Origin of the sequence: Devosia pacifica (assembly GCF_014652635.1) — a bacterium.
Taxonomy (GTDB): Bacteria; Pseudomonadota; Alphaproteobacteria; order Rhizobiales; family Devosiaceae; genus Devosia; species Devosia pacifica.
The window spans coordinates 912,823-968,866 of record NZ_BMZE01000001.1 but is presented as its reverse complement, the minus strand read 5'-3'; the positions used below and the strand labels follow the sequence as shown (position 1 = coordinate 968,866).

Annotated in this window: 56 protein-coding genes (2 of these 56 running past the window's edge); 27 read left to right on the top strand and 29 right to left on the bottom strand. The window is 61.4% G+C overall.

Features of this window, described 5'->3' with window-relative positions; all coding sequences use genetic code 11:
- On the bottom strand, window positions 1-3,167 hold the 5' portion of the coding sequence (carB, locus tag IE127_RS04880; RefSeq protein ID WP_189423913.1) for a carbamoyl-phosphate synthase large subunit. Its footprint begins 151 nt before the window's first position; the window shows 3,167 of its 3,318 coding nt (coding positions 1-3,167); its start codon is at window positions 3,165-3,167; the stop codon falls past the left edge of the window.
- 326 nt (window positions 3,168-3,493) lie between these two features.
- Here carB and IE127_RS04875 point away from each other — a divergent pair, with 326 nt between their 5' ends.
- A complete protein-coding gene (locus tag IE127_RS04875) occupies window positions 3,494-4,207 on the top strand; it encodes a DUF1428 domain-containing protein (RefSeq protein WP_189423911.1) in 714 nt (237 codons plus the stop codon).
- Between the two features lies 1 nt (window position 4,208).
- Here the strand turns inward: IE127_RS04875 and IE127_RS04870 are convergent, their stop codons facing one another.
- Window positions 4,209-4,541: a DUF3140 domain-containing protein gene (locus IE127_RS04870; RefSeq protein WP_189423909.1), complete on the bottom strand. Its 333-nt coding sequence runs from the start codon at window positions 4,539-4,541 to the stop codon at window positions 4,209-4,211.
- A 115-nt stretch (window positions 4,542-4,656) separates the two neighbouring features.
- Entirely contained in the window at window positions 4,657-4,965 is a 309-nt protein-coding gene (gene clpS, locus IE127_RS04865; protein WP_189423907.1) for an ATP-dependent Clp protease adapter ClpS, read from the bottom strand.
- Between the two features lie 194 nt (window positions 4,966-5,159).
- On the opposite strand from clpS, the gene IE127_RS04860 reads away from it, so the two are divergent.
- Genes IE127_RS04860 through IE127_RS04850 form a run of 3 tightly spaced genes read left to right on the top strand, consistent with a single transcriptional unit; the run spans window position 5,160 to window position 7,415 of the window.
- The gene (locus IE127_RS04860; RefSeq protein ID WP_189423905.1) at window positions 5,160-5,996 is read left to right on the top strand and encodes an aldo/keto reductase; all 837 of its coding nucleotides are present in this window, start codon (window positions 5,160-5,162) and stop codon (window positions 5,994-5,996) included.
- 10 nt (window positions 5,997-6,006) lie between these two features.
- Window positions 6,007-6,984 carry an aldo/keto reductase gene (locus IE127_RS04855; protein ID WP_189423903.1) on the top strand — a complete coding sequence of 326 codons (978 nt, stop codon included), beginning with the start codon at window positions 6,007-6,009 and terminating at the stop codon, window positions 6,982-6,984.
- A 44-nt stretch (window positions 6,985-7,028) separates the two neighbouring features.
- Window positions 7,029-7,415 (top strand): pentapeptide repeat-containing protein, encoded by a 387-nt coding sequence (locus IE127_RS04850; protein ID WP_189423902.1) that lies wholly within the window; start codon window positions 7,029-7,031, stop codon window positions 7,413-7,415.
- Here IE127_RS04850 and IE127_RS04845 read toward each other — a convergent pair.
- Genes IE127_RS04845 through IE127_RS04835 form a run of 3 tightly spaced genes read right to left on the bottom strand, consistent with a single transcriptional unit; the run spans window position 7,410 to window position 10,174 of the window.
- Window positions 7,410-7,883: a GNAT family N-acetyltransferase gene (locus IE127_RS04845; protein WP_189423900.1), complete on the bottom strand. Its 474-nt coding sequence runs from the start codon at window positions 7,881-7,883 to the stop codon at window positions 7,410-7,412. The genes IE127_RS04850 and IE127_RS04845 overlap by 6 nt on opposite strands.
- 12 nt (window positions 7,884-7,895) lie before the next feature.
- Window positions 7,896-9,425, bottom strand: a complete 1,530-nt coding sequence (locus tag IE127_RS04840) for a permease (RefSeq protein WP_189423898.1) — start codon at window positions 9,423-9,425, stop codon at window positions 7,896-7,898.
- A complete protein-coding gene (locus tag IE127_RS04835) occupies window positions 9,422-10,174 on the bottom strand; it encodes an ABC transporter ATP-binding protein (protein ID WP_189423896.1) in 753 nt (250 codons plus the stop codon). Before IE127_RS04835 ends, IE127_RS04840 begins: the two co-directional genes overlap by 4 nt.
- Before the next feature lie 120 nt (window positions 10,175-10,294).
- Here IE127_RS04835 and IE127_RS04830 point away from each other — a divergent pair, with 120 nt between their 5' ends.
- Window positions 10,295-10,915, top strand: a complete 621-nt coding sequence (locus IE127_RS04830) for a DNA methyltransferase (RefSeq protein WP_189423894.1) — start codon at window positions 10,295-10,297, stop codon at window positions 10,913-10,915.
- Window positions 10,916-10,958: 43 nt separating this feature from the next.
- Here IE127_RS04830 and cfa read toward each other — a convergent pair whose 3' ends face one another.
- Complete coding sequence (gene cfa, locus IE127_RS04825) at window positions 10,959-12,071, bottom strand: cyclopropane fatty acyl phospholipid synthase (RefSeq protein ID WP_189423893.1); 1,113 nt, start codon at window positions 12,069-12,071, stop codon at window positions 10,959-10,961.
- Window positions 12,072-12,231: 160 nt separating this feature from the next.
- On the opposite strand from cfa, the gene IE127_RS04820 reads away from it, so the two are divergent.
- Entirely contained in the window at window positions 12,232-12,426 is a 195-nt protein-coding gene (locus IE127_RS04820) for a hypothetical protein (protein WP_189423892.1), read from the top strand.
- A gap of 73 nt (window positions 12,427-12,499) precedes the next feature.
- Here IE127_RS04820 and IE127_RS04815 read toward each other — a convergent pair whose 3' ends face one another.
- Window positions 12,500-12,928: an organic hydroperoxide resistance protein gene (locus IE127_RS04815; protein WP_189423891.1), complete on the bottom strand. Its 429-nt coding sequence runs from the start codon at window positions 12,926-12,928 to the stop codon at window positions 12,500-12,502.
- A gap of 137 nt (window positions 12,929-13,065) precedes the next feature.
- Between IE127_RS04815 and IE127_RS04810 the strand changes: the two genes are divergently transcribed.
- Window positions 13,066-13,539 (top strand): MarR family winged helix-turn-helix transcriptional regulator, encoded by a 474-nt coding sequence (locus tag IE127_RS04810; RefSeq protein ID WP_189423890.1) that lies wholly within the window; start codon window positions 13,066-13,068, stop codon window positions 13,537-13,539.
- Here IE127_RS04810 and IE127_RS04805 read toward each other — a convergent pair.
- The gene (locus IE127_RS04805) at window positions 13,536-15,518 is read right to left on the bottom strand and encodes a bifunctional 2',3'-cyclic-nucleotide 2'-phosphodiesterase/3'-nucleotidase (protein WP_189423889.1); all 1,983 of its coding nucleotides are present in this window, start codon (window positions 15,516-15,518) and stop codon (window positions 13,536-13,538) included. The two genes, IE127_RS04810 and IE127_RS04805, sit on opposite strands and share 4 nt — an antisense overlap.
- Before the next feature lie 241 nt (window positions 15,519-15,759).
- Here IE127_RS04805 and IE127_RS04800 point away from each other — a divergent pair, with 241 nt between their 5' ends.
- The gene (locus tag IE127_RS04800; protein WP_210310417.1) at window positions 15,760-16,275 is read left to right on the top strand and encodes a cupin domain-containing protein; all 516 of its coding nucleotides are present in this window, start codon (window positions 15,760-15,762) and stop codon (window positions 16,273-16,275) included.
- A 47-nt stretch (window positions 16,276-16,322) separates the two neighbouring features.
- The gene (locus tag IE127_RS04795; RefSeq protein ID WP_189423887.1) at window positions 16,323-17,153 is read left to right on the top strand and encodes an SDR family NAD(P)-dependent oxidoreductase; all 831 of its coding nucleotides are present in this window, start codon (window positions 16,323-16,325) and stop codon (window positions 17,151-17,153) included.
- Window positions 17,154-17,163: 10 nt separating this feature from the next.
- Here the strand turns inward: IE127_RS04795 and IE127_RS04790 are convergent, their stop codons facing one another.
- The 4 genes from IE127_RS04790 to IE127_RS04775 form a co-directional block, all read right to left on the bottom strand.
- The gene (locus tag IE127_RS04790) at window positions 17,164-17,910 is read right to left on the bottom strand and encodes a GNAT family N-acetyltransferase (protein WP_189423885.1); all 747 of its coding nucleotides are present in this window, start codon (window positions 17,908-17,910) and stop codon (window positions 17,164-17,166) included.
- Window positions 17,907-19,112, bottom strand: coding sequence for a glutamine-hydrolyzing carbamoyl-phosphate synthase small subunit (gene carA / locus IE127_RS04785; protein WP_189423883.1), 1,206 nt, complete (start codon window positions 19,110-19,112; stop codon window positions 17,907-17,909). Before carA ends, IE127_RS04790 begins: the two co-directional genes overlap by 4 nt.
- 162 nt (window positions 19,113-19,274) lie before the next feature.
- The gene (locus IE127_RS04780) at window positions 19,275-20,459 is read right to left on the bottom strand and encodes an MFS transporter (protein ID WP_189423881.1); all 1,185 of its coding nucleotides are present in this window, start codon (window positions 20,457-20,459) and stop codon (window positions 19,275-19,277) included.
- A 126-nt stretch (window positions 20,460-20,585) separates the two neighbouring features.
- Window positions 20,586-20,981: a hypothetical protein gene (locus tag IE127_RS04775; protein ID WP_189423879.1), complete on the bottom strand. Its 396-nt coding sequence runs from the start codon at window positions 20,979-20,981 to the stop codon at window positions 20,586-20,588.
- Between the two features lie 76 nt (window positions 20,982-21,057).
- Here IE127_RS04775 and dnaG point away from each other — a divergent pair, with 76 nt between their 5' ends.
- The 4 genes from dnaG (at window position 21,058) to IE127_RS04755 (ending at window position 25,955) form a co-directional block, all read left to right on the top strand.
- Complete coding sequence (gene dnaG / locus IE127_RS04770; RefSeq protein ID WP_189423877.1) at window positions 21,058-22,986, top strand: DNA primase; 1,929 nt, start codon at window positions 21,058-21,060, stop codon at window positions 22,984-22,986.
- Window positions 22,987-23,246: 260 nt separating this feature from the next.
- Window positions 23,247-25,307, top strand: coding sequence for an RNA polymerase sigma factor RpoD (rpoD, locus tag IE127_RS04765; RefSeq protein ID WP_189423875.1), 2,061 nt, complete (start codon window positions 23,247-23,249; stop codon window positions 25,305-25,307).
- A gap of 49 nt (window positions 25,308-25,356) precedes the next feature.
- The gene (locus IE127_RS04760; protein WP_189423873.1) at window positions 25,357-25,650 is read left to right on the top strand and encodes a DUF2442 domain-containing protein; all 294 of its coding nucleotides are present in this window, start codon (window positions 25,357-25,359) and stop codon (window positions 25,648-25,650) included.
- A gap of 11 nt (window positions 25,651-25,661) precedes the next feature.
- Window positions 25,662-25,955 (top strand): HlyU family transcriptional regulator, encoded by a 294-nt coding sequence (locus IE127_RS04755; protein WP_189423871.1) that lies wholly within the window; start codon window positions 25,662-25,664, stop codon window positions 25,953-25,955.
- On the opposite strand, the gene IE127_RS04750 is transcribed toward IE127_RS04755, so the two are convergent.
- From IE127_RS04750 to IE127_RS04735, 4 genes are all read right to left on the bottom strand, one after another.
- Window positions 25,948-26,517: a hypothetical protein gene (locus tag IE127_RS04750; protein WP_189423869.1), complete on the bottom strand. Its 570-nt coding sequence runs from the start codon at window positions 26,515-26,517 to the stop codon at window positions 25,948-25,950. The two genes, IE127_RS04755 and IE127_RS04750, sit on opposite strands and share 8 nt — an antisense overlap.
- A gap of 12 nt (window positions 26,518-26,529) precedes the next feature.
- Window positions 26,530-27,198: a tellurite resistance TerB family protein gene (locus IE127_RS04745; protein WP_189423867.1), complete on the bottom strand. Its 669-nt coding sequence runs from the start codon at window positions 27,196-27,198 to the stop codon at window positions 26,530-26,532.
- Window positions 27,199-27,344: 146 nt separating this feature from the next.
- Window positions 27,345-27,719: a hypothetical protein gene (locus tag IE127_RS04740; protein WP_189423865.1), complete on the bottom strand. Its 375-nt coding sequence runs from the start codon at window positions 27,717-27,719 to the stop codon at window positions 27,345-27,347.
- 234 nt (window positions 27,720-27,953) lie between these two features.
- The gene (locus tag IE127_RS04735; protein WP_189423862.1) at window positions 27,954-30,311 is read right to left on the bottom strand and encodes an OmpA family protein; all 2,358 of its coding nucleotides are present in this window, start codon (window positions 30,309-30,311) and stop codon (window positions 27,954-27,956) included.
- Between the two features lie 222 nt (window positions 30,312-30,533).
- Here IE127_RS04735 and IE127_RS04730 point away from each other — a divergent pair, with 222 nt between their 5' ends.
- On the top strand, window positions 30,534-30,953 hold the full coding sequence (locus IE127_RS04730) for a secondary thiamine-phosphate synthase enzyme YjbQ (RefSeq protein WP_189423860.1): 420 nt from the start codon (window positions 30,534-30,536) through the stop codon (window positions 30,951-30,953).
- Between the two features lie 6 nt (window positions 30,954-30,959).
- Complete coding sequence (locus tag IE127_RS04725) at window positions 30,960-31,787, top strand: sulfite exporter TauE/SafE family protein (RefSeq protein WP_244639931.1); 828 nt, start codon at window positions 30,960-30,962, stop codon at window positions 31,785-31,787.
- 166 nt (window positions 31,788-31,953) lie between these two features.
- Here the strand turns inward: IE127_RS04725 and IE127_RS04720 are convergent, their stop codons facing one another.
- Entirely contained in the window at window positions 31,954-32,661 is a 708-nt protein-coding gene (locus tag IE127_RS04720; protein WP_189423858.1) for an SIMPL domain-containing protein, read from the bottom strand.
- 172 nt (window positions 32,662-32,833) lie between these two features.
- On the opposite strand from IE127_RS04720, the gene IE127_RS04715 reads away from it, so the two are divergent.
- From IE127_RS04715 to IE127_RS04695, 5 genes are all read left to right on the top strand, one after another.
- Window positions 32,834-33,988: a fumarylacetoacetate hydrolase family protein gene (locus IE127_RS04715; protein WP_189423856.1), complete on the top strand. Its 1,155-nt coding sequence runs from the start codon at window positions 32,834-32,836 to the stop codon at window positions 33,986-33,988.
- A 21-nt stretch (window positions 33,989-34,009) separates the two neighbouring features.
- On the top strand, window positions 34,010-35,449 hold the full coding sequence (locus tag IE127_RS04710) for an aldehyde dehydrogenase family protein (protein ID WP_189423854.1): 1,440 nt from the start codon (window positions 34,010-34,012) through the stop codon (window positions 35,447-35,449).
- Between the two features lies 1 nt (window position 35,450).
- Complete coding sequence (locus tag IE127_RS04705; protein WP_189423852.1) at window positions 35,451-35,843, top strand: hypothetical protein; 393 nt, start codon at window positions 35,451-35,453, stop codon at window positions 35,841-35,843.
- A 141-nt stretch (window positions 35,844-35,984) separates the two neighbouring features.
- Window positions 35,985-36,251, top strand: a complete 267-nt coding sequence (locus IE127_RS04700) for an usg protein (RefSeq protein ID WP_189423850.1) — start codon at window positions 35,985-35,987, stop codon at window positions 36,249-36,251.
- 91 nt (window positions 36,252-36,342) lie between these two features.
- The gene (locus tag IE127_RS04695; RefSeq protein WP_189423848.1) at window positions 36,343-36,966 is read left to right on the top strand and encodes a response regulator; all 624 of its coding nucleotides are present in this window, start codon (window positions 36,343-36,345) and stop codon (window positions 36,964-36,966) included.
- On the opposite strand, the gene IE127_RS04690 is transcribed toward IE127_RS04695, so the two are convergent.
- Both IE127_RS04690 and IE127_RS04685 read right to left on the bottom strand, forming a co-directional pair.
- Window positions 36,882-38,738: an ATP-binding response regulator gene (locus IE127_RS04690; protein ID WP_189423846.1), complete on the bottom strand. Its 1,857-nt coding sequence runs from the start codon at window positions 38,736-38,738 to the stop codon at window positions 36,882-36,884. The two genes, IE127_RS04695 and IE127_RS04690, sit on opposite strands and share 85 nt — an antisense overlap.
- 81 nt (window positions 38,739-38,819) lie before the next feature.
- On the bottom strand, window positions 38,820-40,088 hold the full coding sequence (locus IE127_RS04685) for an HAD family hydrolase (RefSeq protein ID WP_189423845.1): 1,269 nt from the start codon (window positions 40,086-40,088) through the stop codon (window positions 38,820-38,822).
- 237 nt (window positions 40,089-40,325) lie between these two features.
- Here IE127_RS04685 and IE127_RS04680 point away from each other — a divergent pair, with 237 nt between their 5' ends.
- Both IE127_RS04680 and IE127_RS04675 read left to right on the top strand, forming a co-directional pair.
- Entirely contained in the window at window positions 40,326-41,300 is a 975-nt protein-coding gene (locus IE127_RS04680; protein ID WP_189423844.1) for a calcium/sodium antiporter, read from the top strand.
- Between the two features lie 147 nt (window positions 41,301-41,447).
- Window positions 41,448-42,425 carry a L,D-transpeptidase family protein gene (locus tag IE127_RS04675; protein ID WP_189423843.1) on the top strand — a complete coding sequence of 326 codons (978 nt, stop codon included), beginning with the start codon at window positions 41,448-41,450 and terminating at the stop codon, window positions 42,423-42,425.
- A gap of 60 nt (window positions 42,426-42,485) precedes the next feature.
- Here IE127_RS04675 and IE127_RS04670 read toward each other — a convergent pair whose 3' ends face one another.
- From IE127_RS04670 to ehuB, 8 genes are all read right to left on the bottom strand, one after another.
- The gene (locus IE127_RS04670; protein ID WP_189423842.1) at window positions 42,486-42,926 is read right to left on the bottom strand and encodes a GNAT family N-acetyltransferase; all 441 of its coding nucleotides are present in this window, start codon (window positions 42,924-42,926) and stop codon (window positions 42,486-42,488) included.
- Window positions 42,927-43,019: 93 nt separating this feature from the next.
- The gene (locus IE127_RS04665; RefSeq protein ID WP_189423841.1) at window positions 43,020-44,390 is read right to left on the bottom strand and encodes an aspartate aminotransferase family protein; all 1,371 of its coding nucleotides are present in this window, start codon (window positions 44,388-44,390) and stop codon (window positions 43,020-43,022) included.
- 82 nt (window positions 44,391-44,472) lie between these two features.
- On the bottom strand, window positions 44,473-45,966 hold the full coding sequence (locus IE127_RS04660; protein WP_189423840.1) for an NAD-dependent succinate-semialdehyde dehydrogenase: 1,494 nt from the start codon (window positions 45,964-45,966) through the stop codon (window positions 44,473-44,475).
- A 222-nt stretch (window positions 45,967-46,188) separates the two neighbouring features.
- A complete protein-coding gene (locus IE127_RS04655) occupies window positions 46,189-46,698 on the bottom strand; it encodes an Lrp/AsnC family transcriptional regulator (protein ID WP_244639930.1) in 510 nt (169 codons plus the stop codon).
- Window positions 46,699-46,808: 110 nt separating this feature from the next.
- Window positions 46,809-47,585 (bottom strand): ectoine/hydroxyectoine ABC transporter ATP-binding protein EhuA, encoded by a 777-nt coding sequence (gene ehuA, locus IE127_RS04650; RefSeq protein WP_210310415.1) that lies wholly within the window; start codon window positions 47,583-47,585, stop codon window positions 46,809-46,811.
- Window positions 47,582-48,274 carry an ectoine/hydroxyectoine ABC transporter permease subunit EhuD gene (gene ehuD, locus IE127_RS04645; protein ID WP_189423839.1) on the bottom strand — a complete coding sequence of 231 codons (693 nt, stop codon included), beginning with the start codon at window positions 48,272-48,274 and terminating at the stop codon, window positions 47,582-47,584. Before ehuD ends, ehuA begins: the two co-directional genes overlap by 4 nt.
- A gap of 12 nt (window positions 48,275-48,286) precedes the next feature.
- A complete protein-coding gene (ehuC, locus tag IE127_RS04640) occupies window positions 48,287-48,958 on the bottom strand; it encodes an ectoine/hydroxyectoine ABC transporter permease subunit EhuC (RefSeq protein WP_189423838.1) in 672 nt (223 codons plus the stop codon).
- A 125-nt stretch (window positions 48,959-49,083) separates the two neighbouring features.
- A complete protein-coding gene (gene ehuB, locus IE127_RS04635) occupies window positions 49,084-49,947 on the bottom strand; it encodes an ectoine/hydroxyectoine ABC transporter substrate-binding protein EhuB (RefSeq protein WP_189423834.1) in 864 nt (287 codons plus the stop codon).
- 413 nt (window positions 49,948-50,360) lie between these two features.
- Between ehuB and eutB the strand changes: the two genes are divergently transcribed.
- The 4 genes from eutB to argE are packed head-to-tail and all read left to right on the top strand — an operon-like array spanning window position 50,361 to window position 54,742.
- Complete coding sequence (gene eutB, locus IE127_RS04630) at window positions 50,361-51,356, top strand: hydroxyectoine utilization dehydratase EutB (protein ID WP_189423832.1); 996 nt, start codon at window positions 50,361-50,363, stop codon at window positions 51,354-51,356.
- Window positions 51,349-52,341 (top strand): ectoine utilization protein EutC, encoded by a 993-nt coding sequence (eutC, locus tag IE127_RS04625; protein WP_189423830.1) that lies wholly within the window; start codon window positions 51,349-51,351, stop codon window positions 52,339-52,341. Before eutB ends, eutC begins: the two co-directional genes overlap by 8 nt.
- Window positions 52,342-52,363: 22 nt before the next feature.
- On the top strand, window positions 52,364-53,548 hold the full coding sequence (gene doeA / locus IE127_RS04620; RefSeq protein WP_189423829.1) for an ectoine hydrolase DoeA: 1,185 nt from the start codon (window positions 52,364-52,366) through the stop codon (window positions 53,546-53,548).
- A gap of 15 nt (window positions 53,549-53,563) precedes the next feature.
- Window positions 53,564-54,742 carry an acetylornithine deacetylase gene (argE, locus tag IE127_RS04615; protein ID WP_210310414.1) on the top strand — a complete coding sequence of 393 codons (1,179 nt, stop codon included), beginning with the start codon at window positions 53,564-53,566 and terminating at the stop codon, window positions 54,740-54,742.
- Window positions 54,743-54,808: 66 nt separating this feature from the next.
- On the opposite strand, the gene IE127_RS04610 is transcribed toward argE, so the two are convergent.
- Window positions 54,809-55,696, bottom strand: a complete 888-nt coding sequence (locus IE127_RS04610; protein ID WP_189423828.1) for a DMT family transporter — start codon at window positions 55,694-55,696, stop codon at window positions 54,809-54,811.
- 144 nt (window positions 55,697-55,840) lie between these two features.
- Here IE127_RS04610 and araD point away from each other — a divergent pair, with 144 nt between their 5' ends.
- Window positions 55,841-56,044, top strand: the beginning of a protein-coding gene (gene araD, locus IE127_RS04605; protein WP_244639927.1) for an L-arabinonate dehydratase. The gene runs 1,536 nt beyond the window's last position; only the first 204 of its 1,740 coding nucleotides appear in the window; it begins with the start codon at window positions 55,841-55,843; its stop codon lies beyond the right edge, outside the window.

The following is a 56,044-nucleotide window of genomic DNA, read 5'->3' as shown; positions in this document are numbered from 1 at the left end:
GATATCGCCTTTGTGCCATCCGTGGTGTTGATGACGATCTGCACGCCGCCATTCTTGATCGAGTCAACGATGTGCGGACGACCTTCGAGCACCTTGTTGATGCGCGTTGCCTCGATGCCGTTTTCGACGAGATAGCGCTGCGTGCCGCCGGTTGCGACGATCTTGAAGCCGGCGCCCTGAAGCTGGCGGATGGCGTCGAGGATCTGCGGCTTGTCTTCATCGCGGACCGAGATGAAGGCGGTGCCCGAGGTCGGTACGCGCTGGCCGGCGCCAAGCTGAGACTTCGCAAAGGCCATGGCGAAATTGCTGTCGAGGCCAATGACCTCGCCGGTGGACTTCATTTCCGGGCCAAGCACGGTGTCGACGCCCGGGAAGCGCGAGAACGGGAACACCGCTTCCTTGATGGCGATATGCTTGAAGGTCTTTTCGACCAGCTCGAAGCTCGCGAGGCTTTCACCGGCCATGATGCGGCTGGCGATCTTGGCGAGCGGCACGCCGATGACCTTGGCGACGAACGGCACGGTACGGCTGGCGCGCGGATTGACCTCAAGAATGTAGATCGTGCCGTCCTTGAGCGCGTACTGAACGTTCATCAGGCCGCCGACCTTGAGGCCGCGTGCAAGCGCCGCGGTCTGGCGTTTGAGTTCATCAATGATCTCGGGCGACAAATGCTGCGGGGGCAGGGAACAGGCGCTGTCGCCGGAGTGAATGCCGGCTTCCTCGATGTGCTCCATGATGCCGGCGACGAACACATCTTTGCCATCGCACAGCGCATCGACGTCGATTTCGATCGCGCCGGAGAGGTAGCCGTCGAACAGCAGCGGATTGTCGGACAGCACCGAATTGATCTGGCCGGTCTTGTCGTTGGGGTAGCGCTCTAGGATTTCCGGCGGCACCAGGCCGCTGAGGGTTTCCTGGATGTAATGCTCGAACCCGGAGGGGGAATGAACGATCGCCATGGCGCGGCCGCCAAGCACGTAGGACGGGCGGATGACCAGCGGATAGCCCAGGCGCTCGGCGATCAGGCGCGCCTGTTCGAGCGAATAAGCAATCCCGTTCTTGGGCTGTGTGAGCTCCAGACGGTTGAGAAGACGCGAGAACTGATCTCGGTCCTCGGCAAGGTCGATCTGCTCGGGCTGGGTGCCGAGGATCGGAACGCCAGCCTTCTCGACGGCTTCGGCAAGGTTAAGCGGGGTTTGACCGCCGAACTGCACGATGACGCCGTGAACGGTGCCGTTCTGCTTTTCGGTCTCGATGATCTCGATGACGTCTTCTTCGGTGAGCGGCTCGAAATAGAGACGGTCCGAGGTGTCGTAGTCTGTCGAGACGGTCTCCGGATTGCAGTTGACCATGATGGTTTCGTAGCCGGCATCTGCAAGCGCAAATGCGGCATGGCAGCAGCAATAATCGAACTCGATGCCTTGCCCGATGCGGTTCGGTCCGCCGCCAAGGATGATCACCTTCTTGCGGTCGGACGGCATTGCCTCGTCGGACGGCTGGCCGGCGAAGGGGGCCTCATAGGTCGAGTACATGTAGGCGGTGGGGGAGGCGAACTCAGCCGCCGATGTGTCAATGCGCTTGTAGACCGGGCGCACGCCGAGGGCGCGGCGCTTCTTGCGCACTTCCGAAGTCTTGGTGCCAGCGAGCTCGGCGAGGCGCGCATCGGCGAAGCCCATGCTCTTCAGGTCGCGCATGACGTCGGGATCATCCGGCAGGCCGTAGGCACGCACCTTGGCTTCGACGTCGATGATGCCCTTCATCTGCTCGAGGAACCACGGATCGATCTTGCAGGCGGCGTGGATTTCCTCAAGGCTCATGCCAAGCCGCATGGCTTCGCCGACATATTGCAGGCGCTGCGGCGTGGGTGTCGAGATGGCGGCCTTGATCGCGTTCTTGTCCTCGCCTTCGCTTTCGCCGAGGCCGGGAATGGTCAGCCCGTTGAGGCCGGTGAGGCCTGTTTCGAGGCTGCGCAGGGCCTTTTGCAGCGATTCCTGGAAGGTGCGGCCGATCGCCATGGCTTCGCCGACCGACTTCATCGAGGTGGTCAGGCGGTTATCGGCGCCGGGGAATTTTTCAAAGGCGAAGCGCGGAATCTTGGTGACGACATAGTCGATCGAGGGTTCGAACGAAGCGGGGGTGGCGCCGCCGGTGATGTCGTTCTCCAGTTCATCGAGCGTGTAGCCGACGGCCAAGCGCGCCGCGACCTTCGCGATCGGGAAACCGGTGGCCTTCGAGGCGAGGGCTGAAGAGCGCGAGACGCGCGGGTTCATTTCGATGACGATCATGCGCCCGTCTTCGGGGTTGATCGCGAACTGCACATTGGAGCCGCCGGTCTCGACACCGATCTCGCGCAGAACCGCCAGCGAGGCGTCCCGCATGATCTGGTATTCCTTGTCGGTCAGGGTCAGCGCGGGGGCCACGGTGATCGAATCGCCGGTGTGCACGCCCATCGGGTCGAGGTTCTCGATCGAGCAGATGATGATGCAGTTATCGGCTTTATCGCGCACCACCTCCATCTCGTATTCCTTCCAACCGAGCACCGATTCTTCGATCAGCACTTCGTTGGTGGGCGAGGCGTCGATGCCGTTCTCGCAGATCGAGAGGTATTCTTCCTTGTTGTAGGCGATGCCGCCGCCGGTGCCGCCGAGCGTAAAGGAGGGGCGGATGATGGCGGGCAGGCCGATGACCTCGAGTGCCTGCAAAGCCTCGATCGAGTTATGCGCCAGCATCGAGCGCGGCGTGTCGAGCCCGATCTTGGTCATCGCATCGCGGAACAGCTCGCGATCCTCAGCCTTGTCGATGGCATCGGCGGTGGCACCGATCATTTCGACGCCAAACTGCTCCAGTACACCCATCTTGCGCAGCGACAGCGCGCAATTGAGCGCTGTCTGCCCGCCCATGGTCGGCAGCAGTGCGTCTGGGCGTTCCTTTTCGATGATCTTGGCGACGACCTCGGGCGTGATCGGCTCCATATAGGTGGCGTCGGCCAGATCGGGGTCGGTCATGATGGTGGCCGGATTCGAGTTCACCAGAATGATCCGGTAGCCCTCGGCCTTGAGCGCCTTGCAGGCCTGCGTACCGGAGTAATCGAACTCGCATGCCTGCCCGATGATGATCGGCCCCGCACCAATGATGAGGATGGATTTGATGTCGGTGCGTTTCGGCATTGTCTCGCTCTGATCTGTGGCGTTTGGTCGGGCCGGTCACCCGGGCCTGCCACCCAACCAACCCGCGCGAAAATCGCCGCGGCGCACTCGGGCGCGGCGCTGGGACAGATGAGGTGGCTAGGCGGGCTCTCTAACCGATGCACGCGGCGATGGGAAGGGGCGGGACGACGCATTCCGCCGGCGCGTTGAATTCCGTTGCGCCTGTGTGGGCAAAGCGGGACGGCGTCCTGGCTTTAGGCCGTGCTCGTTTCGTGTTCTAGTTTCGACATGGAGTCCGAGTTAAAGTCCAGGGCCGCGCCTTGATGCGCCAGCGAGGGGACACGAGAATGCAGTATGTCGATGGTTTCGTCACAGCAGTGCCTGCCGACAACAAGGATGCCTATAGCAAGCACGCCAAAGAGGCTGCACCACTGTTTCGCCAGTTCGGCGCGGTGCGCTTCATGGAGTGCTGGGGCGAAGCGGTGGAGCGCGGTGAGGTGACGGATTTTTACCGCGCGGTGAAAGCCGAGCCCGGTGAGGTCATTGTCTTTTCCTGGGTGGAGTATGAGACCAGGGCTGCGCGCGACGAAGCCGGGCGCAAGATGGAAACTGATGAAGCTTTCGCCAAGATGGGCGAGACCATGCCATTTGATGCGACGCGCATGATCTATGGCGGGTTCGAGGTGCTGAGCGACGCCGGGCCGGGCGGCAAACCCGATTATATCGACGGCGCGGTCATTGCCGTACCGACAGAGAACCGACAACTTTATACCGACCTGATCCAACAAATGAGCGCGCTGCTGATCGCCAATGGGGCGCTGCGAGCCGTCGATTGCTGGGGCGATGATGTTCCCGAAGGCAAGACCACGGACTTTCGACGCGCAGTGAACGCGGGCGAAGACGAATCGGTGGTCTTTTCCTGGGTGGAGTGGCCATCGCGGGCGGCGCGGGACGCAGCCTGGGACGAGATCTACAAGGACCCCAGTCTCGCGGACATGCCGGAGGCATTCGACATGAAACGGATGATCTTCGGCGGTTTCCAGCCGATTGTGGAAGCCTGAGTTATTTCAGCGGGTCGTGCCCGCAGTTCATCAGAGCGTGCCGCCAGTATGCCAGACCGGCTGCATCATCGGGACGCCGTACCAGATGGCGATGCACGCACTCGATGATCCTGCGCATATGCAGGTAATCGTCGATGGTGAGCTGCGAGACCGGTTTCGTCTTGATCTCGAGCGACAGCCGTCCGAGCTCCTGTTCGAACGGCTCGCCGCCTCCATCCGACCGCGCCGCCTGGCGGCTCTCTTCCGTATCGAGCCATTCAGCCAGCTCGGCCGGCGTCATATTCACAACTTCGGCGAAGTCCCTTCGCAGGTCGCGTGAATCTTCATCCCTCATGAGGTTCCCGCTAAGGCGCTGTTTTCGCTTTATCCAAGGATGCCCGCAAACTGGAAGCCGCACAACAGGCGAGGGTGCGACACAGCCGTTCGCTGCCGGACAAGGGGGCGCCGCGCTACTCCTCAGGTTCGGTGGTGAACAGCAGGGGGTAGCCCTTGTTTCGAGCCGCTTCGGTAGCGCGGGTGGCCTTGGTTTCGGCCACCTCCTTGGTGAATACGGCTACAACACAGGCGCCGCGCATATGCGCTGTCAGCATCACGTGATGCGCCTGATCCTCGCTGAGGCGGAATTCGCCCTTGAGGATACGGACCACGAACTCGCGTGGCGTGAAGTCGTCATTGACGAGAATGACCTTGAACAGAGGCGGTCTTGCCGTCTTTTTCCTGGTCTCGGTTCTCGGTTTTGTGGTGCTTTCGTCGGCCATCGTCGCTCACGCTTTGGCGGAGAAGGATGCTGCTTACCAGATTCTGACGGCGGAATCACGACTGACGGCTGAGGGCAGGCCAAACGAAACTTTTCGGCGCCCGCAGGGTTTGGTCTGGCGACGCTGCACACTAAGGTGCATGCCCTGCCAAGCGCCGCTGGCGCACTTCAACGAACACACCGAGGAGGACACACATGGTCCAGGTACCCGAGATCGCGCTCAACGATGGCAACACGATTCCGCAGCTCGGGTTCGGCGTGTGGCGACTGGAGGACGACAAGGCCCCTGAAGTCGTCGGCGCGGCGCTCGATGCCGGTTATCGGCATATCGACACCGCCGAGGGATACTCCAATGAGGGTGGTGTCGGCGAAGCGATCAAGAATTCCGGCCTAGCGCGTGAGGACGTTTTCGTCACCTCGAAGCTGCGCAACGGTGCCCATGAGCGCGACCAGGCGTTGGCGGCATTCGACAAGAGTCTTGAGCTGCTGAAGCTCGATTATCTCGACCTGTTCCTGATCCATTGGCCGGTGCCGCAGCAGGACAAATATGTCGAGGCATGGAAGACGCTGATCGAGCTCAAGGAGCAGGGCCGGGTTAAATCCATCGGCGTTTCGAACTTCCTGCCCGAGCATCTGGAGCGCATTCAGCGCGAGACGGGCGTGACGCCGGCAGTCAACCAGATCGAACTTCATCCATACTATCAGGAGCGGGGAAACCGCACGCTGCACGCGGAAAACCAGATTGCCATTGAAAGCTACAGCCCGCTCGGCAGCGGCGCCGTGCTTGGGGACGAGACGATTGCTGAAATCGGCAAGGCCCACGGCAAAAGCGTTGCGCAGGTGATCATCCGCTGGCACCTTCAACAGGGCCTGATCGTGCTGCCGAAGACAGCGACGGTGTCACGCGTGCCTGAGAATTTCGATGTGTTCGATTTTGAGCTCAGCCCGGATGACATGTCCAAGATTGACGCGCTCGACAAACCCGATGGCAAGACGCTGCCCACATCGGACAAGATGAACAACACGTTCTAGAGGGTTACGGATGGAATATGTGAAGCTTGGCAAGACCGGCCTAGAGGTCTCGCGCATCTGTCTTGGCTGCATGAGCTTCGGTATTCCCGACCGGGGCGGACATCCATGGACAATGGAGGAAGAGGCCAGCCGGCCTTTCCTCCGCCAGGCGCTAGATGCCGGGATCAATTTCTTCGATACCGCCAATGTCTACTCGGACGGCACCAGCGAGGAGATCGTCGGACGGGCGCTGACCGATTTCGCCCGGCGCGAGGACGTGGTGATTGCGACGAAGGTTCATGGGCGGATGCGCGAGGGCGCGAATGGCGGCGGGCTGTCTCGACGGCATATCCTCGAACAGATCGATGCCAGCCTGAAACGGCTGGGGACTGACCACGTGGATCTTTATCAGATCCACCGCTGGGACGCCTCGACGCCGATCGAGGAAACGCTCGAGGCGCTGCATGACGTCGTGAAGGCGGGCAAGGCACGCTATATCGGGGCTTCTTCAATGTATGCGTGGCAGTTCACCAAGGCGCTCTACACGCAGAAGATGAACGGCTGGACGCGGTTCGTTTCAATGCAGGACCATGTCAATCTGCTGTACCGCGAAGAAGAGCGTGAAATGCTGCCGGTGTGCGAAGCGGAGGGCATTGGCGTATTGCCGTGGAGCCCGCTGGCCCGCGGCAAGCTTGCACGGCCATGGGGCGAAAGCACACGCCGCGAAGAGACCGACCAGATGGTCTCGCGGCTTTACAGCAAGACCGAGGATGCCGACCGGCAAGTTGCCGAGGTGGTCGCGGACCTAGCTGAAAAGCGTGGTGTGAAGCGCGCACAGATTGCGCTGGCGTGGTTGCTGTCGAAACCGGCGATCACATCGCCAATCGTTGGTGCGACGAAGCCGGAGCATATCGATGATGCCGTGGCGGCGGTGGGCCTAGAGCTCAGCGAGGACGAAATCGCCGCGCTCGAAGCGCCATACATTCCGCACGCGATCGTCGCGCACTGACGGTAAAGGCCTATCTGGCCCAAGCATGGACGGGGAGACGCGCGTTGAGCGAAGCGGAAAAACGAGACCCGTTTGATGGGCCGCAGATGCAAGGCGAACAGTTTAGCCGGGCCGATATGGCAGGCGCCAACTTCGACGGGCTCAACCTCGAAGAGGCTCGCTTTTACGCAGTATTGAAGAAAGCGCGGTTCGCTGACACGACGCTCGAAGAGGCAGATTTTGACGATGCCAACCTCGCGAACGCGCGCTTCAACAATGTGAATCTGAGTGGCGCTACGATCACAAACGCAAATCTAAGCGGGCTAACCATCAGTGATGTCACGCTGAAGGATGCAACCATAGAGAACGCGGATCTGACAGGCATGCGGATCAACGGTATCCTCGTGACCGATCTGCTCAACGCTTACGAAAAGGCTGCAGGTTCTTCATAGCATCAGCTTGAAGCCTTCGTGTGAGGCTTCAAAGCCGAGGCGTTGGTAGAAGCGGTGTGCGTCCTTGCGAACCTTGTTTGAGGTTAGCTGGACGAGGCCACAGCCGCGCTCGCGGCAGTGGGCGATCGCCCATTCCATCATCTTCGTACCGATGCCGGTGCCTCGCTGATCGGCGCGGACATGGACGTTCTCCAAGAGGCCGCGCGTCATGCCGAAGCGCGGCAGGCCGGGGATGATGCTGAGCTGAAACGTACCAACGACCTCTCCTTCGTGCTCGACGACGAACAGGTCATGGTCGGGGTGGGCGGCGATGGCTTCGAAGGCTGCGCTGTAGCGCGGGTCGCGGTAGGCGACGGGGTCCGGCTCAATCGGGCCGTTGGCGTTACCGGCGTCGGAAAGCGCCAGAACAGCCTCCAGATCCGCAATGGTGGCACGGCGGATCGGCAGATCAGTTGAAGTCTTGAGCATGGTTTTGGCGACTCAGTGGCGTTTCGGCGCCATCATGCGCGCAACGCCGAAAATCAAAAGCGCCAGAATGGCCGGAGCAATGGCAGCGACCGTGCCGGCTGCCCATAGCGCCCCGGTGCCGGCCCACATGATTGAGACGAATGCTTCGCTGATGGTGGCAACGCGTGATGCGGTCTGGCGGCGACGGAACAGGGCGCGGCGCGAGACAGTGCGAAACCACAGCTGGATTGCCGTGGCCGAGCCGGTGGCGAGGGCCGCGCAAATTGCGGTGACGAGCGCCATATGCGGGTTTTCGAATGCAATCAGTGCCAGAAGCGGCAACAGGATAACACCGACGACGCTGAGGACGGATTCGACTTTGGCGCGAAGGACCTGGCGCGGCGAGATGGGGGCAGTGACGACCAGATCGTGCGCATCCTCGCCAGAGATTGCGAGCCAGGCCAAGCCGCCAGCGAGCTGACCAGAGGCCATGACCAGAACCGGAACGACGACGACATAGGTGCCGGCACTGGCACCGTAATTGACCCACAACAGAACGGCGGGTGGCAGCAGATAGAGCAACTGCATCAGGGTTTGCGAGATCAACCAAGGATCACGCGCGAGAAGGCGCCACTCCTTGACCCGCAGCGACTGCATTTGCGTGCGCTGGCGGAAGCGTGTCGTCTTGCGGTGTTTTGCCGAGGGTCCGGCGACGGTGGTGGCGGCGATGGCGAGGCGGGCATAACTGCTGCCGGAGGCGGCGACGGTGGCGACAAGCGCACCGAGCCCCGCGATTATCACCAGCATCAGCGCCGCCGCATCGCCCATGGCGGCGCGTGCGGGCAGCCAGACGAGGCTTGCAACGGGCGGTGCCGACGCAATGATTTCCGGCGCGGTGAAGAGCGTGAAGCGGGAATAGCTGCCGAAATGGAGGATCGCCGCGACCTGAATGCCGACAACGAACCCGGCGCCGACGATGGCGGCAAGGATTTGGGCGACAAACCGCGTGCGCTTGGGGCCGACCAGCGCGAACAGCCCGGAGGTGACGAGCACTGCAAGCGCGGCGACAAGCGCGCCGAGAGCCGCGAGGACCAGGTAGGCCGCCAGCCAGTGCGCACCATCGAGAAGCGCCAGCGCGTTGATCAATGGCGAGGCGAGGAGGCAGCTCAACGCCATAGTACCGGCGGCAACCGCGGCGCTGCGTACCGCGAACAGCCGAGCCGCCGAGGCAGGCGAGGACAGGATCAGTTCAAGATCCGAGCGCGCATAGTAGGCCCGCGTGACCGATTCCAGCGCTTGGGAGAACATGACCGCGCCAAACAGCAGCCCGAAACCGCTCAGCATCATGAAGGTCTGCTTGTCCGGCCCGATACCCTGATCCGCCCATGAGACCACCAGACCGAGGGCCAGCAGGTGCAGTAGCGCGATGGCTATAAATACGGCGACAATGACGCCGATGGCGCGGCTGCGGCGTCCGCCAGTCAGCATCGTCGTGAAGTCGCGCCAAGCCAGCGACACTTCGTGCTGCGCGAACCAGGCAAAGCTTGTCGGCGCGGCGCTCACGCGGCGGTCTCCGTCGGGCGGGCGGTGACAAGATCGAGAAAGATCTCCTCGAGCGTGGTGTGTCCGCCGCCAATGCGGGTACGCAACTCGCCGAGCGTGCCCTCGGCGACGAGTCGGCCGCCATACAGTACGCCGATCCGTTCCGCCATGCGCTCGGCGACTTCGAGGATGTGGGTGGTCATGACAACGGTGATGCCGTTGCGGGTCTTCTCGCGCAGCAGATCCTTGACCTTGCGGGCGGAGCCGGCATCGAGGCCGGTCAATGGTTCATCAAGAATGATCAGGCGCGGTTCGTGCACCAAGGCGCCGGCGAGGGCAACCTTTTGCAGCATGCCCTTGGAGAACCCGCCGCAGCGGCTGTCGGCAACATCGGTGAGGTCGAGCCATTCGAGCAGCTCTTCGGCACGATGGCGCGCCGTTGAGGCCTCGACCTGCCAGAGACCGGCGACGAATTCGAGGTATTCGAGAGGGGTGAGGCGATCATAGACCATCGGCTCATCAGAGACCCAGGCGACGAGCCGCTTTGCGGCGACCGGGTCCTTCAATGCATCGACGCCGAGAACCGAAATTTCACCGGCGTCGGGCGCCAGCAGACCGGCTATCATTCGCAGGATTGTGGTCTTGCCGGCGCCGTTGGGCCCGAGCAGCGCATAGAATTCGCCTTGGCGAATGGCGATATCAAACCCGTCGATGACCGGCTTGTCGAAGCTCTTGGCGAGTCCTGATATGGAAAGCGCAGGCGAGGACATGGCAGATGCTCTGGTTGGATAGGCACAAAGCTTAGGACCGAGGCACTTGCAGGGACGTGAAGCGGAAAGGTTAATTTCCGTTGCCATGTTGGTTGAAGCGATGGCTCGGGAGATCAGCGCATGGGCGATGTCTGGATGCTCGATGGTGGGCTTGAGCCTATTACGTTCGATGATTTTGCCGAGGACCGCTCGCCGCTTGAACTCACTCAGCGGGTGATCAGCACGTTCAGTGCAGAGGGGGACTGGGTTCTCGACCCGTTTGCCGGGTTTGGAACGACCTTGTCTGTGGCGCAGGCGCTAGGGCGGCATGCCGTGGGATTTGAGCAGAACCCGAAACGCGCGCTGTTTGCGGGCGAGGGGCTTGTCCCACCGAACCGGATCGTGAATGCGCCGATACAATCGATGCTGGATGACGGTGGATACGATCGGTTCGACCTGTTGTTCACAAGCCCACCCTATCCGATGGTGAACCTCAAGGATGACCCATGGGGTCCAAGCTATTTTGGCGATATGGCGCAGATATTCTTTGGGTTGCGCGGGTTTATGAAGCCGGGAAGCGCAGTGGTCGTTGAGGTCTCGAATGTGAAAACCGAGGAGGGGTTTCGGCCACTGATCGCCGAGTTCGGCGCGTGTCTGCGCGCAGGGTTGCGGCAGACGAACGAGATCGTGCGGATCAATACCGGGCCAACGCCGGCAGGGCCGGGCACACACTACAGTTGTCTGCTAGTGTTCGAGGTTTAGCCAAGCGGGTTACCGAGGCAGGCGAGAATTCCCTTGTTCTGGCTCATCGCTGGGTCAGGTAGCCGTCGGGGACCCCGGAGGGGGAGAAGACGAACTGCCAGACCTGAATGGCGCGGGCGCGGAAGCCGCCGGCGCAGCACAGGAGGTAATATTTCCACATGCGGTAGAAGCGCTCCGCTTTGGGGCCGTTGTGGCGCGGCCAGTTGCGGTCGAAATTTTCATACCAGGCGACAAGAGTCCTGTCGTAGTGCGGGCCGATATTGTGCACGTCGATGGTGGTGAACAGCCCGTCGATCGCTTCACCGATCTGCGCCATAGAGGGGATGACCCCGCCGGGAAAGATGTACTTTTCGAGCCATGGATCGATGGTGCTTGTGGTCCACTGGCTGCCGATGGTGTGCAGCATGAACAGGCCATCGTCAGAAATGACCTCGCGGGTCTTTTCGAAGTACGCGCGGTAGTTCTTGTAGCCGACATGTTCGAACATGCCCATTGAGACGACGTGGTCGGCCTTGCCGGTGAACTCGCGATAGTCCTTGACCTGAAACTCGATCGGCAGGCCCTTGTAGCGTTCCCTACCGTACGCTGCCTGATCCGGCGAGACTGTGACGCCGACGCAATTCGCGCCGTATTTTTCGGCAGCAAAGCCCATGAAAGCGCCCCAGCCGCAGCCGATATCCCACACGGTCTGGCCGGGCTTAACGCCGATCTTGCGACAGACCATGTCGAGCTTGGCTTCTTGCGCCTCATCGACATTGCTCACGCCTTCGGGCCAGTAGCCGCATGAGCCGGTCATCCGCTTATCCAGCGAGGCCTTGTAGGCGTCGGTTTCGCTATAGTGCATCTCGGCGACGCGCCGCGACCGGGAGACGGTCTGCATGTTGAGAATGCGCGCCTGCAGGGTCTGCCAGACGAGATTGAGGGAGGGACGAAACTCCTTGTCGATGGTGCGGCGGATGGCGCGGTTGAAGAACTCCGCCATGTCATCGACGTCCCACCAGCCATCCATATAGGCCTCGCCAAAGCCGAGCGTGCCCTGTGCGAGAAAGCGCTGGTAGAGCCGTTCGTCGTGGACCTGGATGTCCCACGGCTCGGGGCCGTTGACAGTGATACCCGCATCCGCGAGCAGGCGGGTGATTGTAGGCTTTGCATCCATGGCAGACACGTCCTGATGCCGGACAGGGAGGAATGCAGGATTGGAGCAAGTTTAACCGGTGAATTCAAGCGGCTTGGAAAAGTGCCGGAGGACGCGACGGCTGAGGAACTTAGTCCCTTACCGTACGTTCTGAGTCGCCCAACAGGCGAAGGAGATCTGAATGGCTGACCGTGAAACCGTGATTGTCGAGCGCAAGACCAACCCGCTGGCGATTGTAGCCGGGATTGTTCTGGTGGTCGCGGTGGCGCTCATCGCCTATCTGATCTTTTTTGGCGAAGGCAACGAAAATGTTGGCGGTACCGCCGACGTTGATGTGCCTGCCGTCAGCGTCGAGGTGGTGCCGGACGGCGAGTGACCGTCACAGGAGCCCCCGCGCTTTAGCAAGCGGCCCCAATAGAGGGCCGCTTTTTTGTTTCCGGGACGCAGCCTCAGGCGACTTCGAGCTTCACATCGACATTGCCGCGGGTGGCGTTGGAGTATGGGCAGACCTGGTGAGCCTTCTCGACCAGTTCCTTTGCCTCAGCGTTTTCCATGCCCGGGATGGTGATCTTCATTGCAACGGCAATGTTGAAACCGGCGCCATTGGCGTTCTCGCCGAAATCGACCTGCGCTTCGATGCTGGTCTCATCAGGAATCTTGACCTTCTCGTTGCGCGCGACAGCCTTTAACGCGCCGAGGAAGCAGGCGGAGTAGCCGGCGGCAAAGAGCTGTTCGGGGTTGGTGCCGGGGCCGTCATTGCCGCCCATGGCCTTGGGCGTATCGAGATCGACTTCGAGCCGGCCGTCATCGGTCCGGCTGTGGCCGGTGCGGCCGCCAGTGGTGGTGGCGTGGGCGGAATAGACAGCGGATTTGATCATTTCGGATCTCCTGTAGAAAGCTACCCTGCTTATGTAGTGTACAATTTAATTGTGCGCAATCTAAATTTTCGGTACAGTTCCGATGATGACGCCTGAAGCGGTCAGCCGCCTCAGGAACCGCCGTTGGGAGTGCATTGATGAGCGATACCGAGATTGACCCGCTGCGTCTCGACAGGATGCTGTGCTTTGCGATTTATGCCGCGGGCCACGCCTTCAACCGGTTCTACAAACCGCGGCTTGATGCGCTGGGGCTTACATACCCGCAATATCTGGTGCTGCTGGTGCTGTGGGAACAGGATGGGTTGAGCATCAAGATGCTCGGGGAACGATTGATCCTCGATTCCGGCACGATCACTCCGCTTGTGAAACGCATGGAGACGCGCGGGCTGATGCGCCGCGAGCGCGATCATGAGGATGAGCGGGTGGTGCGGGTGTACCTTACGGAAGAGGGGCGAGCACTGCGCCAACGCGCACTATCGATTCCGCTCGAGGTGGCCGGAGCGACGGATTTCGATCTCGATGCGATCGACCAACTGCGCATGGCGCTGGAGCAACTGCGCGAGAAGCTGGATGCCGGGCCCGACGATATCGCCGGGCCCGGAGAACGTTAGAGCGTGATGCGGTAGGCGCCGAAGCCGGTATCGGTTTCCTCGACATAGCTGACATCGATGGCGGTGACGCTATCGATGCGCTCCTGCGCGCTCGGGCCGGTCTCGAAGAGGACCGTCGTGTCACCCTCGATCTCGGCCAGCGACCAGTTGTCGTCGGCGGACGGATTGATCGAACCGTTCTCGACGATGTAGCGCACGATGATATCGCGATTGGTATCCGGGCCGACGAAGACGATCTTGTCCGGGCCGATGCCGGGGAAGGAGCCGCCGCCGCCAGCGCGATAGTTGTTGGTGGCGACGATAAATTCTTGCTCCGGATCGATCGGGGCACCGTCATAGCTGAGATCAACGATGCGGTTGGCGTCTGGATTGATCTCGTTGCCCTCGGAATCATATTTCGAGGGCTGGGTGATATCGATCTTGTAGGTGACGCCGTCGATCACGTCGAAATTGTAGGACGGGAATTCCTGATTGATCAGCGGAGCATCGGTGGCGCCGGGTTCTACCTGATTGAAGATGCCGGCTGAGCGCTCGAGCCAGTTCTTGACATCGGCGCCGGTGATCTTCACCGCGTGGATGGTGTTCGGGTAAAGGTAGAGATCGGCGACGTTCTTGATGGCGACTGGGCCGACCGGAACGTCGGTGTAATAGTCCGGGCCACCACGACCGCCGGCCTTGAACGGGGCTGCAGCGGACAGCAGCGGGAGATCACCCCACTCCTCGTTCTGCATGATCTGTTCGAGGTACCACATCTGCGCGATGTTGACGATCTGCACCGATGGGTCATCGGCGACGAGGGCGAAGTAGGAGTGAAGCGGCGCTTCGGTCTCGCCGACAGGCCGGCGGATATAATCGAGCGTTTCCCTGTGTTCGTCCTCAATGGCGGCGACGACTTCCGGCTCGTTCTCGACGGTCGGGGTGACTGTGCCATCGACGCGCTCATAGATCGGGCGGGCTTCAGAGGTATGCGAGGCGATGGTCCAGGCGCCCTCGGCATCGCGTTCCAGCAGAAGGTCGACAAGGCCCATATGGCTGCCCCAGAAGCCTGCCATGACGGCGGGCTTGCCGTTGAGCGTGCCGGCTTCAGCATCGACGTTCTCGACGTCAGCGAAATCCGGGCCGGGGAACACCAGGTGCTGGTGGCCGGTGAGGACGACATCGATACCCTCGACTGCGGCGAGATAGAGCGAGGCGTTTTCCATGCCTGGCTCGTAGCCTTCGCCATTGATGCCGGAGTGCGAGAGCGCGACAACAATATCCGCGCCTTCTTCGCGCATCCTCGGGACCCAGGCTTCGGCGGTCTCGACGATATCGCGAACCGCGACCTTGCCCGCGAGGTGCGCGGCATCCCAGGTCATGATCTGGGGTGGGGTGAAGCCGATGACGCCGATGCGAATGGTGTGGGTGTCACCGGCACCGTCGACGAGATCTTTCTCAAAGATGGAATAGGGCGGATAGAGCGTGTCGTCCGCGAGCGGGTCCGCGCCGAGTTCGGTGCCATTGACGACATTGGCGAGAACGACGGGGAAGTTGGCGCCGGCCATTGCCGTATCGAGGAACTCGAGGCCGTAATTGAACTCGTGATTGCCGATGGTGCCAGCGGCGTAATCGAGCGTGTTCATCGCTTCGATGGTCGGATGCAGATCGCTGCCATCGATGCCGCGCTCATAGGCGACGTAATCGCCCATCGGATTGCCCTGGATGGTATCGCCGTTGTCAAACAACACGGCGTTTCCGGCTTCAGAGCGGATCGATTCGATGATCGAGGCGGTGCGCGCCAGACCGGACGTATCGGTCGGGGCGTCGGAATAATAATCGTACGGCATCAGCGCCACGTGGATATCGGTGGTCTCCATGATGCGCAGATGCGCCTGGTTGGCCTGGGCGCGCACGGCATAGGGATGCATGACGGCAGCCGCTCCGAGGCTGGCGCTGCCGGCAAGGAAAGTCCGGCGGCTGATCTTGGGAAGGAAATTCATCGAATATTCTCCTGAATAGGGTCCCCGAATATCGGAAAACAGGCGAGTCGCCACGGCCTGACGGCGGGCCAAACAACGCTTGTGATCTCTTGCCGCCGGGATGTGACGCGCGAATGAAGGCGACATTTCGGACGCTATGCAGATTTGACCAGATGGTCAATTTATGACAGCCCGCAGCCTAGATTGTTGCAGGGGTGAACGGCCAGGCTGCGCAGGCGTTGAGCAGGAAAAGGAGACGATGATGGCGAATGGCAATTTATCGACCGTCCTTGCCGAGCACTTCGAGGATGACGGACGATTTCCCAACAGCGCTCTGCCGCTACTGATCTACAAGGGCGCCGGGCCGGCTGACGCAGACGGCATGGAGGTGCTGCTGCGGCGCAATGACTGGGCGCCGCAATGGCGCGGCGGTGTGTTCGACTATCACCATTATCATTCGACAGCGCACGAGGTGCTCGGTGTCTTCAGCGGCTGGGCCCGGCTGATGATGGGCGGGCCGCAAGGGCGCGAGCTGCTTGTCGAGGCAGGCGACATCGTCGTGATCCCGGCAGGCGTCGCGCACCAGCATGTCGGCTCAAGCGATGACTTCCAGCTGGCCGGCGGCTACCCGCCGGGACAGGAGTGGGACATTTTGCGCGGCGAGCCGGACGATCGCCCGCAGGCCGACAAGAACATTGCAGCAGTGCCGATGCCGCGCCGTGATCCGGTGGGTGGTGACAGCGGGCCACTACTGGAGTTGTGGGGCGAGGCGGACTAGTACGGTCCGCGACCGAAAGAGAACAACAGGCATTCTGGAGGATGAACATGGCAAGGCTGGACGGGACTGTATCGGTGGTAACGGGCGCGGGCCGGGGTATCGGCCGCGAGATTGCGCTGCATCAGGCGCGCGAGGGCGCGAAGGTTGCGGTGCTGGCGCGCACGAAGAGCCAGATTGAGGAGACCGTCTCTCTGATCGAAGAAGAGGGACACACTGGACTGGCGGTGCAGATCGACCTGACGAGCCGGGCGGATGTCGAACGCGCCCTCGGGCGCATCGTCGATGAACTCGGCCCGATCGACACGCTCGTTAATAACCACGGATCGTTCCGCGCATTCGGTCCGATCTGGGAGTGTGACCCGGACGAATGGTGGCAGGATATCGAGATCAATCTGCGCGGCACGTTCCATACCTGCCGTGAGGTGGCGCCTGCGATGCGCTCGCGCGGACGCGGGCGGATCGTCAATCTTGTCGGCGGCGGCACAGGCAACAGTTTTCCGAACGGGTCCGGTTATGCCTCGAGCAAGGCTGCGATCATGCGCTTCACCGAATGCCTCAACGATACGACCAAGGATGCCGGCGTGATGGCGTTCGCGGTCGATCCGGGGCTGGTTCGGACGGCAATGACCGAGCTGCAGCTCAACTCCCCCGAAGGGCAGGCGCATTTGCCGGGTATCCAGGAACTGTTTGAGAACGGGGTCAACATTCCGCCGGAGCGCGCCGCGGCGCTGATCGCGGACATTGCGGCTGGCCGGTTCGACGCGCTGGCTGGCCGGTTGCTGCGCGGCGTGGATGATCGCGACGAGCTCGAGCGGGAGATGACGCGACTGGCGGAGAATGATGACAGGGCGTTGCGCTTCAGCGGGATGCCGAGCTGACTCTTACGGATCAGTCCGCCGTGAGCGGGTGCTGCATCCAGTAATTGGGCTCGAGATAGGTGACGCGATCGGCATCGAGATCGATCTGGAGGGGGGCGAGGCCGCCCTCCAGATAGTACGCACCGGATTGAGGAAAGCGCAGGCCGGTCCATTTCTGCCATTGATCCGTTGACGCAGAGACCGTCATCGAGCGCGCGGCGATGCTGACGAAGCGTGCGCCCATAAGGACGTGCGTGCGCAGCCACGGATCAAACGGCGTGCCGTCTGGGCGGGTCCAGTGGCAGTAGGTATCGAAAGCCTGAAGCGGGTAGCGCGGCTTGCCGGTTGGGCGAACCGGCGCATACATCGCGGACAGATTGGCCTGGCGGGCAAACTGCTTCATCCGGGTCAGCATCTCTACTGCAAGGCCGGTCCTGCGATATTCAGGGACGATTGCGACCGAGAGCGCCGACAGTGCATTGCAGGCGATGCCTTTTTCACGGGCCGCGATTCCGGTGGCCAGGACCCAGTCCCAACCCTCGTCCGGTAAACTGCCACCCTCTGGCAACGGAAACGGAACGCAGTTAGCGAGGCCGACAACTGCGCCATCCTCGACGGCAATGGTCTGGAACGGCGACAGGTGCGGCTCGTAAAGCCGATACCAGTTGGCATGGTATGAGGCGGTCGACAGGTAGGCGGGCCAGACCGCGGAATTCATCGCCTCCGCCGGCGCCACAAGATCAGGGCGCTCGGCGGCTGTGATGAGCCTTATGCTCACGGCTTGGGATGTTCGGGCACCGCATCCATGCCCTTTTGCGCACGCACGTGGTTCAGGAACCGCGTGAACAGATAATGGCTGTCCTGCGGGCCGGGGCTGGCTTCCGGGTGATACTGCACCGAAAAGATCGGCTTGCCGTCAACCGCGAGGCCGGCATTCGAGCCATCGAACAGCGACAAATGGGTCTGGGTGACACCAGGCGGCAGGGTCTTGGCGTCTACCGCGAAGCCGTGGTTCATCGAGGTGATCTCGACCTTGCCGGTGGTCAGGTCCTTAACCGGGTGGTTGGCGCCATGGTGGCCCTGGTGCATCTTCGAGGTGGTGCCGCCAAGCGCGAGGCCCATCAACTGATGGCCGAGGCAGATGCCGAACATCGGCTTCCCGGCGTTCATCAGCTCCTTGATGGCGGGCACGGCGTAGTCACTCATCGCAGACGGATCGCCGGGGCCGTTGGACAGGAAAATGCCATCGGGATTCTGATCGAGCACGTCCTGCGCGGTTGCGGTGGCCGGCAGCACGGTGACCTTCGCGCCCTGTTCGGACAGGCAACGCAGGATGTTCCGTTTCGCGCCATAATCGATGGCGACGATGTGGAACTCCGGATTGGGGATGCTGGCGTAGCCTTCGCCCCATTTCCAGCGCGCCTCATCCCAATGATAGGTCTGCGCAGTCGAGACTTCGCGGGCGAGATCCAGCCCTTCTAGGCCCGGAAACGCTTCGAGTTCGGCCATGATCGAGGCTTCGTCGAAATCGCCGGAAGGTGCGTGCGCGATGACGCCATTGGGCATGCCGTTTTCGCGGATGCGGGCGGTGAGGGCGCGGGTATCGATGCCGGAGATGCCGATGATATTGCGCTTCTTGAGCCAGGCATCGAGCTTTTCGGCAGCGCGCCAGTTCGACGGATTGGTGACGTCGGCGCGCAGCACCGCGCCACGCACGCCAGAAAGCGCCGCCATGTTGACGGTTTCGATATCCTCGTCATTGGCGCCGACATTGCCGATATGCGGGAAGGTGAAGGTGATGATCTGTCCGGCATAGGAGGGATCGGTGAGGATTTCCTGATAGCCGGTCATCGCGGTGTTGAAGCAGACTTCGCCCGCAGCATGACCCTCGGCACCGATGCCATAGCCTTCAAGGCGCGTGCCGTCCTCGAGGATCAACAGGGCGGTCGTCTTCTTTTTCTGCCAGCCGGTCACGGTCATTCTCCAGGTCGGGCTCGCGGCGATGGGCGGACACACTGGTGTGGGTCCGGGCGAGCCTCATGTCGATGTCGGTCGAGAGACCCTCTTAAGAGGGCTGCAAGCAGCGCGCAAGAGCGCGTTGCGCATTCTGATATGGTGACGGTGCCGCATGACGCAACCCGGTCAGGCGGCCGTGGCATAGGCCGGGGGCAGTTGCTGCCGTCGGCTCTCCCATAGTGCCGACAGAATCGCGACGGCGACGGCGAACACCATGACGCCAACGCCGATACCCGGCAGAACCCGATAGCCGAAGCCGGCACCGATCAGCGCACTTGCAAAAGCGGCGCCGATTGCAATGCCGATGTTGAAGGCCGTCGGGATCATGGTGGAGGCAAGATTGGGCGCATCTGCCGCCCAGCGCAGGATGCGTGATTGCAGCGGCGAACCGAACGCGAAGCTGGCGCCGCCCCAGAGGAAAATCACGATCGCCATGATGACGGGATAAGGGCTGGCAAAATAGACGCAGGCATACATAACGCCTTGCAGCGCCAGAATGGCGATCAGCGAGGGAATAAGCTTCCAATCCGCAAGGCGGCCGCCGATGAACACACCTGTGGTGGCGCCTGTGCCGAACAGCAGCAACATTGCTGGCACCCAGGCGTCATCGATGCCGGTCACCGTGGTGAGCAGCGGGGCGATATATGTGAACAGGCTATACTGGCCGATCATCACCAGGACCGCGATGAGAAGCGAGAGGAGCACCTGCTGGCGCCCGAGAGCCTTGAGCTGGCTCAACATGCCGCTGCCAGTCGAAGCCTGTGCGGGCCGGTAGGGCAGAACGCGCCAAGCGGTGACGGATGCGGCGAGGCCAAGAGCGGCCACCGTCCAGAACGTTGCACGCCATCCCAGCGCATTGCCGATGGCCGTGCCGGCGGGGACGCCGATGACATTCGATACTGTCAGGCCCGACAGCAGCAGGGCGACAGCAAAGCCACGCTTGTCCTGCGGCACCAGCTCGACGGCGACGATGGCGGCGATACCGAAATAAGCGCCGTGAACCGCCGCAACCAACACGCGGGCCAGAAGCAGCAGTTCGAAAGTGGGCGCAATGGCGCAAAGGGCCTGCCCGAGCGTAAAGAGGGCGCAAAAGCCGACGAGAACCGTCTTGCGGGGAAGAGAGCGGGTAACGATCGCCAAGGTCGGACCGCCAACGGCGATGCCGATGGCATAGCCGGTTACCAAAAGGCCGGCGAGCGAGATTGAGGTGTCCAGCCCGGCGGCGACATCGGGGAGGACGCCAGCAATGACGAATTCGGCTGTCCCCATGGCGAATGCCGCGAGGAATAGCGTGAAAAGAGGCAGTGACATGATCAAACGTTCCGAGATTGCACCGGGTCTGATCATGTTCGGGGGGCCGAGTCCATGCCTGACCACCCTCGAGCGAGTGCATTCAGGGCTGCAATGTGCTCAGGGCATGCGCTGCGTGATCGCAACTCACTCGTAGATGACGGAGATTCCGGAGACGTTATTGACCCGCCGCGTCACGCGGGCCGTCTTTGCCAGGCGGACCGCAATCGAGCTCTCATCCGCCCATGACGCTTCCATCGAATCGGTGTCATAGGCGGTGATGAAGACGGCGGCGGTTTCCTGATCGAAAGCGCTGGTGGCGGGATGAACCGCCGCCTGGATGTTGCTGGCAGTATCCAGTCCGCACTGGACTGAGAACGTCGTGAGGGTGTTGGCGCCATCGGGAGAGGGCAACTCATCAACGATTTGCGGCGCGCATTGGGGTATGAGGGTGGATACCCCCCAAAGCCCGACCCCGAGTACGAGGGCGGGCACCGTGGTAAGCGCGACAAGCATCGTCAGGCTGAGGCGGTTTCTTGTCATCGGCACTGTTGTGCATAACCTGTGTACAAGACTGTTGCGGGTGACTTAGCGCAAGTAGCGGAGTAGTTACAGCGCCATGCGCTTCACGGACCAGTTTCTCGACGAGATCCGCCAGCGCCTGCCGATTACGCAGGTGGTGGGCGAGCACGTCTTGTGGGACAAGCGCAAGAGCCAGCCCGGCAAAGGCGATATGTGGGCCTGCTGCCCTTTTCATGGCGAGAAAAGCCCGAGCTTTCACGCCGATGACCGCAAGGGTATTTATCACTGCTTCGGGTGCGGTGCGCACGGCGACCATTTCCGGTTTCTGACGGAAAAGACCGGCATGAGCTTTCCCGAAGCCGTCGAGCGGCTGGCGGCGATGGCCGGCGTGCCGATGCCGGCGCGTGACGAACGCCAGGAAAAGCGCGAGCGCGTGGCGCGCGGGCTTTACGATGTAATGGAATTGGCTGCGAACTACTTCGAGGCGGCGCTGGCGCATAATATCGGGGCGCGGGCGCGCGGCTACCTGTTCGAACGCGGCGTTTCTGCCGGCGCCCAGACCAGATTCCGCATCGGCTATGCGCCAGACAGCCGGAACGGGCTCAAAGAGCACCTGGCAGCGAACGGCGTCTCGAGTGAACAGATGGCCGAGGCGGGGCTGGTGGTAGCCGGCGACGATATCGCGGTGCCCTATGACCGGTTTCGCAACCGGGTGATGTTCCCGATCCTCGATATGCGCGGGCGGGTGATCGCGTTCGGGGGCAGGGCGCTTTCCGCCGATGTGCCAGCGAAATACCTCAACTCTCCAGAGACACCGCTATTTCACAAGCGTTCGACGCTCTACAACGGCCAGACGGCACGGCAGGCGGCGCAAGACGGCAAGCCGCTGGTTGTGGTTGAAGGCTATCTCGATGTGATCGCGGCAGTCACCGCCGGTTTCGAAGGCGCGCTGGCGCCGCTCGGTACCGCGATGACCGAAGAGCACCTGCAACTGCTCTGGCGGATCAGCGACACGCCGATCCTGTGCTTCGATGGCGACGCGGCGGGGCAGCGTGCGGCGGAGCGGGTTGCGGGACTGGTGTTGCCGCATTTGAAGCCGGGCAAGACGGTGCGGCTGGCGACGTTGCCGGAAGGCCAGGATCCGGACGACCTGATCCGCAATGAGGGGCCGCGTGGCTTTGCCGAAGTTCTGGAGCGGGCCCGCAGTCTGTCGGACGTGATCTGGAGTATCGAGACCGGTGGCATGGTGCCGGAAACGCCGGAAGCGCGTGCGGCGCTCGAAGCGCGGCTGCGCGACCGTGCAAACTCGATCGCCGACACCTCGGTGCGCCGGCATTACGCGCAGGCGTTCGAGGAGCAATTGCGCGCATTTCTGGCGCCGCCACGCAATGAGCGCTGGCAATCTTCGCAAGGACGCCGTGGCGGGGCGCAGGGACGCCCACACTATGGGCGGGCCGGAGGCGCAAGCCCACGCGTGGTGATTTCGGAGAGCCTGCGCAACAGCCTGACGCGTCGCCCGACCGAGGCCAGTGCGCGCGAGGCGGTGATCCTGCTTAGCCTCGTGAACCACCCGGATCTCGTCAACGAGCGATTCGAATCACTTGCAACGCTGGACTTCGATTCGGCGAGCGGGCGGGATATTCTGGCGAGCATTCTCGATATCGTGATGCGGTTTCCTGAGATTTCGGCGAGCGATCTTGATGATGCTCTGCGTGGGCACGGACACAGCACTGCCCTCGACCGGATGCGGCAGATGCTTGCGCGCCAAGGTGTGTGGCAGGTCTCCTCGGAGATTGCCGCTCGAGACGCAGAGACCGGATTGAATCACGCGCTGGCCTTGCATAACAAGAAAGTTCAGCTAAATAAGGAACTCAAGGCAGCCGAAGCGGCGCTGGGCCAGGACCCGAGCGCAGAAACATTTGAGCGGCTGCGAGACATCAAGAACCAAATTACCACTGTGGATGGCACAGAGGCATTGATCGAGGGATTTGGTTCGTTATCGGGACGTGCGACGCGCAGTTTCTAGGGCTTGTATGGTCCGACGAAGGGGCGCGGTTTGCCGCATGGTGGCGAACGATAGTCAAACTGCAACGGTGTTAACACTTGCTTGACCAAATCTTAACCTTGTCTCGCGCAATTCCCACTTCAGCATGGTCTCCGGCGACGGCACGCCGGGTGGAACCCTGACCGCCTTTTTGGCGTAACCGGAGCCCGTTCGTCTGGCAATTCGAACGGCGCCCCTCGTTGACCGGCACCCGGCCGCCCACGGGTCCCGAGGAGCATTGTATGGCCACCAAGGTAGCTACCAAGCCCAGCAAAGAGAATGACAAGTCCGAATCGAACGCTCAGGATGCGTCCAATGACAGCCCGTTGCTGGACCTTTCCGATGCGGCGGTCAAGAAGCTCATCAAGGTCGCCAAGAAGCGCGGCTACGTCACCTATGAAGAGCTGAATGCGGTGATGCCCTCGGAGGAAGTGTCCTCCGAGCAGATCGAGGACATCATGTCGATGTTCTCCGACATGGGCATCAATGTCGTTGACGAGGACGAGGTCGAGGACACCGAAGTCGAAAAGGACGAAGAGGAGAGCAGCGGCGGCGAGCTGGCTCCTGCGGCCTCGACAGGCGGCGCCGTAACCTCGAAGTCCAATGCGCGCGAAGGCAGCGACCGCACCGATGATCCGGTGCGCATGTATCTGCGCGAGATGGGCTCGGTGGAACTGCTGAGCCGCGAGGGCGAAATCGCCATCGCCAAGCGCATCGAAGCCGGGCGCGAGACGATGATCGAGGGGCTTTGCGAGAGTCCGCTGACCTTCCAGGCGATCATCATCTGGCGCGACCAGCTTGCCGAAGGCGAGATTCTGCTGCGCGACATCATCGATCTCGAAGCGACCTATGCCGGCCCTGACGCCAAGCAGGCTGCGCCTGCGCCCGACATGGCGACGCTGATCGCACCGAAAACCGCCGAAGCCGAACGCGCCAAGCGCGGCGAGCCGCCGAAGCGCGCAACGCGTGCAGATGGTGAAGGCGAAGAGGGTGACGAGCAGAACCAGGAAAACGGCGACGACGACGACGACGATTTCGACAACGCGCTGTCGCTCTCGGCGATGGAAGCGGAGTTGAAGCCGACTGTGGTCGCAACGTTCGACCGGATCGCCGAAGCCTACGGCAAGATGCGCGAGCTGCAGGACCACTACGCCGAGGACCGCACCAAGGCAGTGAGCGAAAACGATCGCTCGACGCTCGAGGAATTGCGCGGCGAAGTGATCAACGACGTGAAGTCGCTGTCGCTCAACACCGGCCGTATCGAAAGCCTTGTCGAGCAGCTCTACGACATCAACAAGCGCCTGGTGCGGCTGGAGGGCCGGCTGTTGCGTCTGGCCGAGAGCTATGGCGTCAAGCGCGAAGACTTCCTTAAGAGCTACTACGGCAACGAAGTGAACCCGAACTGGGACGCATCACTTGCCGAGCGCGGCAAGAGCTGGGCCGAGTTCGCGCGGCGCGAGGCCGACACGGTGGCCGAACTGCGCGGCAACGTGGCAACGCTTGCCTCGGAAACCGGCCTCAACATCGCCGAGTACCGCCGCATCGTTCACAAGGTGCAAAAGGGCGAGCGCGAAGCGGCCATCGCGAAGAAGGAGATGGTCGAGGCCAATCTGCGTCTCGTGATCTCGATCGCCAAGAAGTACACCAACCGCGGGCTGCAGTTCCTCGACCTGATCCAGGAAGGCAATATCGGCCTGATGAAGGCGGTGGACAAGTTCGAGTACCGTCGCGGCTACAAGTTCTCGACCTATGCCACCTGGTGGATCCGGCAGGCGATTACACGTTCAATCGCCGACCAGGCGCGCACCATCCGTATTCCGGTGCATATGATCGAAACGATCAACAAGATCGTGCGGACGAGCCGTCAGATGCTCCACGAAATTGGCCGCGAGCCGACGCCGGAAGAGCTCAGCGAAAAGCTGCAGATGCCGCTCGACAAGGTTCGCAAGGTCCTCAAGATCGCCAAGGAGCCGATCTCACTGGAAACGCCGATCGGCGACGAGGAAGATTCGAACCTCGGCGATTTCATTCAGGACGTGAATGCGATCCAGCCGATCGATGCGGCGATCCAGTCGAACCTCAGGGAGACAACGACTCGCGTTCTGGCATCGCTGACGCCGCGTGAGGAGCGTGTGTTGCGCATGCGCTTCGGTATCGGCATGAATACCGACCATACGCTCGAGGAAGTCGGCCAGCAGTTCTCGGTGACGCGCGAGCGTATCCGTCAGATCGAGGCGAAGGCGCTGCGCAAGCTGAAGCACCCGAGCCGCAGCCGCAAGCTGAGGAGCTTCCTCGACAACTAAAGCGCGCTAGCGCCGTTGCGTCACGAAGGAAACCAGAAGGGCGGGTTCAATGCCCCACAAGATCACCTCCGTGCGCACGGCGCCGCCATTCAAGCTGCAGGTGCAGTTCGAGGATAACGCTTATGGTGTGTTCGACTGCTCGCACCTGATCGAGGAACCCGGTTCCGGCACAGCGTTGAAGGACCGGCGGTATTTCGGCAAGGTGCAGCTCGAAAACGGGGTGCCGACCTGGCCCAACCATTATGATATCTCGCCGGACTGGATCCGCGAGGAACTGGAGCGTACGGGCGGGCTGGAACTGCCGCGCCCGGTTCGGAGACAGCCGTCGCGGCGGCAGGGTTAGGAGTTTAGTCGATGTCTTTTCTCAAGAAGCTTTTTGGCGGCGGCAATGATGGCGACACCAAGGATGGTGGCGACAAGGTGCTGGGCGAGGAGGGCTATAAGGGGTTCACCATCAAGGCTTTGCACATGCAGGCCGGCAGCGAGTTGCAGCTGGCGGGCTTGATCGAGAAAGAAATCGACGGCGAGCTGAAGACCTACCGCTATGTGCGCGCCGACCGGATGTCGTCAAAGGATGATCTGATTCCGCTGGCGCTGTCGAAGGGCCGGCAGATCATCGACGAGCAGGGCGAGCAGATCTTCAAGTAGTTCGCTGTTCGGCGACGCGTATCGCTTCTGCGAGCCACTCTGCCTTTTTCTCAAAGCCAACGCCTCTTGCACTGAGATGCGTGACCGGCGTGTGCGGAAGGCCGTGCCGTCTGCAAACGCGTGCTGCCGCTTTGCCGAGCGCCACAACGTGGCGGCTTCCAATCTCGTAACGTGCCACCGCCTCGAACGAGGCATCGATTGCTGTCGTCGGGATGGTTTGTGAGCGGGTCTGCGGGAGCAGGTGAAAGGTGTGGGTGAGGTAGAGATCTCGTCGGGAGCGCTTGAGGCGAAGCAATGCCATGTTAAGCACGCGGTTGAATGGCATTGTAGCGATAAAGCCGTGTTTCAGCAGCTCGTCGCGATACGCGATGGCTGAAGGGGCATCAAGGTAGTTGTAGCTCAACAAGACTGGCCCGAAGCCGGAGCACCCGCTGATGTGATAGGGTGTCGTCCATTCGCCTTCCAGACCCACATCTGCAAAGCTCGGATATCCAGAAAGACTGAACTGGCGCCTGCGCTCGACACAGGCACGATAGTGCAGCGTCGAGCGCAAGTCGTTCATCGTCGGCTCCGGCTAGCGGGCGCCGGCAGGGGTGTATGCGGACGCATCGACGGGCGCCTCAACGCCGCCCGGTGGATGCTCCTCGGCAGTCTTGTGAATCTCGGCAACAAGCTGCGGATCAAGCTTCAGGCGGTTCGCAAGAGCCTGCAGATACTCCCGTTCGGTGGCCGTATCCGCAGTAATCGCAACGAGCGAAGCGGCGTAGATCTCCGCTGCATGTTCTGGTGTGTCCGCGCGCGAGACGACCGCCTCGATGTCGAGCGGGCGCGAAAGCTCATCGAACACCCATGCCTTTTCTTCGGCGCTGAGGTTCATGCTTTCGAGCCGGGTGAAGATCGCTTCCTTTTCGTCGCCGTCAATGCGGCCATCGGCCTTGGCTGCAGCGATCATCGCGCGGACCAAAGTTTTGCCGAGTTCTTCCTGCGCCGCTTCATCGCCGGCGGGCGGGATGAAGGCGTCTTCACTGGTCTTCTGGCCGCTATTGTGTTTTTGCCAGGCGCTGTAGGCGAGGCCGCCGACGGCGGCGAGGGCACCAAGCTTTGCAGCATTGCCCAGCAGCTTTGTGGGCTTTCCGCCGCCCAGCAGCATACCCGCAGCGAGGCCAGCGGCACCGCTCATGGCCTTGCCTTGCACGGCCTTATCCGTCTGCAGCGACTTGATGATCTGATCGATATTGAACATGGGCCTCCACCTTGGTGCTTTGTTATCCAAAGGTGGGGAGCGCCGATTGGGCCTGCAAGTGCGACATAAAAGAAGCCCCGGCAGGGAAACCGGGGCTTCAGATCGCTTCAGAGGGAGGGCTGAAGCTCAGGGAGTGCTTATTGTTTTTATTGAACCGGTTCTTCGACCGGGGCAACCGCCTCGTCGCCATCAGCAGCCGTGGTTTCAGTGCCAACCGGAGCCGAAGGTTCAGCCGGTGCGACCGGGGTTGCGCTTTCGGCAGGAGTTTCGGTCAGCGGGGTGACATCACCAACGGGAGCGGCCGGCTCAGCGGCAGGTGCTTCAACAGCAGGCGCGGTCTGTACGTCCAGATTGGTCGTGGTCGACGGACCGGAATTTGCAGAGAACACCAGATACCCAATTGCCAACAGAGCCAGTGCGACGATGATGCCGACAAACCAGCCGGTGCCGTTACTCTCGCGGGTGTAAACAGTGCGGTTGCCGTCTTCTGTATAGAGGCGATCGCGATCAGGGGTAGCCATGATTACAGTCCTCATTGTTCTTCATTCGTATGGCGAGAAAACGTGACCGCGTGGACGAACGTTCCCAAGGTCGTGATCAGAACTCAAATTGCAGAAAAATATAGATATATCAGTGGCTTGCAATGTTTTTTGAGGTGTTTCTTGCTCAATCGATTGCGGCAATTGTGTGAATTGTGAAAAGAAAAAAGGGCCGCACCCAAGTGCGACCCTCTCTGGTTGCAGATTATTGGCTGCCTACTGAGCGCTGGCCGACTGATTCGGCGTGATCAGCGGCGTAATCCTGCGGATCGTGACGCGGCGGTTGGAACGCTCTGCCTGTTCGGTCCTGACTTTCAGGTAGCGCTCACCGTAACCCTGGGTGACCAGGTTCTCCGGCGGCACCCCATAAAAGTCCGTCAGGACGCGGGCAATGGTGGCGGCGCGCTGGTCGGACAGTTGAAGATTGGACAAGTCGCTGCCGACGGCGTCGGTGTGACCCTCGATCAGAAACGTTTCCGCCGGGTTTTGGTCGAGCACATCAAGCATCGCGTTTGCAACGGAGCTAAGGGCGCCGACCTGATCCCGTCCGATGCTGGCCGAGCCGGTGTCGAACGTCAGATTGCCGACCTCAAGGCGACGAACGCTATCGCGGACACGGGCGGAGCGCTTGACCTCGTCGATCGAGTAGAGACGCGCGACCTGCTCAACCGGCGGCTGGCTGAAGAAGGTCTCGATCTGCTGCTCGTCGGCATTGTCTGCATCGAGAACATATTCGCTCACCGGAATGTCGAGACGCAGCGGCGGAAGTTCGTCTGCCGGGTCGCGCCACTCCAATAGATTGTCGTCATAGCGATCGTCGAAATACGCGAGGACGTACTCGCGTCCGTCCGGCGTGATGCGGCTGCGGCGAAGAATGTCGCCATTGCGATTGCGCACGGTCACGACCTGGCTGCCATCGGCGTAGTTGACGGTCTCGCGAACGCGACCGTTGCCCAGCCGTTCGTAATAGACTTCTTCCTCGCCATCCGCTTCAACGAAGCGGTCCGTGTCCTGGCCGCGGTTGTTGATGTAGAGCTGATTGCCCAACTGCACGACGACGCTGCCAAGAAGCGCGCTGACGTTGTTCTCGTTGTTGTTGATCGTCGTGTTGTTGCTGGTGTTATTGGTGACGTTGGACTGGTTCACCACCGTCACGTTCTGAGGCACACCCACCAGATCGAGAGCCTGAGCTTCAACGCGCTCGCCTTGCTCCTCGGAGACAGGGGCAACCTGCGAGGCCTGAACCTCGAACGAGGCCTGTGCATCAAGGTCTGACTGTGGCGGTGCCAGACGCTGTTCCGGTGCCGAGACTGCAGTTCCTTGCGGAGCCTGCTGCTCGGTGCCTTCTGCTGGCTGAGGAGCGGCAACCTGCCCATCCTGTTGCGGCTGTGCGCCTGTGCCGTTCGACTGCTCGTCCTTGGCGCTGTCGAGCACAGGGGCAACGTCTTCCTGGCTCACGCCTTCCGGAAGGTTTTCAATCACCTCGACAGGCTGTTCCGAGGATTGCTGATCCTGCGGTTCTTCGCCTTCGACAGGCGCAGGCTGCTGTTCGGCAGGCTGCGGCTCGGCCGCTGAACCAGCATCAAGCGCAGGAACTGCGGGCAGTTCAAGGCCATACTCTGCGAGACACGCCTCGGTGGAGGGGAAGCCTGCATCCGCGCAGAGACGATCGATTTCAGCGCGAGCGCCATTTATACGGGCGCGCGCTTCTTCAGTATCGGCACCGGACATCATGTCTGCCACCGCAGCGCTATAGGCATCGACCTGCGCTGACACTTCGGCCTGGACATTGGCAGCCGGCGCGGCTGGCTGTTGATCTGCTGGCTGGTCCGATTGAACCTCAACCTGCTGATCCTGTTCAGCGGCGGGATCTTCCGCAACCGGCTCGGGGGCGGGATCTGCAGGCGCTGCGGATGGTTCAGCCTGGGGCTCTGCGGCCTCGGGTGCCGGCTGTTCAGGGGCGGGCTCTTCACTTGCCTCGGGAGCGGGCTGTTCCGGCGCCGCTTCCTGGGCGACCGGCTCTTGCTCAGCCGGCTCTTGCTGTGCCTGCTCCGGCGCCGGGTCTGCAGCCTCTGCCGGCTGTGGCTCTACCTGCTCTTGAGGTGCTTCTTCAGCTGCGGGTGTTTCGGCCTCTGCTGGCACCGGCTCGGGGGCAAGCTCCGGCTCAGGCTCCGGCTGTACTTCCGCTTCAGCCTCAACTTCGGGGGCTGGTTGTTCAGCGGCGGGCTCTGGCGCGGCTTCTGGCGCCGGCTCCTCTGGAGCAGCCTCCGCTGCCGGTTCTGCCGGTGCGGGCTCTTCAACAGCTTGTTCTTCCGGGGCTGGCGCTGGCTGGCCAGCGCCACCGCCCTGCAGTTCGGCGATGCAGGCATCAAGGCTCGGATAGCCGGCGACGATGCACATCTCGGTCAGGCTCGCGCGGGCCTGTTCCACGGCGGCAGCATCGCCCGATTCCTGAGCGGAAACATAATTCTGGTATGCGGCTTGCAGCTCGACGTTCTGAGCTTGTGCGGAGATTGGCGCCAGGGCCAGCATGCCCAGGCTTGTACCGGTCAGCAGCCAGGTTCTTAAGCGCATCGTTTTTCCTTTGTCATGAACAGTCGGGTCGACAGGATTTCCGCCAGACGCTGTGAACCGGGTCTGAACGGCTGCGGTCCTGTCGCCCTCACCCCTCGCTCGTCCGCAACGTTCCGAACCCTCGCCGGTTCCAGCAAGCGACGGGGTTGACGGTTTCACCGGTGTTGCACTGGCAGCCGCAAAGCCGCGTATGGTAAGCCCGATGAGAAAAGCGAGGGCGCGATGCAACAGAGCTTCGAGACCGTATCGATCGATACGCGAGGCGGTGGGATCTATGAGTTCACCAACAAGGTGGAACAGTTCGTCGGCAGCAGGAGCGTCGATACCGGACTGCTGACACTGTTTGTACGCCACACTTCCTGTTCGCTGCTTGTGCAGGAGAATGCCGATCCTGACGTCAAGACGGACCTTCAGGGGTTTTTTGCGCGACTTGTGCCGGAAGGGATGGACTGGATTGTCCATACCACGGAGGGGCCTGACGACATGCCGGCGCATATTCGCAGCGCTCTGACGCAGACCTCGCTGAGCATTCCTGTCGCCGATGGCCGCATGGTGCTCGGCACCTGGCAGGGGATCTATCTGTTCGAGCATCGGCGTCAGCCACACAGGCGGTCAATCGCGATGCATCTCATCGGAGACTAGGCGGCTTTGCAGGCGGACATTTCAGCCTATCTGCCGTTCCTGCTCGGGCTGATGGCGACCGGCGTTGTGTCTGGCGTCGCAGCAGGCTTGCTGGGCATCGGTGGCGGGGCGATCATCGTGCCGGCGCTCTCCAATGCGCTGCTGCTGATGGGCTATGAGCCAGAGGTGGTGATGCACGTCGCGGTCGGGACCTCGCTTGCGGTTATCATCCCAACGGGTTTCGTCAGCGCCCGGTCGCATTATCGGCGTGGGGCGCTCGATATCGACAGGCTCAAACTATGGGTGCCATTCATCGTCGCTGGCACACTGATCGGCGGGCTGATGGCGGGCCTTTACAGCGGCAATGTGCTGCGCGTGATCTTCGCGACTATGTCGTTTCTTATCGCCGCCAACATCGTATTTTCTCTGCAGTCCCGGCTGATGGGGCATCTGCGCGAATCAAAAGCCAGCAACCGGGCAATTGCCTTTATCGTGGGGTATGTTTCGGCGCTGATGGGCATCGGCGGCGGCTCGCTCTCGGTACCGAGCATGGTAGCGTTCGGCGCGAGCATGCATCGAGCGGTCGGCACCTCCGCCGCACTGGGCGTGGCGATTGCGATTTCCGGTACGATCGGATTCATCGTTTCAGGCTGGGGCGCATCGTCGCGACCGCCGCTGAGCTTTGGCTATGTCAATCTGCCGGCGCTGCTGAGCATTGCTGTAATGGCTGCCCTATGCGCCCCGATCGGGGCGGCGCTGGCACATCGGCTGGACCAGAAGGCACTGAAATACGTGTTTGCCGCGTTCCTGATCCTGGTCGGGCTCAACATGCTTTGGAAGGTGCTGGCGATCTAGCGGAATGCGAGGGAAAGGTGGGGGTCGGTGGGAGCAGGTGACTACGGTATTTAGCTCCCACCTCCCCAAGCCCCTCGTCATACGAGAGGGGTGGTCCTACGCAACCCCGAATGGCATTTGCTCCACCGTTAAGTGGAGTGCGTTGCATTCAGGATACAGGAGTTTTTCAGTCCTCGGATGCGTCCCAAGAGACGGAAACGCTTATCGAAAAGGTTAGTTCACCGGTTTCGACAGGTACGCTCTCTGCAACAGCATCCATACGGGCCATGGCGTACGGCTGCGGGGGTGAGACGTTGCCGCCTTCCGTGATGCTTTCGAGTTCTTCCAGCTCAAGGCCGGCGGCATCGGCATATAATTGTGCCTTGCGCCGCGCATCTTCGACCGCGGCCCGACGCGCTTCGTCGTAAAGGTCGGTGGGATCGGCGACCGAGAAATTGATGCCGTTTATGGTGTTGGCGCCGACATCGACAGAGCTGTCGAGAATCGCGCCCAGTTCATCGAGGTCACGAACGATGACGGTGACGGTGTTGGACACCTGGTAGCTATCGATGCGCGGCGGCTGTGTGTAGCCACTGGAGTCTCGAGCATCACTATAGGCGTAGTTCGGGTTTACCGAGAACTGCGAGGTCTGGATATCGCGGCGCTCGACCCCGGCTCCGGTGAGGGCAGAGATCAGCTGTTCCATCGCTTCATTGTTTGCATCGAGCGCTTCGCGGGCGGTCTTTGCCTGCGTCGTCACGCCGGAATTGATCTGGGCCATGTCGGGGGCCGCTGCAACTTCACCGGTGCCCTGAACCGATATTGTTGCGGCGGTGGCCGGTAAAGCCAGGCTGGCCAGCAGGGCGACCGAAAGCAATGGTCGGCTGAAACGCATTTGAACACTCCTTGATTTACGGGCGGCACATTGAGCCGCGCAATGCGACACTATTGCGGCAGCGCTGAACCGCACTTGAATGCGTTGTGGACGAACGGCGGTGCCCGACAGAGCTTGCACCGGATGGCTGGCACAGGTTATCCACGCTGACATGTTAGCTGGAGGAGCGAACGTGACGGAGCTGACCGTGCCGAATGAGGGCATTCTGATTGGACGCGCGCAGATGCCCGGGGAGACGCTGCCGCGCGTGGTGACGGTGCGCGATGGCGAGATTATCGACATTACCGCCAAGGGCGCAGCAACGGTGCGCGATATTCTCGAAGGCAACGACCCTGCGGCCTACGTGAAGACTGCTGACGGACGTCCACTCGGAACGCTCGACGATATCCTGCAGAACAGTGTGGCGGGGGCGCGCGATGCCAGTCGCCCGTTTCTGATCTCACCCGTCGACCTGCAGGCGATCAAGGCCTCCGGTGTCACGTTCGTTGTCTCTTTGCTTGAACGCGTCATCGAGGAGCAGGCGCGCGGCGACATGGCCCGAGCGGATCAGCTTCGCCGCGAAATTCTCGATCTGATCGGCACCGATCTCAGCGAGTTGGTACCCGGATCCGACACCGCGATGAAGGTCAAGGCAGCGTTGATCGAGAAGGGCGTGTGGAGCCAGTATCTCGAGGTCGGCATTGGCCCGGACGCCGAGATTTTTACCAAGTGCCAGCCGATGGCCTCAGTCGGCTACGGCGCAGATGTGGGCCTTCACCCCGTCTCCAAGTGGAATAACCCGGAGCCGGAAATTGCACTTGTCGTTTCAAGCGCGGGGCGCATTGTCGGGGCAACGCTCGGCAACGATGTGAATCTGCGTGATGTCGAGGGCCGTTCGGCGTTGCTGCTTGGCAAGGCCAAGGACAATACTGCCTCGGCATCGCTCGGCCCGTTTTTGCGGCTGTTCGACGACAGCTTCACGCTCGATACCGTGGCGAGCGCCGAAGTGGCGCTGAAGGTCGAGGGCGAGGACGGGTTCGTTCTCGATGGCTCGTCTTCAATGAGCCAGATATCGCGCACCCCGCAATCGTTGGTGGAAGCGACGATTGGCGCGCATCACCAGTATCCCGACGGTTTCGTGCTTTACCTCGGGACAATGTTTGCGCCGGTGAAGGATCGAGATGGTGCCGGCAAGGGTTTCACCCACAAGATCAACGATCTCGTCTCGATCTCGACGCCCAGTCTCGGCACCCTGACCAACCGGGTGCGCCTTTCGACTGATTGCCCTGCCTGGACCTACGGTGCTAGCCACCTGATGAAGGACCTGGCGCGGGCCGATCTCCTGTGAATTCCCAAAAAGGGTAGAACCATGAGCGAACTGAAGCAGAACCTTATTGATGGCGAATGGGTAGGCACCGATGGTGCCGAGAACATCAATCCGTCCAACATCAAGGATGTGGTTGGCGTTTATGCACGCGCGACTGCCGACGATACCAAGCAGGCCATCGCTGCCGCAAAAGCGGCGTTTCCCGCATGGTCGCGCTCCGGAATTCTCGAGCGGCACGCGATTCTCAAGAAGGCCTCTGACGAGATCATGGCGCGCAAGCAGGAGCTCGGTGAGCTGCTGAGCCGCGAAGAGGGCAAAACACTTGCTGAAGGCATGGCGGAAGTCGGCCGCGCCGGCCAGATCTTCGATTTCTTTTCCGGCGAAGCGCTGCGCCTGGCTGGCGAAACGCTGCCGAGCGTGCGGCCCGGTATCGGTGTCGAGATTACCCGTGAGCCGCTCGGCGTCATCGGGATCATCACACCGTGGAATTTCCCGATTGCCATCCCGACCTGGAAGATCGCGCCGGCGCTTTGCTACGGCAACACCGTCGTGATCAAGCCGGCGGATCTCGTGCCAGGCTCGACCTGGGCGATCGTCGACATCCTGCAGCGGGCAGGACTGCCAAAGGGCGTGCTCAACCTCGTGATGGGCAAGGGCTCCGTGGTTGGCCAGGCAATGCTTGAAAGCCCGGATGTCACCGCAATCACCTTCACCGGTTCGGTCAATACCGGCAAGCGCGTGGCGCAGGCCTCTGTCGAACACAACCGCAAGTTCCAGCTTGAGATGGGCGGCAAGAACCCGACAATCGTTCTTGATGACGCCGACCTGAAGACTGCAGTCGAGACGGTGGCGCAATCGGCATTCTTCTCGACCGGCCAGCGCTGTACCGCTGCCTCGCGCGTGATCGTGACCGAAGGCATCCACGACAAGTTCGTCGAGGCGCTGAGCGAGCGGGTTCGCAATTTGCGCGTTGGCGATGCCCTCGGCAAGGATGTCGAGATCGGTCCGGTGGTTGATCCGAGCCAGCTCAAGCAGGACATGGACTACCTCGAGATCGGCAAGAGCGAGGGCGCCAAGCTGGTATGCGGTGGGGAACGGCTGGAGCGAGACACCGAAGGCTATTTCCTATCGCCGGCGCTGTTCACCGAAGCCACCAACTCGATGCGTATCAGCCGCGAAGAGATCTTCGGGCCGGTTGCGAGCGTCATCCGGGCCAAGGATTACGATGAGGCGCTTTCAATCGCCAACGATACACCGTTCGGGCTTTCTGCCGGCATCGTGACAACCTCGCTGAAGCATGCGACGCACTTCAAGCGCAACTCCGAGGCGGGCATGGTGATGGTGAACGTTCCGACGGCGGGTGTGGATTTCCACGTTCCGTTTGGCGGGCGCAAGGGTTCGAGCTACGGTCCGCGCGAACAGGGCCGGTATGCAGCCGAGTTCTTCACTGTGGTGAAGACCGCCTATACCGCTGCCGGTTGAGATGGCGCAGGGCGGAGATGAACATGTCGAGCGGCTCATTCGCGAGCTGCTCGGCACTGGTGAGATGAACGCGGATTCGGTCGCGGATCTAGAGCGGATGCGGGCCGAGAACGAAGCCGGCACCCTCGATGAGGATGACCGGGCATATCTCGAGGCGTTCCACCAGCGGATCATGGCAAGCCGGGCGGGCGCTCCGATCGGAGAAGCGGACCTCGAATCGTCCGAAACGGGTACAGCGCCGGTTGACCACCAGGATGCGGGTGCAGGCGGTGATACTGCTGCGGCTCGTATTGCTGAACTGGAGGCCGAACTTGCTGCGGCCCTGGCACGTGCCGAGGCGGCGGAGGCGGAGCTTGAACGCCTTCGCTCGCTGACCGATAAGGCAACCGAATAGCCTAAGGGAGGAGTGTCACTCCTCCCTCGGCATTGCTGCTTTCCCACAAGTTGCTGATTTCGCTAGGCTTGATGATGGCCTCGTTGCGACAGGTCGCTGACCAGTCCCGCCGAGGCTCAACATCGGTGTGCGAGGTCAGTCATGGATAAAGCGTTTCTGCGTCAACTCGAAGGGTACGGGCTGACGACGGCCGAGATTCTCTACCATCTGCCAGATCAGCCTTCCCTGCTGCAGCAATATGTCTGGCAGGAATATGATCTGGCGCCGAAATTTCCGCAGCTCAAGTCCTTCCTCGATTTCTGGAGCGAACGGCTGGAGGGGCCCCTTCATTCGGTGAGGCTTTCGCACCGGCGGCTGATAAGTCCACGCGAGTTCCGGGCCGTCGACGGCATGATAACCGTCCATTGAGGCGGGCTTAGTGCACATGTAGAATGGAGCAGTCTGAACCGCGCCGGTAGCTTTCCCATAGGCGGTTGGTGCCGTTGCACGGGAGTGGGGGATGCAGGAGCGGATCATCGTGGCGGACGACCACCCGATTTTCCGGGATGGCATGCGCCGGATTGTTCAGCGCGCCGTGCCGAGTGCATTGGTGAGCGAAGTCGGGACCGCAGACGACCTCTGGCGCATGATCGAAGCCGGACCGCCAGCGTCTTTGCTAGTGCTCGACCTTGTGTTTCCCGGCTTCGAGGGTGCCACGAGCATTGCTGAGTTACGAACGCGCTATCCTTCGACCTCGCTACTAGTGGTGTCGATGTCGGATGATTCGGCAACTGTCGAGGCGGTGATGAATGCCGGGGCTGATGGCTTTATCGCCAAGGGCGTGTCCTCGACTTCAATGGCGGCAGGCGTCGAGGCTTTGCTCGGGGGCGATATTGTCGTTCGGACGAGCGCCAGCCTGGGCGATGATCCGGTTGAGAGGCCAGACAGGCTCTCGCAGCTTTCGGCGCGTCAGCGCGAAGTCCTTGTGCTCGTAGGCGCAGGGCTATCCAATAAGGAGATCGCGCGTGAACTCGGCATATCGCCGTTCACGGTTCGCGTTCACGTTTCGGCTTTGCTGCGCGCCCTCGACGTTTCGACGCGCGCGGCGGCGGCAGGCGTTGCCTCCGATCTCGGCTTGGTCTGAGCAGAAATCGCCGATAGCAAGACAGAGCGCAGCTGGGCAGGACGAACCGGTTTTGCAAGCACCGTGATATCGGGCAGCTTGCCGTCGACCCCGATGCTTTCGATACGGCCACCGGTGATAATGGCAGCCGGCAAGAGGCGCCCACGGGCGTCGCGCAGCCGCCCGATGATCTCTTCGCCGGAAGGTCCGCCGCCCAATTCGTAATCGCAGAGAACGAAATCGATCGGTAACGACGGGTCTATTTCGCTGGCACTCGCCACCACCTGAACCGTGCAGCCCCATCGAGACAGGAGGCGCGCCGTGCTTTCACGGACGTCATCGTCGTCATCAATGACGAGTACGGAAAGGTCTTTGAGGCGCGAGGAATAACCGGCTCCGGGTAGCATTGGCGTCTGGCCGGCTGGAGCCAGCTTCAGGCCCGCGATGGAGAAGCGACTGCCGCGGCCGGGGGCGGAGTTCAATGAAATGGTCAATCCCAAGAGTTGAGAGAGGCGGGAGACAATGGACAGCCCAAGGCCTAACCCGTCTATGTGTTCGACATGCTGACCCAAGCGAACGAACTCCTGAAAGATACGGGCGTGATCCTGCACTGCGATGCCGGGACCGGTATCGATGACCTCAATGGCCACGGTCTCGCCACGGCGGCGCACCCCGACGAGCACGCGGGAGCCGGGCGCGTATTTGAGGGCGTTGGACACAAGGTTTTGCACCATGGTGTGCAGAAGCGCCGCGTCTGTTCTGACCCAAAGGCCGGTGGGAACGTACGTCAATTTCACGTTCTTTTCCCGCGCGACTTCGCTGCCCTGCCTCACCACTTCGCCGAGAATGTGGTCGAGCGCCACGGGGGCGACCGAGGCGCGCACGCGGCCGACGTCGAGCGCCGCAAGATCAAGCAGAGAGCGGCAGAGCCGTGTAAGGGATTCAAGCGACAGGTCGACGCTGCGCAGGATCTCGCGGCCCTCGCGCCCGAGCCGCAGGCCCTTTAGGCACTCGACGAACAAGCCGATGGCGTGGATCGGCTGGCGCAGATCATGGCTGGCCTGAGCCAGAAAACGGGACTTTTCCGCGTGCGCCTGTTCGAGCTGAGTGGTGGTGGCCGTGAGCGCATCGATCTTGCTGGCCAGCTCACGCGAGATATCGACATTGCGCGTGACGAAATTGTGCATGCGCAGCGCCATGATGCTCAGGATGACGGCATAAAGCAGCATCATCAGGGCGGTCGATATGTGCTGCAGGTTGAGCCCGCGCAGCAGGAATGCCAGCATCAGCAGGGGCATCGCGGTCCAGATTGCGACAAAACAAGAGCGCAGCCATGCGTGCTGCGAACTAACCGCGCCAAGTGCGGTGCCGCCCAGAACCAGAGTATAGAACGTGACAAGTTCCGCCGGGGCCGTGACCAGCATGATGGCGCCGCCGCCCCAGACGATGCCCGCAATGGCGGTGAGTGCGGTGTGCAGGGCGGCATGCCTCTCGCCTGCATCAGGCGCCCTGTTTTGCTGCAAATAGCTGCGTGACACCAGCATCATGCCGACGGTGATGATGCTCATCAGCAGCAGCCAGGCCCAGGGCCACCAGCCGAGACCGCTGAACGCAAGCGTGAGCCCAGCCAGCAATACGACCAGTTCATGGATGACCCAGCTGGTGCTGCCGAGCGCGAAGAGGTAATCGAACCGCCATCCATCACCCAGCGGCCCGGATTCCAGCGGCACGGGGCCGTCCAGCATCAACCGCTTGGACAGGCGTGCCGATAGAGTTGACGGTTGATCGGCCATGAGCCCCCCAGCTTGCCGCACACACCATCTTAGGCGCTTACGGCGAAAAGGGGAAAGGGGTGATGTGATACTGGTTTACGCCTAGGCTGAAGCGCGGGTGCTCACGGTTTTCTCCATAGCCGCACGCAAGGTGCCAGAGGTGGCGCGCTTCGACAGTCCCTGCTCGATATAGTCCAGGAGTTTCGGCAATTCGCCCGGGGTGCGGATAATGTAATCCGGCACTTCATCGATATCTTCGGGGATCTTGTGCCGGCGCGGCGACCAGTCGAGCCAGATGCTGATGAGGCCAGCGCGGTTTGCGCCGTTGATGTCTCGGCCGAGATGATTGCCGACCATCACGACGTCAGCCGCATCCTCGGGACCAAGGCCAATGGCGTCCAATGCGGTCGAGAACATCAGCGGATCAGGCTTGGAGCAGCCGACGACTTCGGAGATCACTTCGGCAGCGAGAAGCTGGCGTATGCCGTGGTGGCCGAGGACGGTATCGAAACTTTTCTTGCGCCCGTCGGCGACCAGCACCAGACGATAACCTTCGGCTGCCAGCCGCTCGACGGTCTCCCGCGCACCGGGGATCAGCCGCGCTTCGGCGACGTTGCCATCCTCGTCGTGGATTTCGGTGCCCTCATCGACCATAGTATCACCACTATCGAGAAACACTGCCTTGAGGAGGGGCTGAACCTTGCGCACTTCGGCCAGGACTTGCGGCACCCGGCTTGCGATATAGGTCTTCAGCTCGGGCCAAGTCATATAGGTGGCTTCCTCCAGACGGACCGCCTGATCAAAACCTTCTGCCGGCCAAAACGCGCGATCCTGCAGATAGCGTTTAACGGCGCGGTGATCTTCGGCGGTGAAGCCTGCGAACGCTTCGGCGAACATCTTCTGGACGAGAATGGTGCCGTATCCAGCGAGATCCGTGCAGGCGGCGGCGAGGCGCGGCGCAAGATCATGTATGGGCTTCGCTTCGGCGTGAAAGGCGTGTTTGCCAGGCTCCGAATAGAGCGTGACGCGTCCGGCCTCGAGGGGCAGTGATCCGTCAGCCCGTCGCATCGCGAACAGCTTGCCATGGGCGCTGGCGTCTACGCCAATTACCTGGTCATCGGCATCGAGTTTCAGCCAGACATGCTCGAGCTCATAAAGATGCTGGATATCCCAATCCCACCAGATCGCATATTCGATGACGCGGTGAACGCCATCCTCAAATGTCACGTCCATTGGCGCGGACGGCGATCTCTGCGGCTTGTCGTGGACGGTGATGCCGACATGCGATGGCAGGAACGGCTCGTTATCACAGAAACGGATGACAGGGGCCAGAGAGCGGGCGAGAGCGATGTGGTTCGTGTCAGTCATCATTGTCCGTTTCCAGAAGGGCACCAACTCGCTACGTGCGGTGTCTGGTTCGATACCGTCAGAGGCTTGTCGGGTCTACTGGCAGAAAATTCCAGCGTGTGGGATCGGCGAGTGGTCAAAGGTGACATTTCGCAGACCCAGATGACATTCTGTTGTCCGCCGCGCTAAGGAACTTCGGTTCGCCAGCAAAGTTCGATCAGTGGGCAAATTCTGGATGCAAACGATGTTTAGGGGGACGGCATGTCTTGGCTGATGCTGATCGGCGGGTTCATTTTGCTGGTCATCGGGGGTGAGATGCTGGTGCGCGGCGCGGTGCGCGTTGCGAGCCAATTACGGGTATCGCCACTGGTCATTGGGCTGACGCTTGTAGGATTCGGCACGTCGGCACCGGAGCTGGTGACATCGGTGCAGGCCGCAATCAGCGGTTCGCCAGGCATCGCTTACGGGAACATTGTCGGCTCGAACATCGCCAATCTGCTGCTTATTCTCGGCGCTTCCGCACTTGTGACGCCGATCATCGTTCAAACATCGGCTTTGCGCCGCGATGCGACGGTGATGGTAGGGGTCACGATCATTTTTGCCGTCCTCGCCTCGTTGTTCACCTTCGGACGGCTTATCGGCGTGTTCTTCGTGATCGCTCTGGGTTCGTACCTTTTCCTCGCTTTCCGTCAAGAAAAGGCAGCGGAGGCTGACCATGGCGCCGCATACGACAAAGGGCTAGCGGCGCAAGGCGCGGATCCTGCATTTTCTCCTGCAGCGTCATCTGGGGGGTCGTTAGTAGTCCCGCTTGTGACGTCCGTCGCGGGCCTGGGTATCGTCGTGCTTGGAGGCTACTTTCTCGTCAACGGTGCGGTTGATCTGGCGCGTTCGTTCGGGATCTCGGAAACGGTTATCGGGCTGACGATCGTTGCCATCGGGACCTCGATGCCGGAACTTGTGACCTCGCTCGTTGCGGCAGCGAAGCGCCAGGCGGATGTCGCCTTCGGCAACATCATCGGTTCCAACATCTACAACACACTGGGAATTGGCGGAGCGACAGCACTACTCGCCCCGTCACAGGTGCCGCCGGAGATCGTCAGCTTCGACAATATCGTCATGCTGGCGGTGTCGGCGTTGGTCGTTGTTCTCGCCTATACCGGGCGCCGCATAGCCCGCTGGGAAGGTGGCGTTCTGCTCGCAGGTTATTTGACCTATATCTGGTGGCTGTGGCCCTAACTGCGGGTAGGGCGCGAAGCCTGCTCAGAACAGGGCGGCTTGCGCCTTCGTTTTGTCCGTTTGCGACCATGATTTGGACATGATGCTGGAAACCCGGCGTCGCCGGGCACGTTGAGGCTATAACAAGAACTCAGCGAAAGTCGTCCATTGCGTATTTTTCCAAGTCTCGCCGCTGCCATTGCCCCCTTCTTGTTTTCGGGGCCCGTACTCGCTCAAGACGAGGTGCCGACGCCCGACGAAATCAATGCTGCGGCCTATGACGGTGGGGGACTGCCCGAGGGGCGGTCGGCGCTCACCGTGAAGCTGCAGGTACTGCTTGATCGCGCCGGCATCTCTCCAGGCATTATCGACGGCTACAAGGGCGGCATGTCGGAGAGCGCCTTGCGGGCCTTCGAGACTCGCGAGGGCTATGAGGTCGACGGGCTGCTCGACATGGAGGTCTGGCAGGCGCTGGGCGGGCCGGAAGCAGGAGCAGTCGTCGCCGAGTACACCATTTCGGAAGACGATGCGGATCGTCTCAACCCGCCTCTGCCTGACGACTATGCCGAGCTGGCGGAGATGGACTGGCTCGGCTATGCCAGCGTCGCCGAGAGCCTCGCAGAACGCTTCCATATGGATGAAGAGTTTCTGGAGGGGCTTAACCCCGATGCAGAGTTTGCGGTTGGTGACCCCGTTGTTGTGGCGCAGCCCGGTGACGAGTTGAGCGCGGAGATCACGCGGGTCGAAGTGGATAAGGCGTCGCAGCGTCTGGCTGCGTTCAACGCGGCCGGTGAGATGATCGCGAATTATCCGGTGACGGTCGGGTCGCAGCAATTGCCGTCTCCGAGCGGCACGCACGAGGTTCAGGCCATTGCGCTGCCTGCCAGCTACACCTATCAGCCGGATGAGAATTTCCAGCAGGGCGACAATGACGAGGGTCTGGTGCTGCCGCCAGGCCCGAACAATCCGGTTGGCATTGTCTGGATCGATATCAACAAGCCCACCTACGGCATCCACGGTACATCAGAGCCTGCCGAACTATTCCAGACACAGAGCCATGGCTGCGTGCGCATGACCAATTGGGACGCGCGCGAGCTGGCACACATGGTGAGCGAGGGCACGACAGTGGTGTTCAACGAGGGATAGTCCCGTTGTGCCGGTCGGAACGAGGAGGCGAAAATCCAGTTCAAGCCCCCTCAGGCCCGCTCATGCTTGCAGATGGTAGGACAGGGGAGGCCAAACACTAGTGCCAAGCCACTCGTGGAGCAGACTTCTGAACGCGGCTTGATCCGCATTTTGCCCGATGCGCCACCACCACCTCACGTCCGCAGAGCGCTCACCTGTCAGCGATGGGTAAACATAAACACAGCCGAGGTACGTGCCGGCCAAATCTTCAATCACCCAAGCGAAGCTTCGACGCATCTCGAACTCGCGTTGATGCCATGCCAGATCAATCAGGTTGCGCTCTCTGGTCAGCCCTTCGGGCCAAGTTGAGTACGGGTTAGCGGCCTTGATCTCTGCCGCGCTTTCCATGACTGCGCTATAGTCACGATCCAGATCACTGACTGACAGTGCCCGCAGTTCGAATTGGCCGAGCTTATGGGCCGAGGGGATTAGCCTGTCTTTGAAGAACGGATGTGGCTGCATATTTTCTTCCGCCGGAAAGGCGCATGGTAAGCTGGAGCATTAAACATGACGAGGGCCACAGGCAGAGCTGCGGCTCTCGTCATGTGAAGGTTCTTAGCCCAGGACTTCCGTGACGGCACCCTTCATGGCATCGACGACGATATCGGTTTCTTCGCGGCTGATGCACAGCGGTGGGGCAAAGCCGATTATGTCGCCCTGCGGCATTGCACGGGCGATGACGCCGCGGCTGAGAAGGGCGGCGGCAACGCGCGGGCCGACCTTTTCAGATGGATCGAAGAACGCACGGTTGTCGCGATCCTTAACGAACTCGACGGCGCACAACAGGCCTTCACCACGCACATCGCCGACATTTGCATGTTCGCCGACGGCGGACTGCATGGCCTGCTTGAAATAGGCGCCGGTCGAACCGGCATTGTCGACGAGACCGAGCGAATCCACCAGCTTGAGATTGGCGATGCCGGCAGCGGTGCCGATCGGGTGCGCAGAGTAGGTCCAGCCATGGCCGATCGGGCCGAACTCGTCAGTGCCGCGCTCGAGAACATCCCACATGCGCTTCGAAAAGATCGAGCCGGATAGCGGCGCGTAGGCCGAGGTGAGGCCCTTGGCGATGGTGATGATATCGGCATCAAGGTTGTACTTGGCCGAGCCGAACATCGAGCCGAGGCGACCGAAGGCTGTGACGACTTCATCGACGATCAGCAGGATGTCGTGCTTTTTCAGCACGGCCTGGATTGCCGGCCAATAGCCTTCGGGCGGTGGCACGAGACCACCAGTGCCGAGGACCGGTTCACCGATGAATGCGGCAATGGTATCGGCACCCTCGCGCTCGATCAGCGCTTCAAGTTCGGAGACGCAATGCGCGACGAACTGCTCTTCACTCATGTTCATATCCGGGCGGCGGAAATAGTACGGCGCCTCGGTATGAAGGATCGGCGACAGCGGCAGATCGAACTTGTTGTGGAACGTCTGCAGCCCGGTCAGCGAGCCTGTGATCAGGCCAGAACCGTGGTAGCCGCGCCAGCGCGAGATGATCTTCTTCTTTTCGGGGCGGCCGAGAATGTTGTTGTAGTACCAGACCATCTTGATGTTGGTCTCGTTGGCGTCCGAACCGCCAAGGCCGAAATAGACCTTCGACATATGGTCAGGCGCGCGCTCGAGGATCATCTTGGCGAGCGTGATCGAGGCTTCGGTGCCGTGGCCGACATAGGCGTGGTAGTAGGCAAGTTCCTTGGCCTGCGCGGCGATCGCATCGGCGATCTCGGTGCGGCCATAGCCGACATTGACGCAGTAGAGGCCAGCGAACGCATCGAGCGAGCGTTTACCATCGCGGTCCTCGATATAGACGCCCGAGCCACCGGTGACGATGCGGTTGGCGCTTTCGCCGCGGGCATGCTGGGCAAGATGGGTCGAGGGATGGAAGAAGTAGTCGCGGTCCCACCGGTCGAGTTGGTCGTTGTTCAGCATAGTCGTGTTCCTTTCACGGAATTCGTCGTCATTTGTATGAAGCGGCGAAAGGGTTTGTGTTGGTCTTGAGGACCGGTGGCCGTCAGCGCCAGTCGCGGCAGACGTATTTTACTTCGGTGAAGGCTTCCATCCCCAAACGGGCGCCTTCGCGGCCGACGCCGGATTGCTTCATGCCGCCGAACGGGATCGGGGCGCCGGTGACCTTGGTGCGGTTGACCGCGACCATTCCGCATTGCAGCGCACGGCTGGCACGATAGATGCGGCGCGGATCGTTTGTGTGCAGATAGGCGATAAGGCCGTATTCGGTATCATTGGCCTTGCGAATGACTTCTTCTTCGGTGTCGAAGGGGGCAAGGGCTGCGACCGGGCCGAAGGTTTCTTCATGCATGATCAGCGCCTCATCAGGCACGTCTGCAAGAACGGTCGGGGTGTAGAACAGCGAGCCGGCGGCGTGCGGTTCGCCGCCAGTCAGGCAGCGGGCGCCACGCGAGATCGCGTCCTCGACGTGCTGGCGTTGCTTGGCGAGCGCGCGCTCATTCATCATTGGGCCGATATCGGGGTCTTCAATGCCGGGGCCGACGGTGAGGGCGGATGCGGCTTTCGCCAGTTTCTCGCAGAACTGGTCATAGACCGAGCGCTCGATAAAGAAGCGGTTGGCGCCGAGGCAGTCCTGGCCGGAGGTGGCAAACTTGGCCTTGATCGCTTCTTCGACGGCCTGATCGAGATCGGCATCGGCAAAGACGATGAACGGGGCCAGCCCGCCCAATTCCATGATCAGGCGTTTGACGGTTTCGGCGGACTGGCGGAACAAGAGCCGGCCGATTTCCGTGGAACCCGTGAAGGACAGAACCCGCACGCGTTCATCGTGCGTCCAGGGCTCGACGATCTCGGGGGCGCGACCGGTGACGATGTTGAACACGCCCTTCGGCATGCCGGCACGCTCCGCGAGAACTGCCAGTGCAGTCGCCGAGAACGGGGTTTCGGCAGAAGGATGGGCGACGCAGGTGCAGCCGGCGGCGAGCGCGGCTGCGGCTTTGCGGGTGAGCATGGCGGACGGGAAATTCCACGGCGTGATCAGCGCCGCGACGCCGGCAGGCTCGCGCCAGATCTCGACCTCGGCATCCGGCAGGTGCGAGGTGACGCTTTCGATGTTGGGGCGCTTGGCCTCTTCGGCGTAGAACTCGACGAAGGAGGCGGCGTAGGCGATTTCGCCGCGCGCTTCGGACAGTGGCTTGCCCTGTTCATAGGTCATGATGCGCGCCAGATCTTCCTGCGCCTCCATGATCAGTTCGAACCATTTTCTCAGGATTGCCGAACGCTCCTGCGGCAACAGGCCGGCCCACTCTTCGAAGGCGGCCTGCGCGGCATCCACGGCGCGTTGGGACTGAATGGCGTCGAGTGCGGGGATCGCCCCGATGATCTCGCCTGTAGCCGGATCGGTGACGGGAATGGAATCGCGGCCCTCGGGTCCAATGCGCTCGCCATCGATGAAGGCGGCGGCGCAGAACAGGCCGGCATCGGTGATGCCGGGGATGGCGGAGGAGGGCGGCAGGACGACGGCGGCGGACGAGGACATTGGCGACTCCGGAAAAGTGGCACGCGCTGGCAATGGCGCGTCACCTTGCACGTGTTGGGATGCCGGTCACAAGCCGTGGCTCGTTCCGGCCCATCGGTTCGGGAACAATTGCAGCATAGGCACTTGCGCGGAGAGGTGTCAGCCAAACTGGCGGGCCAAAAACGATGAAAGTCCTGTCGGACCCCCGGGTCTGGCGCAAATTCATCTGCTCAGGTGTGTAGTTCAGGCCGAGACGGTGGCAGCGAGATGCTCGACGGGAATCGGTTCGTTCTTCACTGGCGTGGTAACGACATAGGAATAATAGCGCTTGATGCCGATATCGCGCGACAGCAGTGCTTCGATCAGGCTCTGAAAGCCTTCGAGATTGGGGGCAATGAGCTTGCAGATATAATCGATGCCGCCGCCAACGGCCCAGCATTCTATGACTTCGGGTGTATCGCGCATGGCCTGCTCGAAGCGGGCGAAGTCCTCGGTGCGGTGGCTTTCAAGCTCGAACTGTACGAACACCATGGCGATCGGCCCAAACGCCTTGAGCGACACCTGGGCCTGATAGCTCTCGATGATGCCGGATTCCTCGAGCCGCCGAAGCCGCTCCCAGCACGGTGTGGCGGACAGGTTTACCCGTTCGGCCAAGGCGGCCTTCGGGATACGGCCTTCTCGCTGCAATATGCTGAGAATCTTGATGTCACGATCATCAAGACGAATAGGTGTATCCGTTTTCGGCGCGTTCACCGGTGCCCTGCTCCCCGTGCGTGGTTGCGGGCACAATAGTTCCGTTGAGGCTCAGGCGTCTAGGCATAGACGCACAAAGCTTCACGCTAAGGCGGTGACGACCGTCTCGCCTATTTTTCTTCCAGCACAGCCTTCAGGAATTCGCGGGTACGCTCTTCCTTGGGGTTGGTGAACAACTCGTCGGGGGCCGCTTCTTCCTTGATCTTGCCGCGGTCAAAAAAGCAGACCCTGTCGGAGACTTCACGGGCGAAACGCATTTCGTGAGTCACAAGCAGCATTGTCAGGTCGTGCTCCTCGGCCAACTGGCCGATAACGTTGAGCACCTCGCCGACAAGCTCGGGATCGAGCGCGGACGTCGGTTCGTCGAACAGCATGATCTTCGGACGCATGGCGAGGGCGCGGGCAATACCGACACGCTGCTGCTGACCACCGGACAGCTGGTGGGGGTACTTGTTGGCCTGATCGCTGAGGCCGACCATCTGCAGAAGCTCTTCGGCCCGGTCTTTTGCCTCGGCCTTCGACAGTTTGCCGACCCTGACCGGGGCTTCGGTAATGTTGCGCAGAACCGTCATATGCGGGAACAGATTGAACTGCTGGAACACCATGCCGAGTTGGCCGCGCATCTTGCGCAGATGGGCCTCGCTGGCCGGCACCATCGAGCCGTTCTTCTGTTCGTGCCAGAGCGGTTCGTCGCCGATCCAGACGACACCATCGGAGATCGATTCGAGGGTCATCAGAATGCGCAAGACCGTGGACTTGCCGGAGCCGGACGGTCCGATGATGGTGACCTTCTCGCCGCGCTTTACTTCGAAGTCGAGCTCGTCGATCACCGTGAGGGAGCCGAAGCGCTTTACGACCTTGTCGAATTTGATGATGGACTCGCTCATTTCAGCGGCAGACCTCTCTTGGGCAGGGCATTGTCCAGCAGACGTACGCCTGCGGAGGCGACGATCGTGAGGACAAGGTAGATCCCACCAACCATGGACAGCGGGATCAGATAATTGAAGGTGCGGTCGCCGATGATCTGGGCGACGTTGAGCATTTCGAGAACCGTGACCACCGACAGGATCGGCACGTCCTTCATGATCGACACGAGGTAGTTGCCCATTGCGGGCACGATGCGCGGGATCGCCTGCGGCAGCACAACATGCGTGAAGGTGCGCAAGCCCGTAAGGTTCAGCGCACGCGCCGCTTCATGCTGTCCCTTGGCGACCGCCTCGATGCCGGCGCGATAGACCTCTGACAGGTACGCGGAATACTGGATGCCGAGCGCCAGTGCACCGGTGATGAAGGCCGGAAAGACGAGGCCGTATTCGGGCAGCACGTAATAGAGGAAGAACAGCTGGATCAGCAGCGGCGTGTCACGGATGAATTCGGTGATCGCATAGGCCGGCCAGGAGATGATCTTGAGCGGCGCGGATTTCAGGGCCGCGAGGACCAGCCCGAGGATCATGGCGACGAAAAAGCCGAGGAACGTCGCCTGGATCGTAACCCACAGCCCGCGCATGAGAATAGGGAAGATGGAAATTGCGAAGGCTAGATCGGAGGAGCGATCCCATTCGATGCCGAAAAGCATATCTGCGTCCTCCTAGCGTGCCGCGGCGCGCCAGCGGCCGACGAAGCGCTCGAGCAGCTTCATCAGCGCGGTCAGCACAAGCGCCATACCGAAATACATGAACAGGACCAGCGTGTAGATCGTCGTCGAGTCCTGGGTGAAATTACGCAACTGCTCGGCCCGGAACGCCAGATCGCCGAGACTGATGAGCGACACCAGCGCAGTATCCTTGAGGTTCTGGATCGCGAGGTTGCCAAAAGGCGGCATCATCTCGGGAATGGCCTGGGGCAGGGCAACGCGGAACAAAGCCTGACGCGGCGTGAAGTTCAGAGCCTTGGCGGCTTCATACTGATCCTTGTTGACTGCCTGAATCGCGCCGCGCACCACTTCGGCGCCATAAGCGCCAATGTTGAGCGAAAGCGCCAGAACACCGGCGATGACCGGCGGCAGACGCAGATCGATGCCGATGGCCTGACCGACGAGCGGCAATGCGAAGTAGAGCCAGAACAGCTGAACCAGCAGCGATGTGCCGCGAAAGATTTCGATATAGCCGATGGAAACGGCGCTGATCAGCGGGTTCTTCGACAGCTTGCCGATGCCGAATGCGAACGAGAAGAGTGCCCCAAGTATGGTGGAATAAATCGTCAGTTCTATGGTGACCCAAGCCCCCTGCATGAGGGGATTAAGGTAGCTGATCCATTCCATGGGCGGTCTCGGTTCCGGTGCGGGATGAGCTGTGCCGATACATCTGCGGCACCGTTCAGTTCATCAGAAACGGCGGGCCGAAGCCCGCCGTCAAGGTTACGCGCCTGATGGCGCGCTACAATGCCTTACTCGGAGCAAAGCTCTTCAGTGCTCATATCCGAAGACCGGCTGACGTCAGCTTCGGTGAAGCCGTAGCCCGAAAGCGTATCGTTCCATTCGGCGGTCTGCTTGTACTCAACGAGTACCTCGTTGACCGCGTCACGCAGGCTTTCGGAACCCGTTGCGAACGTGAAGCCGCCCCAGGAGCGCTGCTCGGTGCCATCGATCACCGGATCGGTGAAGCCTTCTGCCAGCTCCACAGCGTCGCTCTGACCTGCAAGCTCGCTAGCGGTGAGGCCAGTTGCGGCATAGGCATCGGCGCGGCCGGTCGAGACGGTCGAGATGGCGTCTGCGTTCGACGAGATGGTGACCATCTGGTCTTCCGGAACACCGAGGGCCTGCATCATGTCGAGCTGGTTTGCACCAGCCATGATGGCCACGGTCAGATCCGGGTTGTCAGCAAAGTCGGCATAGTTGGTCACGCCTGACGGATTGCCGGAGGCGACCAGCAGGCCTTCACCGTACGAGCTGTTCGGCTCGGAATAGATGACCGTCGCGCAGCGTTCCGGAATGATTGCCATTTCAGCGGCGACCATGTCGAAGCGGTCGGCCTGAAGCCCCGGAATGAGACCGGAGAATTCGGTTGTGACCCACTCGATGTTATCGATGCCGAGTTCGTCGACAATGTACTTGGCGACGTCCGGGCCTGCGCCCATGGCTTCGCCTGTGGTCGGGTCGATATAGCCGTAAGGAATCTCGTTAGCGACCGCGATGCGGATCGTGCCGGACTCCTGGAGTTCTTCAAGCGTCGCTGCGCTCACAGCCGTGGAACCCAGAGCGGCGATGGAAATCGCGGCGATTGCGGTAGCGGTAGTGATCTTAGTGAGCATTTGTTACTCCCTTTTTCCTGCTTTGGCAGTTCGAGGTGCTGCGTCCAAAATCCGAAATCATCCGAAGATGACTTCGGCAGGGCAGTGCGTACGACCGGATTAATGAGAACAGAGGTGAAAGCGATCCGGAGACGCGAAAGACCGAGGCGCAGTTTTTTTCTTGTATGCCCTCACGCTGAACTTAGCCGGGTGCAAGGTTTGCGGAGTGCGGCGCTCAAGTCGAGGGAAGAACCGTCTAATTCTGGCCATATTGGCAGAAGGATCCGCTGCGATGGCTCGCCAGTATGGATGGATCAACTGTCTGGCGTAACGTCATAGTCAGACTGAGAAATTCCGCACGGCCTTTTGCCCGCGGTAGCTCCAGAGGTAGCCATGAGCTCTTTGAAAGCCGTCTTTTTCAAGGCAGCTGACGCATGAGTGTATCCTTTTCCGAGATCCTTTCAGCGCGACGCCGCATCGCGGGAAGCGTGCTGCGGACGCCGCAACGGCTCAGCCCGGCGCTAAGCCGGATGGCCGGCACAGCAGTTCACATCAAGTGCGAGCACCAGCAGGCGACAGGCAGCTTCAAGCTGCGCGGTGCGACGAACGCGGTGCTGGCGCTATCACAGCAGGAGCGCGCCGCTGGCATCACAGGCGCGTCCACAGGCAATCACGGCCGGGCGCTGGCGCACGCGGCGAAGGCGGCAGAGGCGCGCGCAGTGATCTGCATGTCGCGCCTCGTGCCGAAGAACAAGGTGCGCGCGATCGAGATGCTGGGCGCCGAGGCCCGGATCATCGGCAACAGCCAGGACGATGCGCAGAAGGAGGTCGACCGGCTGGTGCGTGAGGAAGGCATGACCATGGTGCCGCCCTTCGACATGGCGAATGTGATTGCCGGGCAGGGGACTATCGGCATCGAAATGCTTGAGGATGCGCCCGAGATCGAGACCCTTCTGGTGCCGCTCTCAGGTGGCGGGCTGATCGCCGGTATTGCCAAAGCGGCCAAGACGCTGAAGCCCGAGATCAGGATCATCGGCATCTCGATGCAACGCGGCGCAGCAATGGATGAAAGTCTGAAGGCTGGTCGGCCTGTCGCGGTCGAGGAACTTCCGACACTTGCGGACTCATTGGGTGGCGGTATCGGTCTCGAAAACCGGTTTACATTCGAGATGGTGCGCGATCTGGTGGATGAGGTGATCCTGCTCGATGAGACTGAAATCGCAGCGGCAGTGCGAACAGGCTATTTCGAGGAGGCAGAAATCCTTGAAGGTGCAGCAGCAGTCGGGATTGCGGCGATCGCGACCGGCAAGGTGAGCCTAGCGGGGCCCGCAGGCATTGTGCTGTCCGGACGTAATATCGATCTGCAACTGCATCGCCGCATCATCAATGGTGAGGATCCCGACCTGATGAAGGAGCGCGACAATGGCTGATGTAACGATCCTGACCGAGCGCGATCTGCGCGCGCTTGTGCCACTCGACGCCGCGGCCGTCACCTGCGTCGAGCAGGCGTTTGCTGCGCTAGCCACGCAAAATGTCGAGATGCCGCCGATCCTGCGGCTGGACATCGCCGATGCCAATGGCGAGGTCGACGTCAAAACGGCCTACGTCCCGGGGATCGACAGTTTCGCGATCAAGATCAGCCCGGGTTTTTTCGATAATCCGAAGATCGGGCTGCCATCGGTCAACGGGCTGATGGTGGTCTTAAGTGCCAAGACCGGCATTCTAGAGGCGGCGCTGTTCGACAACGGATATCTGACCGACGTGCGGACAGCGGCGGCCGGCGCCGTCGCCGCGAAATATCTGGCGCGCGCTGATGCCGAAACGGCTGGCATTCTCGGCGCCGGCGTTCAGGCGCGGCTACAGCTCAAGGCGCTGATGCTGGTGCGGCCGATCAAGAGCGCACAGATATGGGCCCGCGATGCTGCGAAGGCAGAGCGGGCGGCCGAAGAGTTGTCGCGCGAACTCTCCATTGCGGTACGGGCGGTTACAAGTGCAAAAGCTGCCGTGCATGACGCTGATGTCGTGGTCACGACGACACCATCGCGTGAGCCGGTGCTTCAGGCCGGCTGGCTGTCGCCGGGCCAGCATGTCACCGCGATGGGCTCGGATGCAGAGCACAAGAACGAGATTGATCCGGCGGTTTTCTCGCGGCTCAATCACTATGTTCCCGACCGCCTGGGGCAGACAAAAGTGCTTGGTGAATTGCACCACGCAATCGAGGCAGGGGCCGTGAGAAAAGATGCGGCGTTTACTGAACTTGGCGAAATTGTCGCAGGCAAGGTTGCTGGACGGCGCGAAGACGATGAAATTACGCTGGCTGATCTGACGGGTACGGGCGTTCAGGATACCGCGATAGCGACGCTTGCGCGTCAGCGGGCCACCTCAGCCGGCGCTGGGCAGATCTTTTCCAGTTGAACTCGAGACGTGGAGCGTTTGCGTGTCCAGTATCCCACTTCCGTTTGCGATCGCAGAGTATGCCGAGCGTCTCGAAAAGGTGCGCGCCTCGATGGATCGCGAGGGCGTCGAGGTTCTGATTGTCACTGACCCGTCCAACATGTCCTGGCTGACTGGCTATGATGGCTGGTCGTTCTATGTCCATCAGGCGGTGATCATCATGCCCGAAGGCGAACCGCTATGGTTCGGCCGGCCGATGGACGCGGTCGGCGCTCGGATGACGACCTATCTTTCCACCGACTCGATCCTCTCCTATCCCGACCATTACGTTCAGAGCTTTGTGGCGCACCCCTACCAGTTGCTGTCGGCGATCCTGCGCGACCGCGGGGTTTCGACGGCCCGTGTCGGGGTCGAGATGGATAACTACTATTTCTCGGCAAAGTGCCTTGAGGTGCTGCGGGCCGAATTGCCGGACATCACGGTGGTCGATGCCACGTCACTGGTGAACTGGCAGCGGGCTGTGAAGTCGGAGCAGGAACTGATCTACATGCGCCGCGCCGCGCGCATCGTCGAGACCATGCACGAGCGGATCCGAGAGATTTCTGAAGACGGACTGCGCAAGAGCCATCTCGTCGCCGAGATCTACGATGCGGCGTTGCGTGGTGCCGACGGCTTTGGCGGCGACTATGCAGCTATCGTGCCGCTGACGCCCTCTGGAACCGATGCCGCGGCGGCGCACCTGACATGGGATGACCGCCCGATGCGACGCGGCGAGGGCACCTTCTTTGAAATCGCCGGGTGCTACCGGCGCTATCATTGCCCGGTGTCTCGGACCCTTTATCTCGGTGATCCGCCGACAGCGATGCTTAAGGCGCAGGACGCTGTGCTCGAGGGGCTGGAGGCCGGTCTCGAAGCAGCTGTGCCGGGCAATACATGCGGGCAGGTGGCGGAAGCGTTCTTTGCGGTGTTGCGCAAGCACGGCATCGAGAAGGATTCCCGTACCGGTTATCCTGTGGGTATCTCCTATCCGCCAGATTGGGGCGAGCGGACGATGAGCTTGCGCCCGGGAGACCAGTCTATCATCGAGGCGAACATGACCTTCCACTTCATGCCGGCGATCTGGACGGATGAGTGGGGCTTCGAGACTTCCGAAACGATCGTGATCTCGGAGGACGGGCCGGCCATATGTCTGGCGGATGTATCGCGCGAGCTTCTCATCAAACCCTGACGAGCGGAGGCTCAATTGGCGCATCACTTGCTCGAAGAGACGCTGTCGACGCTGTCCGATCTAATTGGCTTCGAGAGCGTTTCCAGCGAATCCAATCTCGAACTCATCGCCTATGTGAACCACAAGCTCGACCAGATTGGCGCCGACACATTTCTGACGCTCGATCCCGGTGGGCATAAGGCCAATCTGTTCGCGACGATCGGGCCGGCGGACGAGGACGGGGGGATCGTTCTTTCCGGGCACACGGACGTGGTGCCGGTCGAGGGGCAGGACTGGAGCACCAACCCGTTCGAGGCCCATCTTCGTGACGGGCGGGTGTTCGGCCGTGGCACCTGCGACATGAAGGGTTTCATCGCCTGCGCCATGGCTTTTGCCCCGCATTTCGCGGCGCAAAAGCTGTCGCGCCCGCTGCATCTGGCATTCACCTACGATGAAGAAGTCGGGTGCCTAGGCGCGCAAGTCATGCTGGATGAACTCAAGGCAAGTGGACGCAAGCCTTCGGTGTGTATTGTCGGCGAGCCGACGAGCATGCGGATCGTCGAGGGCAACAAGGGGTGCTGTGAGTACTCGACCCACTTCAAGGGGGCGCCGGGCCATGCATCCGAGCCAGACCGGGGTGTCAACGCGGTGGAATACGCGGCGCGCTATATCGGACGGCTTCTGGAGATCGGCGAGGAGCTGAAGACCCGCGCGCCAGAGAATTCACGCTTCGATCCGCCATGGTCGACGATCCAGGTTGGGCGCATTGCGGGCGGCGTTGCGCGAAACATCATCGCCAGCGCGTGTTCGGTGGATTGGGAATTGCGCCCGATCAATGCCGAAGACTTCCAGTACGCCCGCAGCAATATCCGCGACTATGTCGAGACCGAACTGCTGCCAAAGATGCGCAAGGTGCATCCGGACGCCGACGTGATCACCGAGGTGATTGGCGAGGTCATCGGGCTCGAGCCGATGAGCGACAACGAGGCCGAGGCGCTGGTTCGCGAACTGACCGGTGATCGTCATCCGGCGACTTGCGTGCCGTTCGGCACCGAGGCTGGTTTGTTCCAGCAGCATGGCGTCGCGACGGTGCTGTGTGGGCCGGGGGCTATCGCACAGGCGCACAAGGCGGATGAGTATGTCTCGCTGGAGCAGCTCAACTCCTGCCTGGACATGATCGGTCGTTTGCAGCTGAAACTGGCCTCTGAAGCCTAGACTTCCTGATGACAAAAAGAGTCGCGTTCCGGCGCTAGCGCTTTAAAATTGAATCGAGAAACGGATTCAACCTGCAGTGCCGGCCTGTGCCCGGGCGACGCGCATGCCCATGGCGCATGCGGCAACGATCAATGCGCCGCCGAGCCAGATTTCGGGCTTCGGCACTTCGGCATAAAACACGAAGCCCAGAGCGGCGGCCCAGAGCAGGCTGGAATAGTCGACGACGGAAAACACCGAAGCCGAAACGCGTTTGAGGCCGCCGACAATCATCAGGATGCCGAGAGCGCCGAGCAAGCCGATCAATGCCAGCTGTCCCCAGGCGACGGGGCTGGGCGGAACATAGCCGGCAATGGCGAGCGGCAGGGTGAGGGTGCCTGCTACTATTGATTGCGCCATGGTGATGCTGGTCGGGTGTTCGTCGGCTGAGTGCTTCTTGAGCAAGACGAGAATGATCGCGTAGCTGATCGGGGCGCCAATTCCCGCAGCCCAGGCCATCCAATCGGAGCCTCCAAGTGTTTCCACCGGCTCGCCGGCGAATACGATGATCAAGGCGCCGGAAATGCCGAGCGCAATTGCAATCAGGACACCGGCTGTCAGACGTTCGCCGAGAAAGACCACACCGAGCAGCGACACATAGATCGGGGCGCTGAGCCCGAGCGCCGATGCAACGGCCAATGGCAGATGCGTTGCGCCATAAAAGAACAGCGTGGCGGTGATCGCAAACAGAGCCCCACGCAGGGCATGGCGGTGGAAGTTCTTGCGCTGCGGCCAGGCGCGCCTGGTGGCGAAGATGAACATGGCCAGCCATAGCGCCGCGCCGAAATAGCGAATCGTCACGATCTGCAGGGTGGGAATCGTCGCACCGACGCCCTTGACCGTCGCGTCCATGCTGCACAGCGCGATTACGCCGCCCAGGCCGAGAAGAATGCCGGTCGTGGCTTGGCTGATGCGCATGTGTGGTGGTCCTGAAGGCGTGTGGCAAGGCGGGAGGGGGAAGTGCTCGCACACTGTCACGATGAACATCGCTTGTCACGAGACCCTTAGGGCCGCTATGTCAATCTTGTATGGTAGGTTCTGTCGGGCCGGAGGAGGACCGTTTTGACGCGCCAACGCAAGACCCCCGAAACACTGCGCAGCGCGCGCTGGTTTGCCCCTGATGACCTGCGCAGCTTTGGGCACCGGTCCCGGTTGATGCAGATGGGGTATGGTCCCGAGGACTGGACCGGACGGCCGGTGATCGCCATCGTCAACACCTGGTCGGACCTCAATCCGTGCCACATGCACTTCAAACAGCGCGCCGAA

Excerpts from the sequence above, each read along its gene's own strand:
- IE127_RS04875 (WP_189423911.1), top strand. The coding sequence starts at position 3,494 with ATGCAGTATGTCGATGGTTTCGTCACAGCAGTGCCTGCCGACAACAAG.
- IE127_RS04870 (WP_189423909.1), bottom strand. The coding sequence starts at position 4,541 with ATGAGGGATGAAGATTCACGCGACCTGCGAAGGGACTTCGCCGAAGTT.
- clpS (WP_189423907.1), bottom strand. The coding sequence starts at position 4,965 with ATGGCCGACGAAAGCACCACAAAACCGAGAACCGAGACCAGGAAAAAG.
- IE127_RS04860 (WP_189423905.1), top strand. The coding sequence starts at position 5,160 with ATGGTCCAGGTACCCGAGATCGCGCTCAACGATGGCAACACGATTCCG.
- IE127_RS04855 (WP_189423903.1), top strand. The coding sequence starts at position 6,007 with ATGGAATATGTGAAGCTTGGCAAGACCGGCCTAGAGGTCTCGCGCATC.
- IE127_RS04845 (WP_189423900.1), bottom strand. The coding sequence starts at position 7,883 with ATGCTCAAGACTTCAACTGATCTGCCGATCCGCCGTGCCACCATTGCG.
- IE127_RS04835 (WP_189423896.1), bottom strand. The coding sequence starts at position 10,174 with ATGTCCTCGCCTGCGCTTTCCATATCAGGACTCGCCAAGAGCTTCGAC.
- IE127_RS04830 (WP_189423894.1), top strand. The coding sequence starts at position 10,295 with ATGGGCGATGTCTGGATGCTCGATGGTGGGCTTGAGCCTATTACGTTC.
- cfa (WP_189423893.1), bottom strand. The coding sequence starts at position 12,071 with ATGGATGCAAAGCCTACAATCACCCGCCTGCTCGCGGATGCGGGTATC.
- IE127_RS04820 (WP_189423892.1), top strand. The coding sequence starts at position 12,232 with ATGGCTGACCGTGAAACCGTGATTGTCGAGCGCAAGACCAACCCGCTG.
- IE127_RS04815 (WP_189423891.1), bottom strand. The coding sequence starts at position 12,928 with ATGATCAAATCCGCTGTCTATTCCGCCCACGCCACCACCACTGGCGGC.
- IE127_RS04810 (WP_189423890.1), top strand. The coding sequence starts at position 13,066 with ATGAGCGATACCGAGATTGACCCGCTGCGTCTCGACAGGATGCTGTGC.
- IE127_RS04805 (WP_189423889.1), bottom strand. The coding sequence starts at position 15,518 with ATGAATTTCCTTCCCAAGATCAGCCGCCGGACTTTCCTTGCCGGCAGC.
- IE127_RS04800 (WP_210310417.1), top strand. The coding sequence starts at position 15,760 with ATGGCGAATGGCAATTTATCGACCGTCCTTGCCGAGCACTTCGAGGAT.
- IE127_RS04795 (WP_189423887.1), top strand. The coding sequence starts at position 16,323 with ATGGCAAGGCTGGACGGGACTGTATCGGTGGTAACGGGCGCGGGCCGG.
- carA (WP_189423883.1), bottom strand. The coding sequence starts at position 19,112 with ATGACCGTGACCGGCTGGCAGAAAAAGAAGACGACCGCCCTGTTGATC.
- IE127_RS04780 (WP_189423881.1), bottom strand. The coding sequence starts at position 20,459 with ATGTCACTGCCTCTTTTCACGCTATTCCTCGCGGCATTCGCCATGGGG.
- IE127_RS04775 (WP_189423879.1), bottom strand. The coding sequence starts at position 20,981 with ATGACAAGAAACCGCCTCAGCCTGACGATGCTTGTCGCGCTTACCACG.
- dnaG (WP_189423877.1), top strand. The coding sequence starts at position 21,058 with ATGCGCTTCACGGACCAGTTTCTCGACGAGATCCGCCAGCGCCTGCCG.
- rpoD (WP_189423875.1), top strand. The coding sequence starts at position 23,247 with ATGGCCACCAAGGTAGCTACCAAGCCCAGCAAAGAGAATGACAAGTCC.
- IE127_RS04760 (WP_189423873.1), top strand. The coding sequence starts at position 25,357 with ATGCCCCACAAGATCACCTCCGTGCGCACGGCGCCGCCATTCAAGCTG.
- IE127_RS04755 (WP_189423871.1), top strand. The coding sequence starts at position 25,662 with ATGTCTTTTCTCAAGAAGCTTTTTGGCGGCGGCAATGATGGCGACACC.
- IE127_RS04750 (WP_189423869.1), bottom strand. The coding sequence starts at position 26,517 with ATGAACGACTTGCGCTCGACGCTGCACTATCGTGCCTGTGTCGAGCGC.
- IE127_RS04745 (WP_189423867.1), bottom strand. The coding sequence starts at position 27,198 with ATGTTCAATATCGATCAGATCATCAAGTCGCTGCAGACGGATAAGGCC.
- IE127_RS04740 (WP_189423865.1), bottom strand. The coding sequence starts at position 27,719 with ATGGCTACCCCTGATCGCGATCGCCTCTATACAGAAGACGGCAACCGC.
- IE127_RS04735 (WP_189423862.1), bottom strand. The coding sequence starts at position 30,311 with ATGCGCTTAAGAACCTGGCTGCTGACCGGTACAAGCCTGGGCATGCTG.
- IE127_RS04730 (WP_189423860.1), top strand. The coding sequence starts at position 30,534 with ATGCAACAGAGCTTCGAGACCGTATCGATCGATACGCGAGGCGGTGGG.
- IE127_RS04720 (WP_189423858.1), bottom strand. The coding sequence starts at position 32,661 with ATGCGTTTCAGCCGACCATTGCTTTCGGTCGCCCTGCTGGCCAGCCTG.
- IE127_RS04710 (WP_189423854.1), top strand. The coding sequence starts at position 34,010 with ATGAGCGAACTGAAGCAGAACCTTATTGATGGCGAATGGGTAGGCACC.
- IE127_RS04705 (WP_189423852.1), top strand. The coding sequence starts at position 35,451 with ATGGCGCAGGGCGGAGATGAACATGTCGAGCGGCTCATTCGCGAGCTG.
- IE127_RS04700 (WP_189423850.1), top strand. The coding sequence starts at position 35,985 with ATGGATAAAGCGTTTCTGCGTCAACTCGAAGGGTACGGGCTGACGACG.
- IE127_RS04695 (WP_189423848.1), top strand. The coding sequence starts at position 36,343 with ATGCAGGAGCGGATCATCGTGGCGGACGACCACCCGATTTTCCGGGAT.
- IE127_RS04690 (WP_189423846.1), bottom strand. The coding sequence starts at position 38,738 with ATGGCCGATCAACCGTCAACTCTATCGGCACGCCTGTCCAAGCGGTTG.
- IE127_RS04685 (WP_189423845.1), bottom strand. The coding sequence starts at position 40,088 with ATGATGACTGACACGAACCACATCGCTCTCGCCCGCTCTCTGGCCCCT.
- IE127_RS04680 (WP_189423844.1), top strand. The coding sequence starts at position 40,326 with ATGTCTTGGCTGATGCTGATCGGCGGGTTCATTTTGCTGGTCATCGGG.
- IE127_RS04670 (WP_189423842.1), bottom strand. The coding sequence starts at position 42,926 with ATGCAGCCACATCCGTTCTTCAAAGACAGGCTAATCCCCTCGGCCCAT.
- IE127_RS04665 (WP_189423841.1), bottom strand. The coding sequence starts at position 44,390 with ATGCTGAACAACGACCAACTCGACCGGTGGGACCGCGACTACTTCTTC.
- IE127_RS04660 (WP_189423840.1), bottom strand. The coding sequence starts at position 45,966 with ATGTCCTCGTCCGCCGCCGTCGTCCTGCCGCCCTCCTCCGCCATCCCC.
- ehuA (WP_210310415.1), bottom strand. The coding sequence starts at position 47,585 with ATGAGCGAGTCCATCATCAAATTCGACAAGGTCGTAAAGCGCTTCGGC.
- ehuD (WP_189423839.1), bottom strand. The coding sequence starts at position 48,274 with ATGCTTTTCGGCATCGAATGGGATCGCTCCTCCGATCTAGCCTTCGCA.
- ehuC (WP_189423838.1), bottom strand. The coding sequence starts at position 48,958 with ATGGAATGGATCAGCTACCTTAATCCCCTCATGCAGGGGGCTTGGGTC.
- ehuB (WP_189423834.1), bottom strand. The coding sequence starts at position 49,947 with ATGCTCACTAAGATCACTACCGCTACCGCAATCGCCGCGATTTCCATC.
- eutB (WP_189423832.1), top strand. The coding sequence starts at position 50,361 with ATGAGTGTATCCTTTTCCGAGATCCTTTCAGCGCGACGCCGCATCGCG.
- eutC (WP_189423830.1), top strand. The coding sequence starts at position 51,349 with ATGGCTGATGTAACGATCCTGACCGAGCGCGATCTGCGCGCGCTTGTG.
- IE127_RS04610 (WP_189423828.1), bottom strand. The coding sequence starts at position 55,696 with ATGCGCATCAGCCAAGCCACGACCGGCATTCTTCTCGGCCTGGGCGGC.